Below are 41629 nucleotides of genomic sequence, written 5' to 3'. Positions count from 1 at the left end.
GTCGCCGCCCTCGTTGTGGCGCCATATAGACCCCACTCAACAAAACTGTCAACGCATAATCCGCAAAAAGGATAACTTTTCTTTCCACAGGCAAAACAATCCATTTTTACCAAACAGAAACAATTTAAAACATCCCAACTCTATACCAAATCAAAACAGCACTTAATGCAGCCCATCCCTTCGCACATATATAGAGAGAGGGAGATAAGTCGTGTTCTTCCACGTTTGATGGAAGCATGGAAACATCCCAGATTAGAAATCTATGGTCCGGCCTTTGATTTCCCAGTCGCCAAAGCGGGCGGGATCCTTGCCGCCGCGACCGCCAATTTCTCGTGGCAGCTTTTCGGCTTTTTCAGCGGCCCGGCGTTCTTCGGCTTCTTTCAGCGCACGCTGGGCTGCTGGCGGCAAATCGTCAAACTTGCGCGGTTCGGCATTATCGTTGCTGGCGGGTTCGTTGAATGTATCGGTCATCCGTTTGAAATCCGTTATTAGAGCCCATTATTGAAGATCGGGCGTTTGATACCCATCATATAGTTAAACCTGACGGGGAAGCAAAACCCCGATTGTGTAAACTGTTACTGAACCGGAGACCTACACGCATGAATATGACGAAAACTGCCATGCTGATTGCTCTCATGACAGTCATGTTCATGAGCATCGGCTATTTGCTGGGCGGCGGCGGCGGCATGATGATCGCACTGGTGATTGCTGTTGCCATGAACCTGTTTGGCTACTGGAATTCCGACAAGATGGTCCTGCGTATGTATAATGCGCAGGAAGTCGATGCGCGCTCAGCCCCCGACTATTACCGCATGGTCAGCGGCCTTGCAGCCAATGCGGGCCTGCCAATGCCAAAGGTGTATATCATCCATGAAGACCAGCCCAATGCCTTTGCGACGGGCCGAAATCCCGAAAATGCAGCTGTTGCAGCCACAACCGGCCTTCTCAATCGCCTGACACCGGAAGAAGTTGCGGGCGTGATGGCGCATGAGCTGGCGCATGTTCAGAACCGCGATACGCTGACCATGACAATCGTCGCCACGCTCGCGGGTGCAATCTCCATGCTCGGCAATTTTGCATTCTTCCTCGGCGGCAATCGCGAAAACGGCAATGGCATCATTGGCGTAGTCGGTACGATCCTTGCAATGATCGTGGCTCCTTTTGCGGCGATGATCGTGCAGATGGCGGTAAGCCGTACCCGCGAATATGCCGCCGACCGCAGAGGCGCCGAAATCTGCGGCAACCCGCTCTGGCTCTCATCCGCCCTTGGCAAGATCGCCCGTGGCGCTAAGTCAGTTGTTAATGAAGAAGCCGAACATAACCCGGCAACCGCCCATATGTTCATTATCAATCCGCTGAGCGGACGCGGTGCTGACAACCTTTTTTCGACACATCCAGACACGGATAATCGTATTCAGGCGCTGGAACAGATGGCGGCTGAAATGGGGATTCGCTCGACGGCAATGGCGCAGCGCAGCTCCCCCCCTTCCCAAAACAGTGGTCCATGGGGTAATGCAGGCGGAAACAACAGTGGCGGCTCCGGCTATCGGGGTCCTTGGTCATAAAAGCGCAACCCAAAAACCAGTTGCGCGTCAGATAAAGTAGAACAGCGTGAACGATAAAAAAGCTGCGCCAAAGCGTGGAAATAAAAAGCCGCAATCCCATAAGCATGCCGCAGACCGCGCTGAACAGTTGCGCCCCGGTCTTGCTGCACGTCTGACTGCGGCTCGCCTGCTTGGTGCGGTGATTGAAAAAAACACATCGCTCGACGGTCTGACCGACAACAGCCACGGTCATCCGCAATATCTGGCGCTTGAACCACGCGACCGCGCACTGGTTCGCGCTATTCTGGGCTCCGCGCTGCGCAATCGCGGCAGCATTGAACGTGCCATCAACAAGCGCCTCGACCGGCCTTTGCCGGAAAATGCGCATGCGCTCAAACACCTTCTGCATGTGGCCGTCGCACAGATTTTCTACCTCAACCTTCCGGATCATTCGGCCGTTGATCTGGCCGTTGAAGCGGCCAATGCCGATCCGCGCAATCGCAAATATGCAGGTCTTGTGAACGCACTTCTGCGCCGTCTGTCGCGCAACAAGGAACGCGCTCTCGCCCATACATTGCAGCCGGAAACCAATGTGCCGGAATGGTTTGCAAACAGTATTAAAGACGCTTATGGCGCGGAAAAGGCAGCAGCCATTCTCGCCATGCACGCTTATGAACCACCGATCGATTTCACCGTAAAAGGCGATCCGAAGGAATGGGCGGAAAAGCTCGGCGGCACAGCCCTGCCGAACGGCTCGGTACGCCTTGAGACTGTTGAGGGCAATCTCACCGAACTGCCCGGCTTTGCAGAGGGCGACTGGTGGGTACAGGATGCGGCGGCAAGCTTGCCAGCACGGCTGATGGGCGACATCAAGGGCAAACGCGTTGCCGATCTTTGCGCAGCGCCCGGCGGCAAGACCGCGCAGCTTGTGTTGCAGGGGGCGGATGTGACAGCGCTTGATATGTCGGAAAACCGGCTCAAGCGTCTTCAAGGCAATCTGGAGCGTCTTGGCTACAAGGCACGCACTGTCGCCACCAACCTGATGGATTACACGCCCGACAAATTGTTTGACGCAGTTCTTCTTGATGCACCCTGCTCATCCACCGGCACGGTGCGCCGCCACCCGGACGTGCCATGGACCAAAACACCGCAGGATATTGCAAAGCTTGCCACGCTTCAGGCAAAGCTGCTCGCCCATGCAATAAATTTGGTGAAACCCGGCGGCACCATTGTCTTCTCCAATTGCTCGCTGCATCCAATAGAAGGCGAAGAGCTGGCCCGCAAGGCGCTCGAAAATCCAGCACTTGAAGCTTATCCGATCACGCTGGACGATTGTCCGGGTCTTGAAGGTCTGATCACGGGTGAAGGCTTCCTGCGTTCGACCCCTGCCGATTTGGCTGCTGACACGTTTGATGGCAATTCAAATATGGCGGGCATGGATGGCTTTTTCGCTGCCCGCTTCAGACGCAAGGCCTGATCCGTTAGCTACGGCTGATTAAAATCGGTGAATTTTCCATAACGGGCGCACCGCACCCGTTATGGTTAACACTCGATTCACCATTATCGACGATTCTAAGAATGCATGATTCCGAAATCGAGAAACCGGCATTTCGATTCATCATGCCATGAAAGGATGGACCTGCCTTATCGGGTCCGATGCGAATGAATTATAATACGGAGAACGAGAGGGTGGCAGTCGCGTTGAGCGAAACCCCGCATCTTTGGGGACTGGCCGTTGCACAGGCTTGGCGCAAGTTCAGCCGCCGTCTGCGCATGGGTCCGCTTTTTCGCTGGCGGTTCAGCGGCTTCACGCCGGACCGCATCCTCATTGCGCCACCGGATCTCCGCGTCGCTGACCCGCAACTGGCGCAAGAATTCTACCACGGTCGTTTTGCGCTGGCTGGTCGCCTCGTCGAAACCGGTGGCATGTCGCCTTTTGCCGTTGAGCCACCGACGCCGGAATGGGAAGCGGCCCTTCAGGGCTTTGGCTGGCTGCGCCATCTGAAAAGCGCCAACAGCGAGCTTGCGACCGCCAATGCGCGCGCACTCGTTGACGATTGGATGCGCCTTTATGGCAAGCGCATCGGTGGTCTTGCCTGGTCACCGGAAGTTACAGCACAGCGCATCATCGCATGGTTGCAACATTCCAACCTCATTCTTTCTGGCGCAGAATTGCCTGCCTATCGCAAATTCATGCGCTCGCTTGCCATGCAGGTGCGCTACCTGCGCACTGTCGCTTCCGCTATGGATGACGGCGAAGAACGCCTGCGTGCGCGTATTGCGCTGGCTTTTGCGGCACTCGCTTTGCCGGTTTCGCCGCCGACCGCGCGTGCAGCACGACGCAATCTCGAATATGAGCTGAAGCGCCAGATCCTGCCCGATGGTGGGCATATTTCGCGCAATCCGGTTACGATCCTTGAACTGCTGGCCGATCTTCTGCCACTGCGCCAGACCTATGCCAATGGCACCGAATCACCGCCAAAGGCATTGATCGAAGCTGTCGAGCGCATGCTGCCTGCGCTGCGTTTTTTCCGGCATCAGGATGGCAGTCTCGCGCTGTTCAACGGTGTTGGTCCAACTCTTTCCGAGCGGATTATTTCGGTGCTGCGTCACGACGAAACCGCAGGCGCGCCACTAACCCACGCCCCCTATTCCGGCTATGAACGCCTGTCGATGGGGGCGACAACCATCATCGCCGATACGGGCCTTCCTCCGCCTGTAACGGCGTCGCGCGATGCCCATGCGGGTTGTCTTGCCTTTGAAATGTCCTCAGGCCGCCAGCGCTATATCGTCAATTCCGGTGTTGACCGCTACGGCCCGCCGGAATTTCGTCCATTGGGACGCTCAACGGCTGCGCATTCAACCGCAACCATCAACGATACATCGTCGTGCCGTTTCAGCCGCAATGCAGGCCTTTCCAACATGATTGGCACGCCGATCATCGCCGGTCCCACACGCGTGCAGCGCGACCGGATCGAAGACACAGGACGGCAAGGTTTTGTTGCAAATCATGATGGTTATGTCCGCCTTTTTGGCATCTTTCATGAGCGTCGCGTCGTGCTGTCGCATCAGGGCAGTGTCATACAAGGTGCGGACCGCTTTTATCGCGGCGATGCCAAGGCGTTGAAAGCCAACGGGCGTGATAATATTGCCGTGCGTTTTCACATCCACCCATCGGTGGACATCTCGCTTGATGAAAATGGCCTGATCAATTTGAGCGCTCCTCATGACGATACATGGGCGTTCTCCTGTTTCGAAGTGGCCCCGCAGCTTGAAGACAGCATCTTCTTTGCCGGGTTCCGTGGTCCTGTGACATCAAAGCAGATCGTGCTGTCTTTTCCGGCTTCTGATCTGCCGGAAGTAAACTGGCAATTCAGCCGCGTTGCCATTGGAAGCTACGCTTAACCTCAAAAGCTTGACCAGGACGCTTTTAAGGTATGATTCGCGTCTCGTCTGTGCTAACCCGCAAACCGTCCCACCCTTCCTGAACGCAAAACGCTTCAGCAACGAAGAGACCATTTCCTATGGCTGTCAGCTCCAAGCATATTCCCGCTCCCGATCTTCATCGGGTGCGCCGCGCCCTTCTTTCCGTTTCCGACAAGACCGGCCTCATCGATTTTGCCAAGGCACTTCATGCCCATGGTGTTGAAATCCTTTCGACCGGCGGCACCGCAAAGTCGATTGCCGCAGAAGGCATTCCTGTAAAAGACGTTTCGGAAGTCACCGGCTTCCCGGAAATCATGGATGGGCGCGTGAAGACGTTGCATCCATCGGTCCACGGCGGGCTGCTTGCTGTACGCAACGATCCTGAACATGTTGCAGCCATGGAAGCCCATGGCATTGGCGGCATTGATCTGGCTGTCATCAATCTCTACCCGTTTGAAGAAGTTCGCTTCAAGGGTGGCGATTATGACACCACGGTTGAAAATATCGACATTGGCGGCCCGGCCATGATCCGCGCTTCGGCAAAGAACCATGCTTATGTCGCAACCGTTGTCGATCCCGCTGACTATGAAGAGGTTGTCTCTGAGCTCGAAAAGAACAAAGGCTCGCTGCCGATTTCCTTCCGCAAAAAGCTTGCAGCCAAGGCGTTCTCGCGCACGGCCGCTTATGATGCAGCCATTTCCAACTGGTTTGCCGAAGCAATCAATGAGGAAACACCGACCTATCGTTCGATCGCAGGCAAGCTGCATTCTGTCATGCGTTATGGTGAAAACCCGCATCAGACGGCTGGCTTCTACCTGACCGGCGAACAGCGTCCGGGCGTTACCACAGCAACGCAGCTTCAGGGCAAGCAACTTTCCTATAACAACATCAACGACACCGATGCAGCTTTCGAACTCGTAGCCGAGTTTGACCCGGCGCGCACCGCAGCCGTTGCCATCATCAAGCACGCCAATCCTTGCGGCGTTGCAGAAGCTGCCACCATCAAGGAAGCATATCTCAAGGCCCTCGCCTGCGATCCGGTTTCGGCTTTTGGTGGCGTTGTTGCGCTCAACAAGACACTTGATGAAGCCGCCGCTGAGGAAATCGTCAAAATCTTTACCGAAGTCATCATCGCACCGGACGCCACCGAAGGTGCACAGGCCATCGTTGCGGCCAAGAAGAACCTGCGTCTCTTGGTAACGGGCGGCCTGCCTGATCCACGTGCCAAAGGCATTGCAGCAAAAACCGTTGCAGGCGGCCTTCTGGTTCAGTCACGCGACAACGGCGTTGTTGATGATCTTGATCTGAAAGTGGTCACCAAACGTTCGCCAACGGAAGCCGAGCTCAACGATATGAAGTTCGCTTTCCGCGTCGGCAAACACGTGAAGTCGAATGCGATTGTTTACGTCAAGGACGGCGCAACGGTTGGCATCGGCGCAGGTCAGATGAGTCGTGTTGATTCGGCCCGCATCGCTGCCCGCAAGGCAGAAGACGCAGCTGAAGCAGCCGGTCTTGCCGAGCCGCTGACCAAGGGCTGTGTTGTTGCATCCGATGCGTTCTTCCCATTTGCTGATGGCCTGCTTTCGGCTGTTCAGGCAGGTGCAACGGCGGTTATCCAGCCGGGCGGCTCAATGCGTGACGATGAAGTCATCGCTGCGGCTGACGAACATGGCATTGCCATGGTCATGACGGGGATGCGCCACTTCCGCCACTAGTGTGGTGGATTTGAAGTTCCTGTCATTTTTGTTGCATTCACGTGGAGGAACTACAAATCCGTAAACCACACTAGATTCAACAATTTACTAGTATGGCTTTGGCCCCGAAATTCGCTCAGATAGTGGCACTAGAGTGATAGGAATTTCGGGTCCGCCATGCTGGAATAGTCACATATCGATGCACAAAGCCGAGGAAGACCACTTCCTCGGCTTTTTTACTGGCAATAATTTCAATTGCTTTCGTTTGCCTTTCATATTAATTCGTTTTTTGTTGATGTCGAAATTTTGTGAAAGTCACGCTTGTTTCAGAATTATTGGGAATGCCTGAAACGCGTGACTGTATTAAGTTGATTTGTCATGCGGTGAGGCATGCGATTTTCGTCTCACAACATGACGCCCACATGGGAGGAGCATAAGCAATGACTCAGTTCATCGGTTCCATCGATCAGGGAACCACCAGTTCACGCTTCATTATTTTTGACCGCCACGGCGACATTATCGCCATGGATCAACGCGAACACGAACAAATTTATCCAAAGGCCGGCTGGGTTGAGCACAATGCCAATGAAATCTGGCGCAACACGCAGCATGTCATCGCTGAAACACTGAAAAAGGCCAAGCTCAAGGCTTCCGATATTGCGTCTGTTGGCATTACCAACCAGCGCGAAACAACGCTGCTGTGGGACAGGAAGACCGGCGCACCGCTTTACAACGCCATTGTCTGGATGGACACACGCACCGACCAACTGGTCGATCAGTTTGTAAAGGACGGTGGTGCGGACCGCCTGCGCGATAAAACCGGGCTGCCGATCTCAACCTATTTCTCTGGTCTCAAACTACGCTGGATCCTCGATAATGTACCCGGTGCACGCGAAAAAGCCGAAACGGGTGACGCCCTGTTCGGCACGATGGACAGCTGGCTTGTCTGGAACCTCACTGGCGGCATAGAGGGTGGAATTCACATCACCGATGTGACCAATGCTTCGCGCACCCAGCTCATGGACCTTGCAACGCTGAAATGGGACGAGGAGATTCTGAGCCTTTTCGATATTCCTGCGGCTTGCCTGCCAGAGGTTCGCTCTTCCAGTGAAGTCTATGGCGAGATTACCCTGCCCGCGCTTGGTGGCGCCAAGCTTGCAGGCATTCTGGGGGATCAGCAGGCAGCTCTTTTCGGTCAGGCTTGCCTTGAACCGGGTGAAGCCAAGAACACCTATGGCACCGGCTGCTTCATGCTCATGAATACCGGCGAAAAGCTGGTTCCATCCACCTATGGCCTGCTGACAACCGTTGCTTATCAGCTTGGTGATAAAAAGCCCGTCTATGCACTGGAAGGCTCCATCGCGATCACCGGCGCACTGGTGCAATGGCTGCGCGACAATCTTGGCATCATCAAAAACAGCGGTGATATCGAAACACTGGCACGCACGGTCGAAGATAATGGAGACGTCTATTTCGTCCCCGCCTTCTCAGGTCTTTACGCCCCGCATTGGGAAGATTCCGCGCGTGGTATTATCGCCGGGCTAACCCGCTTCGCAAACAAAGGCCACATCGCGCGTGCGGCACTCGAAGCAAGTGCCTATCAGGTGCGCGAAGTGCTTGAAGCCATGGTCAAGGATTCAGGCGTAGAAATTACAGAACTGCGTGCAGATGGCGGTATGACCGTCAATGAACTGCTGATGCAATTCCAGTCTGACATTCTTGATGTGCCGGTTGTGCGTCCGAAGATCATCGAAACCACAGCGCTTGGTGCGGCCTATGCAGCCGGTCTTGCTGTGGGATACTGGAAATCAACGAATGACATTATCGAGAACTGGCAGGTCGGCCAGCGCTGGCATCCGAAGATGACAACGAAGGAAAGAACCCGCCTGTTCAATTCGTGGGAAAAGGCTGTCCAACGGTCCCTTAACTGGATTGATTAAGGCGCTGTTTCGGCCTGAATAAACAGTCCAGAACTTGAAAATACACAATCAATACAAACGGCCGATGAGCGCATCTGCGCATCGGATGGTTTCTTTTAACCTAAATTATTTTCTCGGAGCAGATAATGACTAGCGGTTTTATCGGGGAATTTCTTGGCACGATGATGCTCGTTCTGTTGGGTGATGGTGTGGTAGCCAACGTGCTTCTGGCCAATTCCAAAGGTCAGAATTCCGGTTGGATCGTCATCACCGCAGGCTGGGGCTTTGCCGTCTTGTGTGGTGTGATGGTTGCGGTTGCAGCAGGCAGTGCAGGCCATCTCAATCCGGCTGTGACCCTTGCTTTTTACGCAGCAGGCACATTTCCGGCTGCCGATGTTGCCCCATACATTGCAGCGCAAATGCTCGGCGCCTTTACCGGTGCCGTTCTCGTTTATCTTGCCTATCTGGCTCACTGGCGCCCAACAACCGATCAGGGATTAAAGCTCGGTGTTTTCTGCACAGGCCCGGCGATCCGCAACATTCCGGCCAACTTCATAACAGAAGTGATTGGCACATTTGTTCTGGTCTTTGTGGTCATTGCAATTGGCGCAAAGGCCGTTGGTGCAACGGGCGTTCTTGGACCTCTGATGGTCGGGCTGCTTGTCTGGGCGCTTGGTGTTTCACTGGGTGGACCTACCGGCTATGCAATCAATCCGGCACGCGATCTCGGACCACGTATCGCCCATGCATTGCTGCCTATTCCCGGCAAAGGCGGTTCAGACTGGGCTTATGCCTGGGTGCCGGTGGTAGCGCCAATTGTTGGCGGCTTGATTGCGATTGCCTGCGCCAAAGCAGCAGGCATGATGTAGAAAAAAGACTGGCGCAGCAAGAGCACTGCGCCAGTCACCTATATAGCTTCCGCCGGATAAGGCGTTGCCTTCGCAAGCAAAAGACCCGCGGCAAACAAAACAACAAGCACCGACATGCCAAGCGCTGCCGACCCGCTGAGTGCCGTAACAGTCGCAACCAGAAACGGACCGATAAAGCTTGTTGCCCGACCAGCCAAAGCATAAATGCCAAAATAACGGCCTGATTCCTCCGGCTTAATGCTACGCGCGAACCATGATCGCGAAGACGCCTGAACGGGGCCAAAGGCTGCTCCGATCATCAGCCCGTAAATCAGATAAGCGTGTTCGGCAGGCGTGGCGAATAACCCTTTTGCATCCGTTGGTGCAAACATCAGGAAGCCAAACAAAGTGGATTGATGATCTGTCGATACGATTCCAAGCGAAGCAATCAGCAACAGCACAATAGATCCCAGCACCACGACCTTTGAGCCGAATCGCGTATCAAATTTACTGGCCAGCAGACAGCTGAAAATTGCCATCACATTGAGAATCATGCCGAACAAACCGATTTCAGTGATCGACCAGCCAAACAATACGGCCGCATAACCGGCGCCCAGTGCGAGCAAAGCATTGACGCCATCCTGGTAAATCATCCGTGCAATCAGGAAGCGGACAATTCCCGGACGCTTACGAACCTCCCTCAACGTCGCTTTAAGCTCGGACAGGCCTGAACGCAAAGCACGCCCGAGCGGCTCTCCTTTGGCAACGTCCGGTGTGAAGAAGAACATCGGGAGAATGAAAACCAGATACCAAAGCGCCGCAATCGGCCCGGCGATTCGCCCATCCTCCCCTTTAGCCGGATCAAGCCCGAACAGAGGATCAATACCGATGATCGTTTTTCCGGTCTCAGGCGATGCTGCAAGGCAAAACACAATGAAAATCAAAACAATCATGCCGCCCATATAGCCCAGCCCCCAGGCAATATTGGACACCCGGCCAATATCGTTGCGTGGAACCAGTCGAGGCATCATCGAATCATTGAAAACAATGGAAAACTCGGCCGCAATCATGGCCAGCGCAAAGGCCAGCAAAACCCAGTAGATATTGGCGCCTGGCACTGCAAACCAGAGCAGCGACAGACAAACAATCTGAATGATGGCAAAGAAGGCGATCCACGGCTTGCGTGCACCGGTCCTGTCGGAAACAGCGCCAAGAAAGGGAGACAGGATTGCAACGGCAAGCCCCGCTGCCGCAAAACCATAGCCCCATGCAATCTGACCAGCCTCCGGACTTTCGGCCATTCGCGAGATGAAATAAGGCCCAAAAATGAAAGTGGTAACGACTGTGAAAAATGGCTGAGCCGCCCAGTCGAAAAATATCCAGCCCCACACACCGCGGCGTGAAGAATAGCCGTCTGCTACCATTGCCTGTTCCGTCATATGTTACGCCTGCCCCCCGTAAAGCATTGCGAAGGTACACTGCTAATAGACTCACCACAACAAAGCAAAAAAGGCGACCGAAGCCGCCCTTTTTAATTCTATTCGTAGTTTCACAATTATTGCGTCAGATCCGACATAAGCCCCGCAGCAACAGCCAGACGTGACACGGTCAGATCACCGCCTTCTGTCAGCGCAACCATGCGGCTTCTGATCTGGTCGATGCGTGCTGCATCTTCCGCAAACCATACTGCCGCCGGATCTTTTTCCTTGCCGTGCTTTTTCAGTGCAGCAATCGTAATGCCACGCGCTGCCTGGGTGATCGTATCGCTTGCACGCGACAGTGCCAGACCGTCATAATAATCCGTAACCGGAATTGTGCGCGCGGCTTCTTCGATACGGCCAATGCGGAAGGCTTCCGATACGCCGAAATAGGTCTTGGCGGTTGCAACCAGATCGGCAGAAGCCAGATGTGCGATCAACGCGATGTCCGGCATGATGCCTGCAAGTTGCAGATTGGCCAGACGCTGAGCAAGCTTTTCAGGCGCACCCTTTTCAACAAAGGCTGCCTTGTCTGCCTGCACCGCATCGATCAGGTAATCCGGCATCAGACCATCAAAGCGTGGCTCAAGCGCCGCACGTGCTGTGGTGATGGTGTTCACCAGCTCTGTCAGGTTTGCACGCGTGGTGTCGTTGCGCAGAACCCAGGCGGTCGTTGCAAGCAACATCTCGCCAACCAGGTGATAGAACTGGTTCTGCACATCACCCGTCACCTTGTTATCGAGCGCATCGATCGCGTCATAGATCGCATTGATCTCAAAGCCATCGCGCACCGCCACATAAGCGCGGACAATATCGGCAGGCGACTTGCCCGTCGTATCGGCCAGACGGCTGATGAATGTGATGCCGCCACGATTAATGACATCATTCGCCAGCAAAGTAGCGACGATTTCGCGCTTCAGACGGTGATTGGAAATTTCCTCGGCATAGGTTTTCACCATACGCTTCGGGAAATAGCTAAACAGCAACTCTTCGAAGTACGGCTCATCAGGCAGTTTGCTTGCGACCAGATCATCCGACAGTGACAGCTTGGCATAAGCAAGCAGAACTGCAAGTTCCGGACGCGTCAGCGGCTGTCCTGACTTCTGGCGGTCATTCAGCACTGCATCCGAAGGCAGATACTCGACCTTGCGATCCAGCAGTTTGCGCGCTTCAAGCTCGGCCATGAAGCGAGCCTGATAAGGAAGCTCTGTGAGGCCCTGACGTTCACTCAGCGAAAGCGCGAGTGGCTGCAGATAGTTGTTGCGCAGCACCAGTTCAGACACATCATCGGTCATGCTCACCAGCAGCTTGTTGCGTGCCGGACGCTTAAGCTTGCCCGAACGCATGGCAGCAGCCAGCGCAATCTTGATATTGACCTCAACGTCGGAGCAGTTGACGCCTGCCGAGTTGTCGATGGCATCGGTATTGCCGCGACCGCCGTTGAGCGCATATTCAATGCGTCCGCGTTGCGTGACACCAAGATTGGCACCCTCGCCGATCACCTTCGCCCGAACATCCGAACCCGTGATACGAATGGCATCATTGGCTCGATCACCAACCTGCGCATCCGTTTCGTTGCCTGCTCGAATATAGGTGCCGATACCACCGAACCACAGAAGATCGACCTCCGCTTTCAGGATCGCCGTCATGATTTCCTGCGGCGAAGCGGTAGTTTTGCCAAGGCCAATGGCCTTTGCAGCTTCAGCTGACAGCGTGATCGTCTTCTGGCTGCGGCTATAGACACCGCCACCTGACGAAATCTTCGAGCGATCATAATCCTGCCAGCTTGAACGCGGCAGTTCGAACAGACGCTTGCGCTCTGCATAGCCGTCAGCCGGAACCGGGGTCGGATCGATGAAGATGTCACGATGATCAAAGGCTGCAACCAACCTGATCTGCTCCGACAAAAGCATACCGTTGCCGAATACATCGCCCGACATGTCGCCCACACCGGCAACCGTGAACGGTTCGGTCTGGATATCCTTGTTGAACTCACGGAAATGCCGCTTCACGGCTTCCCATGCACCGCGCGCGGTGATGCCCATGCCCTTGTGGTCGTAACCGGCAGAGCCACCCGATGCGAAAGCATCATCGAGCCAGAAGTCATGTGCCTGGCTGATCGCATTGGCCGTATCGGAAAAAGTTGCCGTGCCCTTGTCGGCAGCGACAACGAAATAAGGATCGTCATTGTCGTGACGCACCACGTCCGCAGGTGGCACAACATCATTGTCATGAATATTGTCAGTGACCGACAGAAGCGTGGAGATGAAAACCTTGTAGGCATCACGACCGGCTTCAAACACAGCATTGCGATCGCCACCGACAGGCAAACGCTTCGGATAGAAGCCGCCTTTGGCACCAACCGGCACAATCACCGCATTCTTGACCTGCTGTGCCTTGACGAGGCCCAAAACTTCCGTGCGGTAATCCTGTGCGCGGTCCGACCAGCGCAGACCACCACGCGCAACAGCGCCAAAGCGCAAATGCACACCTTCCACTTCGGGGCCATAGACGAAAATTTCGCGATATGGGCGCGGATCGGGCAGACCTTCGACAAGCCGTGGATTGAGCTTGAACGCAAAGGTCACACGCGGCTTGCCTTCATCATTTGGCTGGTAAGCATTGGTGCGCAAGGTTGCTTCGATCAGATTGCGGAAGCGGCGCAAAATCTGATCATCATCCGCACTCGGCACACCGAGAAGCGCCGTTTCGATAGCATCAACCAGCTTCTTTTCAGCGGCGTCACGACGCTTGGCCGACGGGTTGAAGCGCAGATCGAACAGCGAATAAAGATCGCTGGCAATTTCCGGATAGCGGTTGAGTGCGGCTGCAATGAAACCTTGCGAATAGGCAATACCTGCCTGCTGCAGATAACGGCCATAAGAGCGCAGGATCATGATCTGACGTGCCGTGAGACGTGCAGTCTGCACCAGCGCGTTATAGCCATCATTGTCGGCAAGACCGTCCCAGACCGTGCGGAACACATCTTCCAGCATCTCGCCATCGTCAGACAGATCAACCGGCGCGCCATAGGCGTTTACGAGCTGCATGTCATGCACGTAAACTGCGGCACCGTCCTCACCCGCTTGCGGAAGGTCAAGGGTCTGTTCGCTGACCACGCGGAAACCCATATTTTCGAGAAGCGGCACACGCTGCGACAGCGCAACCGGCGCGCCATGATGATAAAGCTTGAGCGAAACCGCATCCGGACCATCGGTACGATAGCGATAGAAGTCCACAAAGAGCGGAGCTTCTGCATTAAGGCCTGCGATGCGCTCTGCATCGACAAGCGCTTCAGGAGCGGTGAAGATTTCGCGATAGGATTGCGGGAAGCTCGAAGCCAGAGCAATAGTCTTTGCATCCACGCTGTCCGCGCTTTCACGCACCGCGTCTTCCCAAGTACGAACGATCGAACGCACTTCTTCTTCCAGCGCATCACGATCCACATGCGGCGTGGAACGTTCATGACGGCGGATGACGAACTGAACGCGCGTCAGACCATTTTGCAAAAAGACCGGATGGAACTCAAAACTGTCGCCGCCATAAATCTCGACAAGATAATGGCCGATCTTCTCACGCACGACAGAATCGTAACGGTCACGCGGAATATAGACCAGCACGGTGGCAAAACGGCCAAAACGGTCCAGACGCGGGATCGCACGAACGCGTGGGCGCTCACCAAGTGCCAGAATCAGTTCGGCATTGGCCGTCAGGCTTTCCACATCGATCTGGAACAGCTCATCACGCGGATATTCTTCCAGCACATTGACAAGCGCCTTGCCGGAATGGTCTTCGCGGTTAAAGCCCAGATGCCGGATAACTGCATCTGCCTTTGATCGAATAAATGGAATGCTGGCAACGGAGCTTACATAAGCAACAGAGGTGAACAAACCAACGAGACGAAGCTCACCAATAGCCTCGCCCTTGTCACCAAAGATCTTTACACCGACATAATCAAGATACGATCTGCGATGCACCAGCGACAGCGAATTTGCTTTCGTGACGATCAATGGTTCACTGCTATCAAGGAAGTCGGTGATCTCGCGCGGCGTGGCCTTGTCGTCGTCGTCCTTACGCAGAACGCGGACTTCACTGTCATTGAGAATGCCAAGCGTCTCCTTGACCGGCACGAGCTCACGCTTGTCGCCCTTGCCCTTGAAGGTCAGTTCGCGCATTCCAAGGAAAATAAAACGATCATCACGCAGCCATTCAAGAAACGCGATTGCCTCCGGCATAGCCGGATCAAGGGTCAGTTCCTGAACGCGCTTATAATCGGCGATAGCGTCATCAAGACGCTTGAGCATTGGCTTCCAATCGCTGACAGCAGAACGAACCTGTCCGAGCACACGCTTGATAGCAGCGGTGAGATCAGTCTTGGCCTGCTTGTCGAGGGCTGGAAGATGAATCTGCACAAGGCTGACGCGCTCAACACCCTTGGCAGGTGCAAGCTGCGAAGCTTCGCCTAAAATTGTAAGGCTGTCCTTTTCCCGCTCAATGTCGAGAACCGGGTGAACAACCATGAAAATCTGGCTGACATGATCGTTCAGCTCACCCATAATCGAGTCGAGCAGGAACGGCATATTGTCGTTGACGATGGTAATAACGCTGACGGCGCGACCTTGGCGTTCGATGCTGTTATCGACGCTGATGATGCTTTTACCCTTGCGATAGGATTCGAGCGCTTCGTAGCCATACTGGGCAGACTTATCGAGCGCGGCGGCATCATAGGCCGCAAGATCTTCGGGCGGCGCCCATTCAAAGAGAAGCTGCGAAAAGGCATCAAGCGCCTTCGACTTTCCTCCCTTCTTCTCCTCCTTGCCTGCCTTGGAACCCTTAATTTTGCTCGACCGATCCTGCTTTGCAGTCACGTCGGATACTCCTGTCATGATGGCAATGCGCGCCAAACTAGCAGATTGAACATGCGTTTCGATGACAAATCGCTGAAAACAACCAAAAAAAACAGTGAACGCCAGAAAATTCGTATCTAATCCATTTAATTTGGAACAAAGCTTCGAAAACGCTTTAAGAAATTTCGAAATATGCCGCCCAGCTTTTCCATGGATGGACATGCCAGGTTTACGTAAACGTCATAAAAGCGCAATTCTGCCACAAATGAGCGGCGAATCCGAATCTGTCAGACAGACTTAAAGTTCGATCAAGTGATCATCCAACTCGTTGATCGTGTGCTCGCCCGCAGGAAAATGTTTTTCCAGCAACACCCCCGCCTGCCCAATCGCCAGTACAAAACCGTCTGCAACTTCCAAACGCGAAGCATGATGTATCAGTGTTGCAACGATGCCATTCCACTCTTCCTGCTCAACACGCGCATCAATACCGGCATCAGCAATCACTTCTGCATAATGTTCGGCCATGGAAACGAACAGCAAAATGCCGGTTCGGTGTTCCGTGATATGGACATTGCGCGCCAGAAATTGCTGTAACGCGTTCAAATGTGCGCGCTTATAGCGAATACGGCGCGGCACCAGTAAAATACGGATTGAGGGCACCAGCCAAAGCAAAAACATAGCCGTTGCAAAGGCCGCAAGCACCGCGAGGCCGAACATGGGAAGGCTGATGTCAAACCAGTACCAATGCGCAAGGAACGCCGCGACCACCGAAGCGATCAGAATGCCACAGGTCGCAACAAAACCGGCCGCGAAGAAATAATCATCACTGGCGCGGGCAAGAACTGCGTAGATTTCACCACTTGTATTGGTTTCAGCAGCACGGATCGCCTCGGCAATACGTTTGTGATTCTGATCACTGATAAGGTTTTTAGCGCGCACAAAATTCTCCCTTACCAGCTACCCGAAGCGCCACCGCCCCCGGACGATCCGCCACCGCCGGAAAACCCGCCGCCACCACTGCCACCCGATGACCAGCCGCCACCGCCGCCAGAAAAGCCGCCGCCGCCGGAACCGCCACGGGAATTAAAATCCACCACCATACCAAGCCAGCGATATTTTCCGGGGCCAATCTTGCGTCCAAAAATCGGTGTCAAGATCGCCATGCCGAAGCCGCCAAAGAAGATCAATACCCAGAATGTGATGAAAATAACGAACACCCAATCGACATCACCGGAGCCCGAACTCGTCTGAGCATTCCGTTTGGCGCGCGCTTCAAGCTCGGCAGCATCGCCAGACAAAACCGACAGAATGCCATCCACCCCCTGCACGATGCCTTCTGAGTAATTACCGCTGCGGAATTCTGGGATGATTGTACCATTGATGATAACGCTCGAAAGCGCATCCGTCATCGTGCCTTCAAGCCCGTAACCAACCTCAATACGCACCTTGCGATCATTGGGGGCAACCACCAGCAGAATACCGTTATTTTCCTGTTTCTGCCCCAGCGCCCAGGCGCGGAACAAGCGATTGGAATAGCTCTCAATATCCTCGCCATTCAGGCTCGGGACAGTCACCACAACCACCTGATCGGAGGACTTTGCTTCAAAGTCTGCAAGCTTCTGCGTGAGTTGCTGCAACTGAGCGGGATCGATAATCCCCGCTGCATCCACCACGCGCCCCGTCAATGCCTGTGCCGGCTTTGTCGCATCCTGCGCATTCGCGCCAACGGCCACAAAACTCGCAAACAGGAAAAGCAGAACAGCCGCAAGCAATCGCGGCCCATTCAGGCCACGTAAGGCCGCCGCGCGAAAGGGAAGCAAAGCTGCCACGGGTTTCCCGATCAGTTGTTGAAGTTAACCTGAGGTGCGCTCTGGCTTGCAGCATCCGCGCTGAATGTCTGCATTGGCTTAGCATCACGATACCATATCCATGTCCAGATCATCGTCGGCATGGTGCGGATCGACGTATTATAAACGCGCACAGCCTCGATATAATCGCGGCGTGCCACAGCAATACGGTTTTCCGTACCCTCAAGCTGGGATTGAAGCGCCAGGAAGTTCTGGTTGGCCTTAAGGTCCGGATAGCGCTCCACGACGACCATCAGACGCGAAAGCGCACTGGTAAGGTTGGCCTGATTGTCCTGAAACTGCTTGAAGAGTTCAGGATTGTTGAGCGTTTCCGGCGTTATCTGCACCTGTGTCGCCTTGGCGCGCGCATCGATTACCGCCTGAAGAGTTTCTTTTTCATGGGCAGCGTAGCCCTTCACAGTCTCGACCAGATTAGGCACAAGATCGGCACGGCGCTGATACTGGTTCTGCACTTCACTCCACGCAGCTTTGGCCTTTTCATCATTGGTTGGAATGGTGTTGAAACCACAGGCCGACAACAGCGGCACAAGAGCGGCTAGCCCAAGGACAATAAACAAACGACGGAAAGACAAAGAACGGATAGCCATCACAGCCGACATGGTGTTCTCCTGAACAGGGCGCACAAACAGTGCCTGAAGACTTATTTTATATCGCATATGCAGCAGGTCGCAAATACAAACACTATATCAACAGGATAGAGAAAAATCGCTTTTCGTCCAGTTGTTTAATCCAATGTAAGAAGACAAACAAAAAAGCGACGGATTGCTCCGCCGCTTTTTATGTTCGCAAATAGCGAAAAATTATTCGCTTGCAGCTTCTTCAGCAGGAGCGGCAGCGGCGGCTGCAGCTTCAGCAGCTTTTGCAGCAGCTTCTTCTTCAGCCTGCTTGGCAAGAGCGAGACGTTCCTGAGCCTTCTTGCCTGGCAGACCCTTGGTCAGGTTGCTGCGTGCTTCACGCTTTGCAAGACCGGCCTGGTCGAGGAAGCGAAGAACGCGATCGGTTGGCTGTGCGCCCTGTGCAATCCAATGCTGGATACGGTCAGCGTCGAGCTTTACGCGTTCAGCGTCTTTTGCAAGCATTGGGTTCCATGCACCAACGGCTTCGATGAAGCGGCCATCACGCGGGCTGCGAGCATCCGCAACAACAACGTGGTAGTAAGGACGCTTCTTGGAGCCAGCGCGGGCGAGACGGATCTTAAGAGCCATTTTTTCTTTCCTTTAGACAATAATTCTGCCCTTGATGGGCGATAGGTTAAACCGTTTTAGGGTATTTAGTTTCCGCTGTGATTGGCAGCGGCATGCTCATGGTGCCGAATGACTTCCTTCACGATGAAGTTCAGGAATTTTTCGGCAAAATCTGGATCGAGATGGGCATCAACTGCGAGGCCGCGAAGGCGCTCGACCTGACGCTTCTCACGGGCCGGGTCAGCAGCAGCGAGGCCGCGCTCGGCTTTCAGGACACCCACAGCCTTGGTGCAGCGAAAGCGCTCCGCAAGCATGTGGATGAGCGCCGCATCGATATTATCGATGGATGCGCGTAATGCGAGAAGTTCAGCAGGTACAGTGTTCTGTTCGTCAGCCATCTTACTCACTTCTTCTTCGGCAAACCGGGCAGACCACCGCCAAGACCCGGAAGCTTAGGCCCACCTAAACCCGGCAGACCACCACCGGGAAGCCCCGGCAAACCGCCACCCTTGGTAAGACCGGCTGCTTCTGCCTGCTTGGCAAGCGCTTCAAGCTGCTTTGGGTCCATCTTGGAGAGATCAGGCATGCCGCCCATGCCGCCGCCCAGACCACCAAGGCCCATCTTGTTGGCAAGGCCACCCATCATCTGCTTCATCATTCCGCCCTTGCCCTTACCCATGACTTTCATCATGTCGGCCATCTGGCGGTGCATCTTGAGAAGCTTGTTGATGTCGGCAGCACTGGTTCCGGAACCTTTGGCAATGCGCTGCTTGCGGCTGTGCTTGAGAAGGTCGGGATTGGCGCGCTCAGCCTTGGTCATCGAGCCGATAATGGCGAGCTGACGATCAAAGACCTTGTCGTCAAGACCGGCTGCCGCAGCCTTGTCCTTCATTCCGCCCATGCCGGGCATCATGCCCATAATGCTGCCCATACCACCGAGCTTTTTCATCTGGCCCAGCTGATCGGCAAGATCGTTGAGATCGAACTTGCCCGACTGCATCTTCTTGGCCATCGCAGCGGCTTTTTCCGCGTCGATGTTTTCAGCAGCTTTTTCAACGAGCGAAACGATGTCGCCCATGCCAAGAATACGGTCGGCAATACGCTTGGGATAGAACTCCTCAAGCGCATCCATCTTTTCACCGGTGGCGATCAGCTTGATCGGCTTGCCGGTAATGGCGCGCATCGAAAGGGCTGCACCGCCACGGCCATCGCCATCCATACGAGTGAGAACGATACCAGTAATACCCACGCGTTCATCAAAATTGCGCGCGAGATTAACGGCGTCCTGACCGGTGAGGCTGTCTGCCACAAGCAGAATTTCATGTGGATTGGCGGCCTTGCGGATATCCGCCATTTCCACCATCAGCGGCTCATCGATATGCGTGCGACCAGCGGTATCGAGGATAACCACATCATGACCACCGAGCTTTGCAGCCTGCACGGCGCGCTTGGCGATTTCAACCGGCGACTGGCCAGCGATGATTGGCAATGTATCGACAGAGGTCTGGATACCAAGCTGACGAAGCTGTTCCTGTGCTGCCGGACGACGCGTATCAAGCGACGCCATCAACACCTTTTTGCGTTGACGCTCTGTCAGACGCTTGGAGAGCTTACCCGTGGTGGTCGTCTTACCCGACCCCTGAAGACCCACCATCATAATGACGACAGGTGCCGGTGCATTCAGATCAACCGTGACACCTTCTGTGCCCAGCATTTCGATAAGCTCGTCATGAACGATCTTAACGACCATCTGGCCGGGCTTGATGCTTTTGAGAATTTCAGCACCAACCGCCTTCTCACGAACACGGTCGGTGAATGAACGAACCACTTCCAGCGAAACGTCGGCTTCAATCAGCGCACGCCGCACTTCGCGCAGCGCAGCCGTCACGTCGCTTTCAGAAAGAGCGCCGCGTCCAGTCAGGCCGTTCAAAATGGAGCCAAGACGCTCCTGAAGTGATTCAAACATTGTGTTTCCTTGTCCTTTGATCCAGGCAGTTCAAGAACCGACCAAAGCGATACAGCACCCGAGGGCGCATCGCGCTGTCGGATGTGGACCTCCGGGATCTCTTTATACCAAATGGGTCCCGGTCGGTGGCTCGCGTTCTGAAGATCGCGGATAGATTGGGCGAGGCTTTAGGGGCTTCAGCCCGTAATGTCAAGCAAAAGGCGGAAAAAGGCAATGTGTAACCAACAAATTGCACCTTAAAGCAAGTGATTTGGTTCCAATTTACCAAAATTTGAAGAATACGTGAAAAAAGGACTGTAAGCGCGCCGCCGTGCCATAAGCCTTACGCGTCATTGCGGCATGACATTCGGTGTAAAGAATGGCAAATTCGCGCCGAGGTAGAATCAACTCCAAAGGAGAAACGAATGGCATTGTTTGCCAAGGGCCGGATTTGGACGGCAGCAGCAGTTTTTGCAGTGGGTATGATGGCTGGAACCAGCATCGTTGAAGCAGCCCAGTGCGGCAACAATGGTGCCGGCTACAATGCCTGGCTTCAGCAGACGATCAAGGAAGCGCAGTCACGCGGCCTTGGCAAGCGTTCGCTTGATGCTCTGGCCAAGACGAAATATGCGCAGGCAACCATCAATGCCGATCGCAATCAGAAGAGCTTCAAGCTTTCTTTTGATCAGTTTATGCAGAAGCGCGGTGCAAACACCATCATCCAGCGCGGCAGATCGATCAAAAAGCAGAATGCAGCTCTCTTCGCAGCCATTGAAAAGCGTTATGGCGTTCCTGCTGGCCCGTTGATCGCGATCTGGGGCATGGAAACCGGGTTCGGCGCCTATCTCGGCAAGCAGCACACGCTTTCCGCAGTTGCAACGCTTGCTTATGATTGCCGTCGCAGCGACTACTTCACCAACCAGCTTTATGCAGCGCTCAAGCTCATCGACAATCAGGATCTTGATCCGAATGCGGTCGGTGCCATGCATGGCGAAATCGGCCAGACCCAGTTCCTGCCGGTCAACGTGCTGAAATACGGCGTAGACGGTGATGGCAGCGGTCATATCGACATGGCGCGCTCGAAAGCTGACGCCCTTTATTCGACCGCCAACTTCCTCGTCGGTCATGGCTGGAAGCGCGGCGCCGGTTATCAGCCGGGCGAACCAAACTATGGTGCAATTCAAGGCTGGAATGCTGCACAGGTCTACCAGCGTGCCATTGCTGAAATGGGTAAGGCAATCGATAAATAATCATATCTATGGTGAAACAACGCGCTGTTTCGCCATAGTCTGAATAGAGAAAAGCCCCGATTTTCGGGGCTTTTTTTATGCTGCCGTTTCCGGTGCCTTTTCGAGCGAAACTTCTGGTCTTTTGAAGTCACCGGACTGCTGATCCATTACCCACAGCTCGCCGGTCGAAATATCGAACCATACGCCATAAAGGGTGAGCTTGCCCTTCTTCTCAAGAATATCGACACATGGAAATGTGCGCAGATTATTGAGCGAATAGCGGATCGAAATACGCTCAAGCGCTGTCTGACGCTCGCTCTGCGTCATCAGATCATTGCCATTGACCGTTTCCGCCGCAGGCGCAATCAGGCTCATCCATTTACCGATAAAATCACTCGGTGAAAGTGGTGCGCTTTGCGTATCAAGGGCCGCCTTGATGCCGCCGCATCGGCCATGCCCCATGACAACGATGTTCTTCACCTTAAGGCTCTGGACTGCAAATTCGAGTGCAGCAGACGCCGCATGAAATTCACCATCCGGCTCGTAAGGCGGAATAAGATTGGCAACATTCCGAAGAACGAAAATTTCGCCCGGTGCCGTATTGAAAATTGTTTCTGGAGCGGCACGGGAATCGCAGCAGGCAATGACAAGGGTCTGTGGTGCCTGACCTTTTTCAGCGAGTTCTTTATAACGTGCCGTTTCAGACGCGAAATGCTCGCTCATAAAGGTCTGGTAACCGGCGAGGAGTGAATCTGGAATATCAGCCATGGCTTTCCATTATCCCTATCGAAAACACAGAGCAATCAAAATTTGAACCGTTCTATGCACGCAATCCCTTGGTCGGATGGACGAGCCGCCTCATCTGTACCATTGCCATAGGCGTTGCGAGACTGGAGGCATCCGCTTCAAGCATCAATTCATCAGCGCCGCGTTTTGCTGAACGGGCCATGATCTCAAACACCGCCGCCGTTGTGCTTTGCAGAGTTTTTTCTTCTGAAAAGCCCGCAAGCCTGCGCGCGAGAAACACCGCTGATGTCAGATCGCCCAGACCATTGGTCGGCCCATCGACGCATCGATGCTCCGCCATCAGCGCAAGGGTTGGCGTGAGCAGAATATTGCCGATACTGCCACTCATCAATGGAAAAGCCGATGTCACCAGCATGGTTGCTGGCCCCGTATCAAGGGCCGCTTCCATCAATGCTTTGTTGTCTTCAAGTTCAACACCAGTCAGCCATGACAACTCGAAGCGATTGGGCGTTGCAATATCGGCAAGGGGTATCAAGTGATCGCGAATACCGACGGCTGTCGCTTCCGGAACATAAAGCCCCTTCTGATCGCCAATGACCGGATCGCAAAGATAAAGCGCGTTGGGATTGCGCTCCTTCACTTTTTTTACCAGTCCCGCCACAGCTTTCGCCTGTTCGGGATGGCCAAGATAACCGGTGAGGATAGCCCCAACTTCACCAAGCCACGGCGCGCGTTCAAGATCCTGCATCAGTGTTGCAAACTCTTGGGCAGGCGGCACGATACGCCCGGCAGGACCATGGCCGGGATGCCACGGCAACACGACTGTGGGCACGGCCCAGACGGGAAATCCGAGCGTTTCCAAAGCGAAAACGGCAGCGCGGTTTCCAACAGAACCGCGCACGACATGGCTTGAGATGACAAGAACGGTTGTCGCGTCCGAAGGCGCAGAAAGCGTCATGTTAAACCTGGCTTTGCATGAGGTAAGAAATGAGCCAGACGATAATCGCCAGCGTGATGATAAGGCCCAGCCCGCGCCCGACGCGGGTAGCCCAGAGTTCGATTTTGTCATCCTCCGGGGCATCATTGGCAGCAAGATGGCTTGCGGTACGGGCAAACCCGCGCCGAACAATACCTCCAGCGCCGGTTTGCTCGCGCTCCAGACGTTCAAGAATGCGCTGCGCCTCGTCCTGACGCTCGCGTCCCGGACTGCCACCCTCACCTATGCCCGCCTGCTGGCGCTCACCCATAATCTGCCTGCCCTCAAGAAAAGACTCGTATCGTGGACACACTATGCAACATCACGTCCTGATTGCTGTTCTGCAAGCAGAATATTGTCTGATCAATTCAGTTTTACGATCAGCTTACCAAAATTGCCGCCTTCCAGCATGGAAATGAAAGCTTTGGGCGCATTTTCAAGCCCGACCACGATGTCCTCACGGTAGCGCACCTGACCATCTGCAACCCACTTTGCCATGTCGCGCTGGAATGCTGGCCCTTGGTCGGCAAAATCCCGCACGATAAAGCCGCGAATTGTCATGCTTTTGGTGAGAATGTCACGCATGAGCAATGGCAGCCGGTCCGGCCCGTCAAAAGCGCCGTTCTGATTATATTGTGCAATCAGTCCACACACCGGAACACGTGCAAAGGGATTAAGTAGCGGCAGCACAGCATCAAAAACCTTACCGCCGACATTCTCGAAGTAAACATCAATGCCTTTCGGGCAAGCCAACGCCAGCTCCTGCGCAAAATTATCGGAACGATGATCAAGCGCTGCATCAAAGCCGAAATCATCAATCAGTGCTTTGCACTTGTCCGGCCCACCGGCGATACCGACTGCGCGCGCACCTTTAAGCCTGGCAATCTGCCCGACAGCCGACCCCACAGGTCCGGTCGCAGCTGCAACCACAACTGTTTCACCCTCTTTCGGCTGCCCGATCGTCAACAGGCCGGAATAAGCGGTGAAGCCTGGCATGCCCATAACACCGAGCGCCGTCGTGACAGGCACTTGCTTTGGATCGAGTTTACGCAATGTGGATGCCTCGGCAACCGCATAGCTCTGCCAACCGGAATACGAGAGAACGAAATCGCCCGGAACAAAGCCTGCGCTTTTACTTTCTACCACTTCGCCAACGGTTCCACCTTCCATGACAGCACCGATCTCAACGGGCGCTGCATAGGATTTTGCCGCACTCATGCGCCCACGCATATACGGATCAAGCGAGAGATAGCGGATTTTGAGCAACACCTGACCTTCGCCCAACGCAGGAATCTCTGCCGTTTCAAGTCGAAAGTGTTCCGCAGTCGGTCGTCCTTCGGGACGCGATGCAAGGACAATACGATGGTTGGTTTTTGCACTCATAAATCTCACTCCTGATAATCGCTACAACTCTATGCCTTTAATTAGCGCGTAAAAGCGAAAAGTGGATGTCATGACACAAAGATTGCGCAACAAAAGAAAACCCCGCCCATGAAGAAGTCATGGGCGGGGCTTTCTCACTTGAAAACAGAATGAGTTATTTCATCGTCGGGATGACAAACTCTGCACCATCCTTCACGCCGGAAGGCCAACGCGAGGTAACTGTCTTGGTCTTGGTGTAGAAGCGGAATGCATCCGGGCCGTGCTGGTTGAGATCGCCGAAGCCCGAAGCCTTCCAGCCACCAAAGGTGTAGTAGGCAATCGGAACCGGAATCGGCACGTTGATGCCGACCATGCCGACCTGAACACGGCTGGCAAAATCACGCGCTGCATCACCGTCGCGGGTGAAGATGGCAACGCCATTGCCATATTCATGTTCATTTGGCAGAGCGAGCGCTTCTTCGTAGTTCTTGGCGCGAACAACCGAAAGAACCGGGCCGAAGATTTCTTCCTTATAGATGCGCATATCCGGCGTTACATGATCAAACAGACAGCCGCCCATATAGAAGCCGTTCTCATAACCCTGCATCTTGAAGCCACGGCCATCAACGACGAGCTTTGCGCCTTCCTCAACGCCGAGATCGACATAACCACGAATCCGCTCAAGTGCTGCCTTGGTGACCACCGGACCAAAGTCGGCGGAATTGTCCGTTGATGGGCCAATTTTCAGCGCTTCAACGCGTGGAATCAGCTTTTCCATAAGACGGTTTGCAGTGTCTTCACCAACCGGAACCGCAACAGAGATCGCCATGCAGCGTTCGCCTGCTGAACCGTAACCGGCGCCAATCAGCGCATCGACCGTCTGATCGATATCGGCATCCGGCATGATCAGCATGTGGTTCTTGGCACCGCCAAAGCACTGAACGCGCTTGCCGTTTGAGCAGCCACGACCATAGATATATTGCGCAATCGGCGTCGAACCAACGAAACCGATGGCCTGAACATCCTTATCGTCGAGCAGCGCATCGACCGCATCCTTGTCGCCATTGACGACGTTGAAAATACCAGCCGGAAGGCCAGCTTCCATGAACAGTTCAGCAAGACGCATCGGCACACCCGGATCACGTTCCGATGGCTTGAGCACGAAAGCATTGCCGCAGGCAATCGCCGGGCCAGCTTTCCACAGTGGGATCATGGCCGGGAAGTTGAACGGCGTGATACCGGCTACAACACCGAGCGGCTGTCGCATCGAATAGGTGTCGATGCCCGTGCCTGCATTGTCAGTGAATTCGCCTTTGAGCATGTGCGCGGAACCGAGGCAGACTTCCACCACTTCGAGACCGCGCTGAATGTCGCCCTTCGCGTCAGCAATCGTCTTGCCATGTTCGCGTGCCAGCAATTCAGCAAGGCTGTCATATTCTGCTTCAACGAGTTCGAGGAACTTGCGCAGAATGCGCACGCGACGCTGCGGGTTGGTTGCAGCCCATGCTGGTTGCGCTGCCTTGGCATTTTCGACCGCCGCACGCACTTCATCTTTGGTGGCCAGCGCCACAGTACCCTGAACCGTGCCATCCAGCGGCTGATAAATATCAGCCGTGCGACCGCTTTTGCCAGCAACATGCTTGCCGCCGATGAAATGTCCTACAGTGCGCATGAAAACGCCTCCCTTGTGTTTATCCCTTGAGGCGGCAAAAGACCGCCTTCTTAAGGCCTATCCTGACTCTGCAAATTCATGATTGCAAGGCGCTGAAAAGCGTATCCGTTGTGCATTTTTTATAGTACAAAATCATAGGGAGGCAAAATGCCATGAACTGGGATGATATTCGTATTTTTCTCGCCGTTGCACGCTCGGGGCAGATTCTGGGTGCGGCCAAAAGATTGGGCCTTAACCACACCACGGTTGCACGCCGTCTGACCGCTCTTGAAACCGCACTTTCAACGACCCTTCTGACACGCCGCACCAACGGCTCCACACTCACACAGGCAGGCGAAGAATTTCTCTTAGCAGCCGAACGCATGGAAGCAGAGATGCTTTCCGCCCGCGCGCAGGTTGGCAATGCCGATGTTGCCGTGTCCGGCACGGTGCGGATCGGCGCGCCGGATGGCTTTGGGGTCAATTTTCTTGCGCCCCGGCTTGCGCGCCTGACGCAGCAATATCCCGATCTCACCATTCAGCTGGTTCCAGTGCCGCGTTCGTTCTCGCTGTCGCGGCGTGAAGCCGATATCGCGATTACCGTTGAACGACCTGAGCAAGGCAGGCTGATTGCCCGCAGGCTGGTGGATTATACGCTTGGTCTTTATGCCCATCGCAGCTATCTCGAAGAGCATGGGACACCGCAAAGCACGGATGAATTGAGCGGTCACAGACTGATCGGTTATGTTGAAGACCTTGTGGTTAATCCATCACTTGCCTATGCATCGGAGATTTGCCGCGACTGGAAACCAGATTTTGAAGTGTCGAGCGCACTGGGTCAGGTGGAAGCCGTGCGGGCCGGTGCAGGTATCGGCATTCTTCATGCGTTTATCGCACGTGCTGATTCCGATCTCGTGCCGCTGTTTCCTGATCGCACCATCCGCCGCGCCTATTGGCTGACCTATCACGAATCCGCACGCACGCTTCGCCGCGTGACGGCAGTTTCCGCGCTGATTTCAGAACTGGTCGAAAACGAAAAATCGCTTTTTAGCTAACCTTCATATAGACAACCATGGCCCCGACGATCATCGCGGCGGGTACGAACAAGGCATCAAGACCAATAAAATAATGGCCGAGGCCACCGCCAACAGCACCAAGCATCAAGGCCAGCCAAACCGCGACATGCTGCAACCACCGCCACTTCGGTGTTTCACCGCGCAGCGAACAGGCAAGATCGGCAGCAGCATTAAAAAGCGTGCCCGTCACGTAAGTTACACCCAGACGGGCGGCGCCAATCGGTTGCACGGCCGCGTTTTGCGCGCCCATTGCGGCGGCAAGCAGCAGGACCGGCTGGATAAACATTGCGCCTTCGCGCCGCAAGACGCCAACCAACAATAAAATCGCTACCACACTGGCCATCACATAAAGACTACCCGCACGACCGTAAGCGCGAACGACAAGTGTTCCGAAGAAAGCGCCCAGGAAAAACAGGACAATCAGGATAGCGGGAAACCAGATCAAGACCTCGCCCTGCACGCCCGGCTGCCCGGCAATCGCAGTCCCAAGTTGCGTGGTGTTGCCACTCATGAACGATGCAAAGAAACCGCCCAGTTGCAGAAAGGCAATTGCATCAACGAAACCAGCGGATGCAGTCAGAGCCAAGCCAAGCGATAGCTTCGAATTCGGTGTCATTCTTCTTAAGCTTTGAAAGATGCTGGCCGGTCCTTAAAACCGGGCCATTATGATGATTGGTAGAGAGCGCAATCCGACCGCAGTAATCCGAGGTCGTCAGACGCGTTTGACGATCCGCAGGATTATCAGAAGGATGGCAGCGCCGATAAAGGCATTGACGATTGAGGCAACCACGCCGCCGCCAACCGAAAAGCCAAGACGCGGCAGCAGCCAACCCGCAAAAAAGGCGCCGATCACACCCACAATAATATTGCCGATAACACCAAAACCACCACCCTGCACGACCTTGCCTGCCAGCCAGCCGGCAATAAGACCAACGAACAGGAATACAAGAAGACTCATACCATCCATAAGAATTTCTCCCTCTGAGAACGCATCCACGACGCATTTGCGGTGAGTTGACTATGAGTCGGGCTTACTGGCAAGAGGCTTGCATTCTAAGGCGCGAGATGCTGGAAAGCGCTGACGACTTCTTCGTAAACCTTGCGCTTGAACGGCACGATCAATTCCGGCAGTTCCCGCATTGGCTTCCACGCCCATTCCTCAAACTCAGCCGTATGGCCACCGGGCGGCGGATTGATCGCGATTTCGCTCTCATCACCCTCAAAACGATAGGCAAACCATTTCTGGGTCTGTCCGCGATATTTGCCTTTCAGCGCATGCCCAACGAGACGCGCTGGCAGGTCGTAATTGATCCAGTTCGGCGCTTCTTCAAGCAGTGACACAGACTTCATGCCGGTTTCTTCATAAAGCTCACGCAGCGATGCCACAGCTGGGTCTTCGCCCTTGTCAATGCCGCCCTGCGGCATTTGCCAGAGCTGCGTTGCACCATCCATTTCGTCACCCGGAATGACAATGCGTCGCCCGGCCCAGACAAGACCCGCTTTATTGAGCACCATCAACCCAACACAGGGACGATATGGCAGGCTTTCAGGATCGACAGGGCCTTTGTGCTTCGACATGGTATCTCCGTATGCATGCGTTTAAATCAAGTGTTATGCGGCAATTCATAGCGTTTCAATGGCATTGAACTGCGACAAAAAGAAAACGCGGAAGCCTGAACTCCCGCGCTTTATTTCTCCTTCAAGCGTGACTGCTGATTAGTTCAGAACGCTCTTTTTCGGGTCTGGCGGGAAGGCTGCATTGGCAACTTCACCACGCAAAAGCTTCAGCGCGTCATTGAGCTGAACATCGTCCTTAGGCTCAAGCGGCACATAAGCAGCAGATCCCGAACCGGCATCATCTTCTTCATTGCCTTTGATATGGCCTTTCAGTTCGGATTCGCCGCGCACAACATCTTCGCCACGCATTTCAGGCGGCAGCGGCTGTTCAACCTTGATGTCCGGGGTAATACCCTTGCCCTGAATCGACTTGCCGGATGGTGTGTAATAGAGCGCGGTCGTCAAACGCAACGAGCCATTCTCACCAAGCGGAATGATGGTCTGCACAGAACCCTTACCAAAGGACTGCGTACCCAGCACGGTCGCACGGCGATGATCCTGCAACGCACCGGCAACGATTTCGGACGCACTGGCCGAGCCGCCATTGATCAAAACAATCAGTGGCTTGCCGTTTGTAAGATCACCTTTATGGGCATCAAAGCGCGTCACATCCTGCGGATCACGCCCACGGGTCGAAACGATCTCACCCTTGTCAAGGAAGGTGTCAGAAACAGCTACCGCCTGATCAAGCAGACCACCCGGATTAAGCCGCAAGTCAAGCACATAGCCCTTGAGCTTGTCAGCAGGCACTTTTTCCTGAATATCCTTGATCGCTTTCTTGAGATCATCCGACGTCTGTTCGGTAAAGGAAATCACACGCAGATAGCCGACATCGTTTTCGATACGCGAACGAACAGCCTTCACCTTGATCACCGCGCGATCAATCTTAAGCGTGATTGGCTTGTCCGCACCCTGACGGATCAGCGTGAGTTCAATCGGGGAACCGACCTCACCGCGCATCTTTTCAACAGCATCAGCGAGGCTGAGACCACGGACTTCCTGTCCATCGATCTTGCTGATCAGATCACCCGCAAGAACGCCGGCTTTGGAAGCAGGCGTATCATCAATGGGCGCGATGACCTTCACGAGGTCATTATCCATGGTGACTTCGATGCCAAGCCCGCCGAACTCGCCCTTGGTCTGCACGCGCATGTCCTGTGCGGCTTCCGGGTTAAGATAGGAAGAATGCGGATCAAGCGACGTCAACATGCCATTGATCGCGCTTTCCGTCAGCTTCTTGTCATCGGGGGGCGTCACATATTGCTGACGCACGCGCTCGAAAATATCACCGAAGAGAGCCAGGTCCTTATAGACATCGCTGTCTTTCCCCGCTGCCGCAAAGGCCGTGGAAGCAGGCGCGCCCTGAACCATCACCATGGCTGACGCCCCCAGAAGGGCTCCGGCGAACAGCAGCGACAGTTTACGTATCATTTTGTGTCCTTCCAGAAAGCCGCTCGGACCACCACGGGGCCGGATCAACGGGTTTTCCATCTTTTCGAAACTCAATGTAAAGCAATGGCGCGCCATTGCCCACTTCAATGGGTGCAACACTTGCGAGAAGTTTTTCACCCATCGCGCCGACCGGCTCCCCGGCAAGAACAAACTGACCTTGCGCCACGTCGATTCGGCCCATGCCTGCCATCACGATATGATAGCCATTGCCAGCATCAAGGATCAAGAGTTGCCCATAAGATCTGAATGTACCCGCATATAATACTACGCCATCGGAAGGTGACGTAATCGTGGCAGCAGGCAAAGTTTCGACAATCTGCCCCATCATGTTGCCGCCGACACCATCCTTGTCACCAAAATGGCGGATCAACTTGCCAGAAGCAGGCAAAATCAACCTTCCACGCAAGGATGCAAAGTCAAGCTGCGCCTCCAGACGGCCAACATCAGGCGTTGTTTCTCCGGCCTTTTCACGGGCCTTCGCCAGACGCTCGGCCTCGGCCTTGCGGGCTGCATCAGCTGCATCACGCACGCCAGCCATCTGCTTATCCAGTCCGTCGATCAACTCCTTGAGGCTGCCCGCTTTTGCGGCAAGTTCTTCCGAACGCTTGCGCTGCGCATCCATTTCCTGCTCGGATTGGGCCTGCAATTTCTTTTTTTCTTCAAGAAGAAGTGATTGCCGCTTCTGCTCTTCGGCCTGCGCAGTACGCGTGGTTTTCAATTTTTCCTGCTCCTGCTGGATAGAAGCAGTCACGCGCTGCATGTCTTTGAGATCACCCGCAAGTTCCTCCACCTGCCCACGCATTTCCGGCACCACCGCGCCAAGCAAAACAGCACTGCGCACCGATGCCAAAGCATCATCGGGCCGCACGAGGATAGCAGGCGGCGGATTCAGGCCCATGCGCTGCAATGCGGCCAAAACCTCAGACAGAACGTTACGCCGCGCCCGCAAAGAAATGCGAATTCCATCTTCCTGCTCCCGCAGCGCAACCAGTTTATCAGCACTATCAGCAATATCCTGCTGCAATTTCTTGTCCGTCTTGGCAGACTGGATCAATGCCGCCGTTATCGTTACCTGATCTTTTTTGAGGTTTGCAACTTCGCCTTCAAGCTGCTTGAGCTTATCGCCCGTAACCGACAATTCGGTGGTAAGCTGCTCATATTCACTCGCCGCCTTCTCACGCTGCTCTTGCAGCGCTTCCTGTGCGAAAACCTGCGGCATGCCTGCCATAAGAGCAGTCGCAACAAAGCCCACCCGCATGAGTGCAGGCAGCAAAGGCATTTTTGAAAGGCGACAAGAACTCATGATCTGCTATATCAGGAAAAAAGAAGGCCAAAACTAGCCGCAGAGCATTAAGGAATTGTTAGCTATAAGCAATCCGTAAAAATTTCGCCTCGGCCATTGGTCCTATTCGTCATTTCTGGTGAAACTGCGCGCAATTACGGCGCAAGATCAGGGTAACTCTGCACATATTGTTGCATTTCACGCCGATAGCGCCAGACGGCGCGGGCGCGGTGTTTCCAAAGATCGCGGCGTGGCCGCTTCCATGGCTTTTCCGGACCATGGAAATGAACAATGATATCCGGCACAGATTTACTTTCCTCGACATCGCCACCAAGTCGGGCAATGTGGCGCCGCTGCCTGGCAGCCCGGCTCCATGAAGAATTATAAGCCGGGTTGAGCAGATGTACGCGATCCCGAAAAACATTGTTGAGATGGTCCTGATCGCCCAATGGACACGCGGACGCACGAACAAGATCTTGCATTGCCTGATGTAGTTCCGGCTCTGCCCGAATGGCATCCGTATCAAGCAGCAGAACGCCGGAATTGAAATAGCGCGATATATCGCTTTGCTGCATCAATTCCTGTAACTCACGCACACGCGGCAAACATTTTTCGCGCACCTTGAGGCTACGTGAAGACCATTTCGCCACAACACAATCGCGCACCGCGCCAATCGGGCAGCCTTTGAGATCAAGGCCGAAAAGTGGGGCGACATCACCCACCACCTGCGTGTCGCCATCAATATAAAGAACGCGCCCTGAAATTCGGGCCGGAATATGCAAACGCCCCATGGATGCCGCCGAAATATAAGCCGTTGGGCCCTTTGCGCCCTCAAGATCAGCGCTCGTCAGAGAAAGGCTATTCAACGTAACTGACGGATTGGTGGAAGCGACCCGATGCACAGCTTCCCAATCCTGCTCACTTAGTCCATCACCCCAGAAATGGATGATGCTGGGGACAGACAAGTGACGCAGAACGCCCCACATCGCCACAAGTGTTGGTTTGAGAAACCCGTGATCGGTTACGAAGACGATCTGCGGCAGCGTTTTATTCGTCGATGAAAGCGACATGTAATTCTTCAGATGATGCACGAGGCAGTTACGAAACCCGACCCGTCGCATTAGTTATTAGAAGAACGTGAAATAATTAGGACCGATGATAGGGATGACCCGCAAGAATCGTCGCCGCGCGATATAATTGTTCAGCAACCAGAATGCGGGCTATCTGATGCGGCCATGTCAGCTCACCGAGTGCCAGAACCAGATCGGCACGTGAGCGCAAAGCGGGATCGTGTCCATCCGGGCCACCAATGGCGACAATCAGCTGACGCTTACCAGCATCACGCATACGGCCAATGCGTTCAGCAAAAGCTTCCGAGCCAAGCGCCTTGCCGCGCTCATCAAGCAGGATAAGGGCAGCACCATTATCCAATGCTTCATGGATGCGCTGCGCTTCTTCGGTCTTGCGCAGTTCAGCAGTCTGTCCACGGCTTTCGGGAATTTCGCTCACACCGGCGAATTCGAGCCCAAGCGGTGGGCCCGCCTTGGAAAAACGGTCAAAATAACGCTCGACCAACTCCCGCTCGGGGCCGGCTTTCATCCGGCCCACGGCCATCACACTCACACGCATCGCGTCCTCTTACGACTTAGAGCGCATCTGGATCTCATAAAAACAGAGAGCGGCGCCCTAACTCTTTCTTTTAACGCGCATCTTTATCCGAAAACCGTTTCACACTTTTCAGGATGCGCTCCAATCAGTGCACCGTTCCCGATGCGCGCTGATCTTCGAAATCGTCGTTGATCCAGATTTTTTCCAGATTGTAGAAATCACGGATTTCCGGGCGGAAAATATGGACGACAATATCACCAGTATCGATGAGAACCCAATCCCCACCTTCGAGTCCTTCGACCCGCATATCTTTGCAGCCCATTTCGCGAAGCGCCTGCAAAAGATGGTCAGCGACAGCCGTCACATGACGATGCGAACGACCAGACGCGACGATCATAAAATCGCCGATCGAAGATCTTCCGCGAATGTCGATGGGAATAATAGATTCTGCTTTGGAGTTTTCGAGACTGGCCAAAGCCGCGTCGAAGGTCTGGGACACGAAAGCTGTTTCGTTCATCCCGACCGCTGAAGGCGCGTGGTGAGCCTTCTTCTCAATTGCTGTTCTCAGTGTAGTTCCTTTCTGTCAAGAACAACGCAGTACGGCAGTTATAAGCACCGCACATGCCTAAGATAGGCAGAGTCCTTGCATTCTTTCAAGCTTTTTGGGGTGATAAGCCCATTCACTTTTTCAGTTTTTGTTTGCGGAGCGCCGTCGACGAAAGCGATGATCGCGGTCCGTGAATAAAGGTCCATGCCGGTGGCGAGCGCCGCGCCAGAATTGGCGCGTAATGTTCATCCAACCGGCTGCGGGAAAAGGTCTGCGCCATCCGCGATGACAGATAGGCCAAGGTCGAACCCGGTCGGTCAATAACTGCGATCGGAAACGTCTGCGCAATCTCACGCCAGCGCTGCCAGCGATGAAACGATGCGAGATTGTCTGCGCCCATAACCCAGACGAAATGCACGCCGGGATTGGCCTTGGCAATCAGCGCCAGAGTGTCGGCTGTGTAGCGCACGTTAAACGCTGCTTCCAGTGCCGTCACCTTGATGCGCGGATCGCTGGCCACATGCTCGCTCAGCTCCAACCGTTCAGAAAGCGGTGCAAGTTCGCGCTTATCCTTCAGCGGATTGCCGGGCGTCACCATCCACCAAAGCTGATCAAGCTTTAGCCGTCGAATAGCGATTTCAGCGACTAGCGCATGGCCACCATGTGGTGGGTTGAACGAGCCGCCAAACAGGCCGACCGTCATGCCCTTTTCGACATGTGGCATACGCAAATAACGCACATCGACGCCCGGATAACGCGTTTTTAATGCGGGAAGCCCGAAGCCAAAACGCATCAGCCTCTGACCTGTCCGTTTCCACGAACACGATATTTGAAGGAAGTCAGCTGTTCGACCCCAACCGGACCACGCGCGTGCATCTTGCCCGTTGCGATACCAATTTCAGCGCCCATGCCGAACTCACCACCATCTGCAAACTGCGTCGAGGCATTGTGCAGAAGAATGGCCGAGTCGATCTCGTTGAAGAAGCGCATAACGACATCCGCATCCTCAGCCACAACCGCTTCGGTGTGGTGCGAGGAGTAACGGTTGATATGCTCAATCGCACCCGAAACACCATCGACCAGCGCCACCGAAATAATCGCATCGAGATATTCGGTCGACCAGTCTTCTTCGCTGGCAGGCTTGGCACTTGTATACAGTGCTCGCACTTCGTCGCTGCCGCGAATTTCACAACCCTTGGCAGCCAGATCTTCAAGAACCGGCACCAGATGCGTTTGAGCCACTCCGCGATCCACAAGCAAGGTTTCGGTTGCACCGCAAATGCCGGTGCGGCGCATCTTGGCATTCACCGCAATCGCACGCGCCATGTCGAGATCAGCCGACTTGTCGATATAGAGATGACAGATGCCTTCAAGATGCGCGAAAACCGGCACGCGCGCTTCCGATTGCACCCGCGCCACGAGGCTTTTGCCGCCGCGAGGGACAATCACGTCAATCGCGCCATTCAGACCTTTGAGCATTTCGCCAACCGCCGCACGGTCTGTAACCGGCACGATCTGGATAGCATCGGCAGGCAATTGCGCTGCCTCCAGTCCCGCAACCAGCGCCTTGTGGATGGCTGCCGACGAATACGCGGAATCTGATCCGCCGCGCAAAATGACCGCATTGCCAGCCTTAAGGCATAGCGCGCCAGCATCTGCCGTCACATTGGGACGGCTTTCATAAATCACACCGATGACGCCCAATGGTGTACGAACGCGCTCGATATGCAGACCATTCGGACGATCCCATTCGGCAATCACTTCACCGACTGGGTCATTCAATTCAGCAATAGCGCGAATGCCCTCGGCAATCGCCTGAATACGACCGTCATCCAGTGTCAGCCGATCAACAAACGAAGCCGCCATGCCGCTTTCGGCGGCACTGGCAAGATCAAGCTTGTTGGCTCTCAGAATGGCATCTTTGCTTGCAAGAATGCTATCTGCGGCAGCTAGCAGAGCTTTGTTTTTCTGTTGAGGCGAAGCGATGGATAGCGGAGCCGCTGCCTGTCTGGCTTTACGACCAACCTCTGCCATGATGGCTGCGATGTCAGTTCCGGCATCCACTTTGTTCAACATCCTCTTCCCCTTATGCTTCTTCAGTCTCGGTGGTGGTCATACCCCGTACCACCAGATCATTCCGATGGATCATCGCGCTGCGTGCATCATAGCCAAGAATGGCACTGATCTCATCGCTTTTGTGCCCGGCAATTTTTCGCGCATCTTCCGCATCATAAGCAATCAGGCCGCGCGCAATTTCCCGGCCTTCTTCATTGAAAACCGCAACCGTATCGCCCCGTTCAAACTGGCCTTCAATCTCTCTCACGCCGGCAGGCAAAAGCGACTTGCCGGATTTCAGCGCTTTGGCTGCACCAGCATCAACTTTCAAACGACCAGCTGGCTCAAGATTGCCGGAAATCCAGGTCTTCCAAGCATTCACCGGCGCACGCGCTGGCTCAAACAATGTCGCCCGCTCACCACGATCAATAGCCGAAAGCGGCCCCATCCGTGTACCGGAGGTGATAATCATCGCGGTGCCTGCCGCATTGGCAATCTTGCCGGCGTCAAGCTTGGTCTTCATGCCACCGCGCGAAAGCTCGGAAGCAGCAGCACCTGCCATCGCCTCAATCTGGGGTGTGATTGTTGTAACGAGCGGAAGAAACTGCGCATTCGGGTCCTTATGCGGCGGTGCCGTATAAAGCCCATCAATATCCGAGAGCAGGATCAGAAGATCAGCCCCCATCATGGTGGCAACACGGGCTGCAAGGCGATCATTATCGCCATAACGAATTTCGGTTGTCGCAACCGTATCATTCTCATTGATGATTGGCACAGCGCCAAGCTTCAGAAGCGTTTCAATCGTTGCGCGCGCATTGAGATAACGGCGACGCTCTTCTGTATCCGAAAGCGTCACCAGAATCTGCCCCGACTTGATGTCATGGCCACCAAGCACATCGGCATAGGCTTTTGCGAGCGCAATTTGCCCAGCGGCGGCGGCGGCCTGACTTTCTTCCAGCTTGAGCGATTTTTTCGGCAAACCAAGAACAGTACGTCCAAGTGCTATAGCACCGGACGAAACCACCAGAACTTCGACGCCCACATGATGAAGCGCCGCAATGTCCTGACCCAGGCTCTCAAGCCAGTTTTGCTTGAGCCCGGTCGCGCGGTCCACCAGAAGGGCGGAACCGATTTTGATAACGATGCGGCGGTAGTTTTTGAGTTGTTTGAGCATGTCTTCAGTTCCTGCGCCGCATCTTCAACTGTTATTCTTCTTCAGCCGCACCGGCTTCAACTGCACGACTTTTATCGATGACGGCAGCCAGCTGGCGAAGCGCATCGTTCAAGCCTTCATGGCTAACGGCCGAAAGCAACAGCGGATCGCGGCCACACGCCTTCTTGAGCGCCTTCACCTTTTGCTTGCGTGCATCCGGATCAAGCGTATCGATCTGCGACAGCGCCACGATTTCAGGTTTCTCGGTAAGGCCATGCTCATAGGCCTCCAGCTCACCGCGAATAACCTGATAAGCCTTCGCCACATCGTCTTCCTGCGCAGACACCAAATGCAGAAGCACGCGGGTACGCTCGACGTGACCGAGGAAGCGGTCGCCAAGGCCGATGCCTTCGCTTGCACCTTCAATCAGACCCGGAATATCCGCAATCACAAACTCACGTGCATCGACGCGCGCAACACCGAGATTGGGGTGCAACGTGGTAAAAGGATAATCGGCAATCTTAGGTTTTGCAGCCGTCACACTTGCGAGGAATGTCGATTTACCCGCATTCGGCAGGCCGACCAGACCCGCATCAGCAATCAGCTTGAGCCGCAACCGAATAGTACGCTCGATACCTTCCTGCCCCGGATTGGCACGACGTGGCGCGCGATTGGTCGAAGTCGTGAAATGCAGATTGCCAAAGCCGCCATTGCCGCCCTTGGCCAAACGATAACGCTGACCAATTTCGGTGATGTCGCAGATCAGCGTTTCATCATCTTCTTCAAAAATCTGCGTGCCGACCGGCACTTTGAGGACGACATCATCGCCTTTGCCGCCGGTCATATTGCGGCCCATGCCATGCATGCCAGTCTTGGCCCGGAAATGCTGCTGATAACGGTAGTCAATCAGCGTATTGAGGCCATTGACGGCTTCCACCCAGACGTCGCCACCGCGTCCGCCATCGCCGCCATCAGGACCGCCGAATTCAAGAAACTTCTCGCGGCGGAACGACACGGCCCCCGCCCCACCATTGCCGGAGCGGATATAGATCTTGGCCTGATCGAGAAATTTCATTGAACCCTACCTCTTGCGACGCAATAGAAACTTGATTGGATGCGTCTTAAACCTTGGGACTGCGCACAATCTCGCGCAATCCGATTTGCAATTACAGCAAAACCTGTGCCCTGCAAACAGCAGAAGCATAAGGTTTTCAGCCTAAATTCAGTTTCCATGCGGAATCACTGAAATCGATATAGAGCAATTCCTGATCCAGATATTGCCCTTTGACATAAAGCGACTTTGGCTCAACACCATAGGATTTGAAACCGAGGCCATAATAGATACGCTTTGCAGGCTCATTGGTCGCCACGACTTTCGCATCCAATATCACAACATGCCGGGCCGCGTGTTCGATAATCTGCCCAACAAGTGCTCTGCCAAGTCGCAAGCCCCGCGCTTCCGGCGCGACATAGACGCTGACCAGCGTACCACGGTGACGCTCGGATCGACGTTCATGGCGATGTAAACCAGCGATACCCATCAGGTTTTCACCATCAAAGGCACCGAAAATGACATTGCCGTTCACCTGCTCCAACCGGCGCGCAAACACGCTGTCGGAATAGGCATTTTCTTCTTCAAAGGTCGACCCGAAAGCCTGCGGCGCCAGCTGCAATGCAGACAGGCGTATCGCGCGGAACCGGTGCAGGTCTCCCTTATCCAGTGCGCGAACAACAACCCTTTCACGGGTTACAGCATAAATATCGTTCATTATATTCCCCGATGTTTATCGGCCCTGCTCTTTTCAGCAGGGCCGTCTCTTTTGATTATACCTGCCAGCTTCTCAGGCCGATCCAGGTCCGCCGATCAAGAACATAGCGCTCGACAGGGACATTTCCCGAAGCGAGCGAATCCGCCATGCCCATGCTGCTGAACTGAAAGCCACACTTATGAATCACGCGACGCGAACCGACATTGCTTGCGTGGCATGAGACATGCAGACGCTCAATTGGCGTGGCCCGAAAGGCAAGATCGATCAATGCGTGGGCAGCTTCCGTGGCAAAACCATGCCCCCAATAAGACTCGCCCAGCCAATAGCCAATCTCCAGACCTTCGCCATGGCTATGCGGATGGATGCCACAACACCCCATAAAGATTCCGGTTTCAGCTTGGGTAATCGCGTAAATGCAATTGCCCATCTCGCCTTTTCGGACGCGCTCTACAAAATCGATGGCATTTTCGCGGCTGTATGGATGAGGCATACGGGCGAGCATAGCAGAGACGCGGGCGTTATTGGCAAGATAGGAAATTGCATCCACGTCTTCGGTATGTGGCGGGCGGAGAACCAGCCTGTCCGTGACGAGGACGGGGCAATCTAAACCGGGCGAGAGATCAGCATAACTGGCCTCCCGCTCGCTACAGCTCTCGTAATATTCTTCTTCTAAAACGTCGACGACCATTTGTCTGTCCTCCAGATGCAAAAAGGGAAGATGGTGGTCCCATCTTCCCTTCGATCTTTTGGCTGGTCGCCATATATACCGGGTCCAATGGGACGCCGGTATTTATGAGTGCCCGGCTTACTCTGCTGCTTCTGCGATCGGGTTAACCGATACGTAGGTGCGGCCGTTGGCTTTCGTGCGGAAAGCAACGGAACCATTGGTGGTAGCAAAAATAGTGTGGTCTTTACCGAGGCCAACATTGGCGCCAGGATGCCACTTCGTGCCGCGCTGGCGCACGATGATGTTGCCAGAAACGACAGCTTCGCCGCCGAACTTCTTCACGCCAAGGCGCTTCGACTCTGAATCGCGACCGTTACGCGACGAACCACCAGCTTTTTTGTGTGCCATTGGATTTCTCCTTTAATCTCTTCTACTTACTCAGCCGACTCGGCCTTGGCTGCAGCCTTCTTAGGCGCTGCCTTCTTTGGCTTTGCGGCTTCGCCTTCAGCGGCATCTGCCTTAGGAGCCTTCTTCTCAGCGGCCTTCTTCGATGGCTTTGCACCGTCGGTAAGGATCTCCGAGATACGGATCGTCGTCTGTTCCTGACGATGACCGCGGGTGCGCTTCGAATTCTGACGGCGACGCTTCTTGAACGCGATAACCTTGCGTGCACGGCCCTGTTCAACGACTTCGGCCGTTACCAGAGCGCCTGCAACAACTGGCGCACCAACGGTCGAACCGACCATCAAAACTTCTGCGAATTCTACGATGTCGCCAGCTTCGCCAGCAACTTTTTCAATCTTGATAACGTCATTTGCGGCAACGCGATACTGCTTGCCACCGGTCTTAATGACTGCGAACATTTGTTGTCCTTTCGGTTGTTCGGTCCGGCTCTCATTTCCACGACATTTGCGCCGAAGTGATGGGCCGTCTTTTTATCAGTCGGTTGGTGAGTGGGCATTGTGCCCTTGATAACGACTCCGGAAACCCGAAATTTCGCAATCAAAACAATAGGCGCGGATTACCCCACGCCTAAGGTCAGGTGCTTATAGGTTGGAAGCTGCAGGAAAGTCAAGATTTTTCACAACAGAATGCAAATTAGGTCTTGTCTAATTGCATTTGGCTCGTTATTGAGCCGCTACACACTTAGCATTCGCTTTAGATGCTTACCAACGGCGCGGTTTTAGAGATCGCTTTATCGTGGTGCACCATGCGGAGAGGTGGCTGAGTGGTCGAAAGTACCGCACTCGAAATGCGGCGTGGGGGTAACTCCACCGTGGGTTCGAATCCCACCCTCTCCGCCATTTTATCTAGTAAATCAAACGGTTACGATTAATTCGGCTTGCTCATGTGGCTATATCTGTGCTGTTTGGCATTTGCTTCTATTCAAGGGCCACGCTTGAGGCACGTTCAAGACTGACTAAGTTGAATTAAACGCTTCACAGTCTTTCTGCTTAAACCACGGAATGCCTTCTTAAATCTTCAAACAGAACGTTACCGCACATCTGGAACCCACGCACGGCCATCGATATCAGGAAAAAAGAATAGATTGCGCTTTTTGTTACGCGCCGCTTAGATTGCTTAGCTGTCAATCGGCGTTTAAACGGGACCCCTTATCGGCGTCCAAAAAGTACCCCTCCTTTAGGTTGCAAGGTTTAGCGTGCGCGGGCCCGTAACTTTAAATT

The 41629-nt window shown here is 54.4% G+C and carries 38 protein-coding genes and 1 tRNA gene; 9 read left to right on the top strand and 30 right to left on the bottom strand.

The window, feature by feature from the left end:
• Positions 1–252 precede the first annotated feature (252 nt).
• Complete coding sequence (locus tag VBH83_RS15090; protein WP_265985205.1) at positions 253–471, bottom strand: DUF1674 domain-containing protein; 219 nt, start codon at positions 469–471, stop codon at positions 253–255.
• 128 nt (positions 472–599) lie between these two features.
• Here VBH83_RS15090 and htpX point away from each other — a divergent pair, with 128 nt between their 5' ends.
• From htpX to VBH83_RS15060, 6 genes are all read left to right on the top strand, one after another.
• Positions 600–1565 (top strand): zinc metalloprotease HtpX, encoded by a 966-nt coding sequence (gene htpX, locus VBH83_RS15085; RefSeq protein WP_265985204.1) that lies wholly within the window; start codon positions 600–602, stop codon positions 1563–1565.
• A gap of 46 nt (positions 1566–1611) precedes the next feature.
• Positions 1612–3021, top strand: coding sequence for an RsmB/NOP family class I SAM-dependent RNA methyltransferase (locus tag VBH83_RS15080; protein ID WP_396998467.1), 1410 nt, complete (start codon positions 1612–1614; stop codon positions 3019–3021).
• Between the two features lie 212 nt (positions 3022–3233).
• On the top strand, positions 3234–4949 hold the full coding sequence (locus VBH83_RS15075) for a heparinase II/III family protein (protein ID WP_396998466.1): 1716 nt from the start codon (positions 3234–3236) through the stop codon (positions 4947–4949).
• 119 nt (positions 4950–5068) lie between these two features.
• Entirely contained in the window at positions 5069–6685 is a 1617-nt protein-coding gene (purH, locus tag VBH83_RS15070; protein WP_396998464.1) for a bifunctional phosphoribosylaminoimidazolecarboxamide formyltransferase/IMP cyclohydrolase, read from the top strand.
• A gap of 419 nt (positions 6686–7104) precedes the next feature.
• On the top strand, positions 7105–8604 hold the full coding sequence (gene glpK, locus VBH83_RS15065) for a glycerol kinase GlpK (protein ID WP_265985198.1): 1500 nt from the start codon (positions 7105–7107) through the stop codon (positions 8602–8604).
• Between the two features lie 125 nt (positions 8605–8729).
• Positions 8730–9452, top strand: coding sequence for an MIP/aquaporin family protein (locus VBH83_RS15060; RefSeq protein ID WP_265985197.1), 723 nt, complete (start codon positions 8730–8732; stop codon positions 9450–9452).
• Positions 9453–9490: 38 nt separating this feature from the next.
• On the opposite strand, the gene VBH83_RS15055 is transcribed toward VBH83_RS15060, so the two are convergent.
• The 8 genes from VBH83_RS15055 to ffh form a co-directional block, all read right to left on the bottom strand.
• On the bottom strand, positions 9491–10870 hold the full coding sequence (locus VBH83_RS15055) for an MFS transporter (protein ID WP_265985196.1): 1380 nt from the start codon (positions 10868–10870) through the stop codon (positions 9491–9493).
• Between the two features lie 116 nt (positions 10871–10986).
• Positions 10987–15777, bottom strand: a complete 4791-nt coding sequence (locus tag VBH83_RS15050; RefSeq protein WP_396998470.1) for an NAD-glutamate dehydrogenase — start codon at positions 15775–15777, stop codon at positions 10987–10989.
• 276 nt (positions 15778–16053) lie between these two features.
• Positions 16054–16695 carry a TPM domain-containing protein gene (locus VBH83_RS15045; RefSeq protein ID WP_265985195.1) on the bottom strand — a complete coding sequence of 214 codons (642 nt, stop codon included), beginning with the start codon at positions 16693–16695 and terminating at the stop codon, positions 16054–16056.
• An 11-nt stretch (positions 16696–16706) separates the two neighbouring features.
• On the bottom strand, positions 16707–17513 hold the full coding sequence (locus VBH83_RS15040) for a YgcG family protein (RefSeq protein ID WP_265985226.1): 807 nt from the start codon (positions 17511–17513) through the stop codon (positions 16707–16709).
• Positions 17514–17596: 83 nt separating this feature from the next.
• On the bottom strand, positions 17597–18223 hold the full coding sequence (locus VBH83_RS15035) for a LemA family protein (RefSeq protein ID WP_265985194.1): 627 nt from the start codon (positions 18221–18223) through the stop codon (positions 17597–17599).
• A 201-nt stretch (positions 18224–18424) separates the two neighbouring features.
• Positions 18425–18829, bottom strand: a complete 405-nt coding sequence (rpsP, locus tag VBH83_RS15030) for a 30S ribosomal protein S16 (protein WP_265985193.1) — start codon at positions 18827–18829, stop codon at positions 18425–18427.
• Positions 18830–18894: 65 nt separating this feature from the next.
• The gene (locus VBH83_RS15025; protein WP_007876888.1) at positions 18895–19206 is read right to left on the bottom strand and encodes a chorismate mutase; all 312 of its coding nucleotides are present in this window, start codon (positions 19204–19206) and stop codon (positions 18895–18897) included.
• 5 nt (positions 19207–19211) lie between these two features.
• On the bottom strand, positions 19212–20774 hold the full coding sequence (gene ffh / locus VBH83_RS15020; protein WP_265985192.1) for a signal recognition particle protein: 1563 nt from the start codon (positions 20772–20774) through the stop codon (positions 19212–19214).
• Between the two features lie 404 nt (positions 20775–21178).
• Between ffh and VBH83_RS15015 the strand changes: the two genes are divergently transcribed.
• Positions 21179–22003: a lytic murein transglycosylase gene (locus VBH83_RS15015; RefSeq protein WP_265985191.1), complete on the top strand. Its 825-nt coding sequence runs from the start codon at positions 21179–21181 to the stop codon at positions 22001–22003.
• A 75-nt stretch (positions 22004–22078) separates the two neighbouring features.
• On the opposite strand, the gene VBH83_RS15010 is transcribed toward VBH83_RS15015, so the two are convergent.
• From VBH83_RS15010 to VBH83_RS14990, 5 genes are all read right to left on the bottom strand, one after another.
• Entirely contained in the window at positions 22079–22750 is a 672-nt protein-coding gene (locus VBH83_RS15010; protein ID WP_265985190.1) for a carbonic anhydrase, read from the bottom strand.
• A 52-nt stretch (positions 22751–22802) separates the two neighbouring features.
• A complete protein-coding gene (gene pdxY / locus VBH83_RS15005) occupies positions 22803–23687 on the bottom strand; it encodes a pyridoxal kinase PdxY (protein ID WP_396998459.1) in 885 nt (294 codons plus the stop codon).
• A 1-nt stretch (position 23688) separates the two neighbouring features.
• Positions 23689–23976, bottom strand: a complete 288-nt coding sequence (locus tag VBH83_RS15000) for a hypothetical protein (RefSeq protein ID WP_265985188.1) — start codon at positions 23974–23976, stop codon at positions 23689–23691.
• A gap of 92 nt (positions 23977–24068) precedes the next feature.
• The gene (locus VBH83_RS14995; protein WP_265985186.1) at positions 24069–25088 is read right to left on the bottom strand and encodes an NADP-dependent oxidoreductase; all 1020 of its coding nucleotides are present in this window, start codon (positions 25086–25088) and stop codon (positions 24069–24071) included.
• Positions 25089–25242: 154 nt separating this feature from the next.
• Positions 25243–26739, bottom strand: a complete 1497-nt coding sequence (locus VBH83_RS14990) for a CoA-acylating methylmalonate-semialdehyde dehydrogenase (RefSeq protein WP_265985185.1) — start codon at positions 26737–26739, stop codon at positions 25243–25245.
• Between the two features lie 152 nt (positions 26740–26891).
• On the opposite strand from VBH83_RS14990, the gene VBH83_RS14985 reads away from it, so the two are divergent.
• Positions 26892–27773, top strand: a complete 882-nt coding sequence (locus VBH83_RS14985) for a LysR family transcriptional regulator (RefSeq protein WP_265985184.1) — start codon at positions 26892–26894, stop codon at positions 27771–27773.
• Here the strand turns inward: VBH83_RS14985 and VBH83_RS14980 are convergent.
• The 16 genes from VBH83_RS14980 to rplU form a co-directional block, all read right to left on the bottom strand.
• The gene (locus VBH83_RS14980) at positions 27766–28410 is read right to left on the bottom strand and encodes a YoaK family protein (protein WP_265985183.1); all 645 of its coding nucleotides are present in this window, start codon (positions 28408–28410) and stop codon (positions 27766–27768) included. The two genes, VBH83_RS14985 and VBH83_RS14980, sit on opposite strands and share 8 nt — an antisense overlap.
• A gap of 96 nt (positions 28411–28506) precedes the next feature.
• Positions 28507–28761, bottom strand: a complete 255-nt coding sequence (locus VBH83_RS14975) for a GlsB/YeaQ/YmgE family stress response membrane protein (RefSeq protein WP_265985182.1) — start codon at positions 28759–28761, stop codon at positions 28507–28509.
• Between the two features lie 86 nt (positions 28762–28847).
• A complete protein-coding gene (locus VBH83_RS14970) occupies positions 28848–29372 on the bottom strand; it encodes an RNA pyrophosphohydrolase (protein ID WP_265985181.1) in 525 nt (174 codons plus the stop codon).
• Positions 29373–29510: 138 nt separating this feature from the next.
• Complete coding sequence (locus VBH83_RS14965) at positions 29511–30842, bottom strand: S41 family peptidase (RefSeq protein WP_265985180.1); 1332 nt, start codon at positions 30840–30842, stop codon at positions 29511–29513.
• The gene (locus tag VBH83_RS14960) at positions 30832–32121 is read right to left on the bottom strand and encodes a murein hydrolase activator EnvC (RefSeq protein WP_265985224.1); all 1290 of its coding nucleotides are present in this window, start codon (positions 32119–32121) and stop codon (positions 30832–30834) included. Before VBH83_RS14960 ends, VBH83_RS14965 begins: the two co-directional genes overlap by 11 nt.
• Positions 32122–32300: 179 nt before the next feature.
• Complete coding sequence (locus tag VBH83_RS14955) at positions 32301–33215, bottom strand: glycosyltransferase (RefSeq protein ID WP_265985179.1); 915 nt, start codon at positions 33213–33215, stop codon at positions 32301–32303.
• Between the two features lie 76 nt (positions 33216–33291).
• Complete coding sequence (gene rlmH, locus VBH83_RS14950; RefSeq protein WP_265985177.1) at positions 33292–33774, bottom strand: 23S rRNA (pseudouridine(1915)-N(3))-methyltransferase RlmH; 483 nt, start codon at positions 33772–33774, stop codon at positions 33292–33294.
• A 124-nt stretch (positions 33775–33898) separates the two neighbouring features.
• The gene (gene rsfS, locus VBH83_RS14945) at positions 33899–34270 is read right to left on the bottom strand and encodes a ribosome silencing factor (RefSeq protein WP_265985176.1); all 372 of its coding nucleotides are present in this window, start codon (positions 34268–34270) and stop codon (positions 33899–33901) included.
• A 163-nt stretch (positions 34271–34433) separates the two neighbouring features.
• Complete coding sequence (locus VBH83_RS14940) at positions 34434–35093, bottom strand: nicotinate-nucleotide adenylyltransferase (RefSeq protein ID WP_396998454.1); 660 nt, start codon at positions 35091–35093, stop codon at positions 34434–34436.
• The gene (locus tag VBH83_RS14935; protein ID WP_265985173.1) at positions 35093–36376 is read right to left on the bottom strand and encodes a glutamate-5-semialdehyde dehydrogenase; all 1284 of its coding nucleotides are present in this window, start codon (positions 36374–36376) and stop codon (positions 35093–35095) included. Before VBH83_RS14935 ends, VBH83_RS14940 begins: the two co-directional genes overlap by 1 nt.
• Positions 36377–36386: 10 nt before the next feature.
• Entirely contained in the window at positions 36387–37529 is a 1143-nt protein-coding gene (proB, locus tag VBH83_RS14930) for a glutamate 5-kinase (protein ID WP_265985171.1), read from the bottom strand.
• Positions 37530–37560: 31 nt separating this feature from the next.
• Complete coding sequence (gene obgE / locus VBH83_RS14925; RefSeq protein ID WP_265985170.1) at positions 37561–38583, bottom strand: GTPase ObgE; 1023 nt, start codon at positions 38581–38583, stop codon at positions 37561–37563.
• 136 nt (positions 38584–38719) lie between these two features.
• On the bottom strand, positions 38720–39277 hold the full coding sequence (locus VBH83_RS14920) for a GNAT family N-acetyltransferase (RefSeq protein WP_265985169.1): 558 nt from the start codon (positions 39275–39277) through the stop codon (positions 38720–38722).
• A gap of 55 nt (positions 39278–39332) precedes the next feature.
• The gene (locus tag VBH83_RS14915) at positions 39333–39965 is read right to left on the bottom strand and encodes a GNAT family N-acetyltransferase (protein ID WP_396998450.1); all 633 of its coding nucleotides are present in this window, start codon (positions 39963–39965) and stop codon (positions 39333–39335) included.
• Positions 39966–40082: 117 nt separating this feature from the next.
• Positions 40083–40352, bottom strand: coding sequence for a 50S ribosomal protein L27 (gene rpmA, locus VBH83_RS14910; protein WP_007876947.1), 270 nt, complete (start codon positions 40350–40352; stop codon positions 40083–40085).
• Positions 40353–40378: 26 nt separating this feature from the next.
• Entirely contained in the window at positions 40379–40807 is a 429-nt protein-coding gene (gene rplU, locus VBH83_RS14905) for a 50S ribosomal protein L21 (protein ID WP_265985166.1), read from the bottom strand.
• Between the two features lie 351 nt (positions 40808–41158).
• On the opposite strand from rplU, the gene VBH83_RS14900 reads away from it, so the two are divergent.
• Positions 41159–41248 (top strand) — tRNA-Ser (locus tag VBH83_RS14900).
• Positions 41249–41629: the final 381 nt, after the last annotated feature.

The sequence above is a fragment of the Ochrobactrum sp. S1502_03 genome (assembly GCF_044435015.1).
GTDB classification, from domain to species: Bacteria; Pseudomonadota; Alphaproteobacteria; order Rhizobiales; family Rhizobiaceae; genus Brucella; species Brucella chromiisoli.
This window is presented reverse-complemented; position numbering and strand designations above follow the sequence as displayed.

Bases quoted from the DNA above. Each gene is read 5' to 3' on its own strand.
- VBH83_RS15090 (WP_265985205.1), bottom strand. From the start codon at position 471: ATGACCGATACATTCAACGAACCCGCCAGCAACGATAATGCCGAACCG.
- htpX (WP_265985204.1), top strand. From the start codon at position 600: ATGAATATGACGAAAACTGCCATGCTGATTGCTCTCATGACAGTCATG.
- purH (WP_396998464.1), top strand. From the start codon at position 5,069: ATGGCTGTCAGCTCCAAGCATATTCCCGCTCCCGATCTTCATCGGGTG.
- glpK (WP_265985198.1), top strand. From the start codon at position 7,105: ATGACTCAGTTCATCGGTTCCATCGATCAGGGAACCACCAGTTCACGC.
- VBH83_RS15060 (WP_265985197.1), top strand. From the start codon at position 8,730: ATGACTAGCGGTTTTATCGGGGAATTTCTTGGCACGATGATGCTCGTT.
- VBH83_RS15055 (WP_265985196.1), bottom strand. From the start codon at position 10,870: ATGACGGAACAGGCAATGGTAGCAGACGGCTATTCTTCACGCCGCGGT.
- VBH83_RS15035 (WP_265985194.1), bottom strand. From the start codon at position 18,223: ATGTCGGCTGTGATGGCTATCCGTTCTTTGTCTTTCCGTCGTTTGTTT.
- rpsP (WP_265985193.1), bottom strand. From the start codon at position 18,829: ATGGCTCTTAAGATCCGTCTCGCCCGCGCTGGCTCCAAGAAGCGTCCT.
- VBH83_RS15025 (WP_007876888.1), bottom strand. From the start codon at position 19,206: ATGGCTGACGAACAGAACACTGTACCTGCTGAACTTCTCGCATTACGC.
- ffh (WP_265985192.1), bottom strand. From the start codon at position 20,774: ATGTTTGAATCACTTCAGGAGCGTCTTGGCTCCATTTTGAACGGCCTG.
- VBH83_RS15015 (WP_265985191.1), top strand. From the start codon at position 21,179: ATGGCATTGTTTGCCAAGGGCCGGATTTGGACGGCAGCAGCAGTTTTT.
- VBH83_RS15010 (WP_265985190.1), bottom strand. From the start codon at position 22,750: ATGGCTGATATTCCAGATTCACTCCTCGCCGGTTACCAGACCTTTATG.
- pdxY (WP_396998459.1), bottom strand. From the start codon at position 23,687: ATGACGCTTTCTGCGCCTTCGGACGCGACAACCGTTCTTGTCATCTCA.
- VBH83_RS15000 (WP_265985188.1), bottom strand. From the start codon at position 23,976: ATGGGTGAGCGCCAGCAGGCGGGCATAGGTGAGGGTGGCAGTCCGGGA.
- VBH83_RS14995 (WP_265985186.1), bottom strand. From the start codon at position 25,088: ATGAGTGCAAAAACCAACCATCGTATTGTCCTTGCATCGCGTCCCGAA.
- VBH83_RS14990 (WP_265985185.1), bottom strand. From the start codon at position 26,739: ATGCGCACTGTAGGACATTTCATCGGCGGCAAGCATGTTGCTGGCAAA.
- VBH83_RS14985 (WP_265985184.1), top strand. From the start codon at position 26,892: ATGAACTGGGATGATATTCGTATTTTTCTCGCCGTTGCACGCTCGGGG.
- VBH83_RS14980 (WP_265985183.1), bottom strand. From the start codon at position 28,410: ATGACACCGAATTCGAAGCTATCGCTTGGCTTGGCTCTGACTGCATCC.
- VBH83_RS14975 (WP_265985182.1), bottom strand. From the start codon at position 28,761: ATGGATGGTATGAGTCTTCTTGTATTCCTGTTCGTTGGTCTTATTGCC.
- VBH83_RS14970 (WP_265985181.1), bottom strand. From the start codon at position 29,372: ATGTCGAAGCACAAAGGCCCTGTCGATCCTGAAAGCCTGCCATATCGT.
- VBH83_RS14965 (WP_265985180.1), bottom strand. From the start codon at position 30,842: ATGATACGTAAACTGTCGCTGCTGTTCGCCGGAGCCCTTCTGGGGGCG.
- VBH83_RS14960 (WP_265985224.1), bottom strand. From the start codon at position 32,121: ATGCGGGTGGGCTTTGTTGCGACTGCTCTTATGGCAGGCATGCCGCAG.
- VBH83_RS14955 (WP_265985179.1), bottom strand. From the start codon at position 33,215: ATGTCGCTTTCATCGACGAATAAAACGCTGCCGCAGATCGTCTTCGTA.
- rlmH (WP_265985177.1), bottom strand. From the start codon at position 33,774: ATGCGTGTGAGTGTGATGGCCGTGGGCCGGATGAAAGCCGGCCCCGAG.
- rsfS (WP_265985176.1), bottom strand. From the start codon at position 34,270: ATGAACGAAACAGCTTTCGTGTCCCAGACCTTCGACGCGGCTTTGGCC.
- VBH83_RS14940 (WP_396998454.1), bottom strand. From the start codon at position 35,093: ATGCGTTTTGGCTTCGGGCTTCCCGCATTAAAAACGCGTTATCCGGGC.
- VBH83_RS14935 (WP_265985173.1), bottom strand. From the start codon at position 36,376: ATGTTGAACAAAGTGGATGCCGGAACTGACATCGCAGCCATCATGGCA.
- proB (WP_265985171.1), bottom strand. From the start codon at position 37,529: ATGCTCAAACAACTCAAAAACTACCGCCGCATCGTTATCAAAATCGGT.
- obgE (WP_265985170.1), bottom strand. From the start codon at position 38,583: ATGAAATTTCTCGATCAGGCCAAGATCTATATCCGCTCCGGCAATGGT.
- VBH83_RS14920 (WP_265985169.1), bottom strand. From the start codon at position 39,277: ATGAACGATATTTATGCTGTAACCCGTGAAAGGGTTGTTGTTCGCGCA.
- VBH83_RS14915 (WP_396998450.1), bottom strand. From the start codon at position 39,965: ATGGTCGTCGACGTTTTAGAAGAAGAATATTACGAGAGCTGTAGCGAG.
- rpmA (WP_007876947.1), bottom strand. From the start codon at position 40,352: ATGGCACACAAAAAAGCTGGTGGTTCGTCGCGTAACGGTCGCGATTCA.
- rplU (WP_265985166.1), bottom strand. From the start codon at position 40,807: ATGTTCGCAGTCATTAAGACCGGTGGCAAGCAGTATCGCGTTGCCGCA.